This window comes from Luteimonas sp. RC10 (assembly GCF_014192745.1).
Lineage (GTDB): Bacteria > Pseudomonadota > Gammaproteobacteria > Xanthomonadales > Xanthomonadaceae > Luteimonas.
Window position 1 is genome coordinate 56,584 of record NZ_JACHYJ010000004.1, and the last position, 54,710, is coordinate 111,293.

58 protein-coding genes (2 of these 58 only partly in view) are annotated in these 54,710 nt (G+C 69.7%); 27 read left to right on the forward strand and 31 right to left on the reverse strand.

The annotated features are described in order from the left end of the window. On the reverse strand, positions 1-721 hold the start of the coding sequence (locus FHW73_RS08750; RefSeq protein WP_183426331.1) for a DUF748 domain-containing protein. Its footprint begins 1,316 nt before the window's first position; the window shows 721 of its 2,037 coding nt (coding positions 1-721); the start codon lies at positions 719-721; its stop codon lies beyond the left edge, outside the window. A 34-nt stretch (positions 722-755) separates the two neighbouring features. Between FHW73_RS08750 and FHW73_RS08755 the strand changes: the two genes are divergently transcribed. Then, positions 756-1,490 carry a response regulator gene (locus FHW73_RS08755; protein ID WP_183426332.1) on the forward strand — a complete coding sequence of 245 codons (735 nt, stop codon included), beginning with the start codon at positions 756-758 and terminating at the stop codon, positions 1,488-1,490. A 12-nt stretch (positions 1,491-1,502) separates the two neighbouring features. On the opposite strand, the gene recO is transcribed toward FHW73_RS08755, so the two are convergent. The 10 genes from recO to rpoE form a co-directional block, all read right to left on the reverse strand. Then, on the reverse strand, positions 1,503-2,243 hold the full coding sequence (recO, locus tag FHW73_RS08760) for a DNA repair protein RecO (protein WP_183426333.1): 741 nt from the start codon (positions 2,241-2,243) through the stop codon (positions 1,503-1,505). Between the two features lie 17 nt (positions 2,244-2,260). Continuing rightward, on the reverse strand, positions 2,261-2,695 hold the full coding sequence (locus FHW73_RS08765) for a GFA family protein (protein ID WP_183426334.1): 435 nt from the start codon (positions 2,693-2,695) through the stop codon (positions 2,261-2,263). Between the two features lie 14 nt (positions 2,696-2,709). Then, positions 2,710-3,615 (reverse strand): GTPase Era, encoded by a 906-nt coding sequence (gene era / locus FHW73_RS08770; protein ID WP_183426335.1) that lies wholly within the window; start codon positions 3,613-3,615, stop codon positions 2,710-2,712. A gap of 53 nt (positions 3,616-3,668) precedes the next feature. After that, a complete protein-coding gene (gene rnc / locus FHW73_RS08775; protein ID WP_183426336.1) occupies positions 3,669-4,352 on the reverse strand; it encodes a ribonuclease III in 684 nt (227 codons plus the stop codon). Beyond that, the gene (locus FHW73_RS08780; protein WP_183426337.1) at positions 4,336-4,716 is read right to left on the reverse strand and encodes a DUF4845 domain-containing protein; all 381 of its coding nucleotides are present in this window, start codon (positions 4,714-4,716) and stop codon (positions 4,336-4,338) included. The genes rnc and FHW73_RS08780 overlap by 17 nt, the downstream gene beginning before the upstream one ends. 29 nt (positions 4,717-4,745) lie before the next feature. Continuing rightward, complete coding sequence (gene lepB / locus FHW73_RS08785; protein WP_183426338.1) at positions 4,746-5,540, reverse strand: signal peptidase I; 795 nt, start codon at positions 5,538-5,540, stop codon at positions 4,746-4,748. Positions 5,541-5,633: 93 nt separating this feature from the next. Then, positions 5,634-7,430 (reverse strand): translation elongation factor 4, encoded by a 1,797-nt coding sequence (lepA, locus tag FHW73_RS08790; protein ID WP_183426533.1) that lies wholly within the window; start codon positions 7,428-7,430, stop codon positions 5,634-5,636. Between the two features lie 181 nt (positions 7,431-7,611). After that, positions 7,612-9,159, reverse strand: coding sequence for a Do family serine endopeptidase (locus tag FHW73_RS08795; RefSeq protein WP_183426339.1), 1,548 nt, complete (start codon positions 9,157-9,159; stop codon positions 7,612-7,614). Positions 9,160-9,245: 86 nt separating this feature from the next. After that, a complete protein-coding gene (locus FHW73_RS08800) occupies positions 9,246-10,205 on the reverse strand; it encodes a sigma-E factor negative regulatory protein (protein WP_183426340.1) in 960 nt (319 codons plus the stop codon). After that, the gene (gene rpoE / locus FHW73_RS08805) at positions 10,202-10,828 is read right to left on the reverse strand and encodes an RNA polymerase sigma factor RpoE (protein ID WP_183426341.1); all 627 of its coding nucleotides are present in this window, start codon (positions 10,826-10,828) and stop codon (positions 10,202-10,204) included. Before rpoE ends, FHW73_RS08800 begins: the two co-directional genes overlap by 4 nt. 223 nt (positions 10,829-11,051) lie before the next feature. Between rpoE and FHW73_RS08810 the strand changes: the two genes are divergently transcribed. Further along, positions 11,052-13,121 (forward strand): 3-hydroxyacyl-CoA dehydrogenase NAD-binding domain-containing protein, encoded by a 2,070-nt coding sequence (locus tag FHW73_RS08810; RefSeq protein ID WP_183426342.1) that lies wholly within the window; start codon positions 11,052-11,054, stop codon positions 13,119-13,121. A gap of 30 nt (positions 13,122-13,151) precedes the next feature. Here FHW73_RS08810 and FHW73_RS08815 read toward each other — a convergent pair whose 3' ends face one another. Continuing rightward, positions 13,152-13,730, reverse strand: a complete 579-nt coding sequence (locus FHW73_RS08815) for a TetR/AcrR family transcriptional regulator (protein ID WP_183426343.1) — start codon at positions 13,728-13,730, stop codon at positions 13,152-13,154. Positions 13,731-13,804: 74 nt separating this feature from the next. Here FHW73_RS08815 and FHW73_RS08820 point away from each other — a divergent pair, with 74 nt between their 5' ends. Then, positions 13,805-14,065: a hypothetical protein gene (locus tag FHW73_RS08820; protein WP_183426344.1), complete on the forward strand. Its 261-nt coding sequence runs from the start codon at positions 13,805-13,807 to the stop codon at positions 14,063-14,065. A gap of 33 nt (positions 14,066-14,098) precedes the next feature. Here FHW73_RS08820 and FHW73_RS08825 read toward each other — a convergent pair whose 3' ends face one another. From FHW73_RS08825 to mltG, 4 genes are read right to left on the reverse strand one after another with little or no spacing between them, the layout of a single operon-like run. Beyond that, a complete protein-coding gene (locus FHW73_RS08825; RefSeq protein WP_183426345.1) occupies positions 14,099-14,458 on the reverse strand; it encodes a PilZ domain-containing protein in 360 nt (119 codons plus the stop codon). 22 nt (positions 14,459-14,480) lie between these two features. Beyond that, positions 14,481-15,416: a DNA polymerase III subunit delta' gene (locus tag FHW73_RS08830; protein ID WP_183426346.1), complete on the reverse strand. Its 936-nt coding sequence runs from the start codon at positions 15,414-15,416 to the stop codon at positions 14,481-14,483. Further along, positions 15,413-16,054, reverse strand: a complete 642-nt coding sequence (gene tmk, locus FHW73_RS08835; RefSeq protein ID WP_183426347.1) for a dTMP kinase — start codon at positions 16,052-16,054, stop codon at positions 15,413-15,415. The genes FHW73_RS08830 and tmk overlap by 4 nt, the downstream gene beginning before the upstream one ends. Further along, complete coding sequence (gene mltG, locus FHW73_RS08840) at positions 16,051-17,211, reverse strand: endolytic transglycosylase MltG (RefSeq protein ID WP_183426348.1); 1,161 nt, start codon at positions 17,209-17,211, stop codon at positions 16,051-16,053. The genes tmk and mltG overlap by 4 nt, the downstream gene beginning before the upstream one ends. 152 nt (positions 17,212-17,363) lie before the next feature. On the opposite strand from mltG, the gene FHW73_RS08845 reads away from it, so the two are divergent. Both FHW73_RS08845 and FHW73_RS08850 read left to right on the forward strand, forming a co-directional pair. Continuing rightward, on the forward strand, positions 17,364-18,926 hold the full coding sequence (locus FHW73_RS08845) for a phospholipase D family protein (protein ID WP_183426349.1): 1,563 nt from the start codon (positions 17,364-17,366) through the stop codon (positions 18,924-18,926). Positions 18,927-19,213: 287 nt separating this feature from the next. Continuing rightward, entirely contained in the window at positions 19,214-20,314 is a 1,101-nt protein-coding gene (locus tag FHW73_RS08850) for a Glu/Leu/Phe/Val dehydrogenase (protein ID WP_183426350.1), read from the forward strand. Between the two features lie 202 nt (positions 20,315-20,516). Here the strand turns inward: FHW73_RS08850 and FHW73_RS08855 are convergent, their stop codons facing one another. Then, positions 20,517-23,336, reverse strand: a complete 2,820-nt coding sequence (locus FHW73_RS08855; protein WP_255492869.1) for a S8 family serine peptidase — start codon at positions 23,334-23,336, stop codon at positions 20,517-20,519. Between the two features lie 188 nt (positions 23,337-23,524). Here FHW73_RS08855 and FHW73_RS08860 point away from each other — a divergent pair, with 188 nt between their 5' ends. From FHW73_RS08860 to FHW73_RS08885, 6 genes are all read left to right on the forward strand, one after another. Next, the gene (locus tag FHW73_RS08860; RefSeq protein ID WP_183426351.1) at positions 23,525-24,700 is read left to right on the forward strand and encodes an acetyl-CoA C-acyltransferase; all 1,176 of its coding nucleotides are present in this window, start codon (positions 23,525-23,527) and stop codon (positions 24,698-24,700) included. Positions 24,701-24,825: 125 nt separating this feature from the next. Then, positions 24,826-25,161, forward strand: coding sequence for a hypothetical protein (locus FHW73_RS08865; RefSeq protein WP_183426352.1), 336 nt, complete (start codon positions 24,826-24,828; stop codon positions 25,159-25,161). 159 nt (positions 25,162-25,320) lie between these two features. Beyond that, on the forward strand, positions 25,321-25,680 hold the full coding sequence (locus FHW73_RS08870; protein ID WP_183426353.1) for a hypothetical protein: 360 nt from the start codon (positions 25,321-25,323) through the stop codon (positions 25,678-25,680). 381 nt (positions 25,681-26,061) lie between these two features. Next, positions 26,062-26,610 (forward strand): polymer-forming cytoskeletal protein, encoded by a 549-nt coding sequence (locus tag FHW73_RS08875; RefSeq protein ID WP_183426354.1) that lies wholly within the window; start codon positions 26,062-26,064, stop codon positions 26,608-26,610. Position 26,611: 1 nt separating this feature from the next. Continuing rightward, positions 26,612-26,989 carry a hypothetical protein gene (locus tag FHW73_RS08880; protein WP_183426355.1) on the forward strand — a complete coding sequence of 126 codons (378 nt, stop codon included), beginning with the start codon at positions 26,612-26,614 and terminating at the stop codon, positions 26,987-26,989. 24 nt (positions 26,990-27,013) lie between these two features. Beyond that, positions 27,014-27,550 carry a hypothetical protein gene (locus FHW73_RS08885; RefSeq protein ID WP_183426356.1) on the forward strand — a complete coding sequence of 179 codons (537 nt, stop codon included), beginning with the start codon at positions 27,014-27,016 and terminating at the stop codon, positions 27,548-27,550. Positions 27,551-27,583: 33 nt separating this feature from the next. Here the strand turns inward: FHW73_RS08885 and FHW73_RS08890 are convergent, their stop codons facing one another. From FHW73_RS08890 to FHW73_RS08900, 3 genes are read right to left on the reverse strand one after another with little or no spacing between them, the layout of a single operon-like run. Beyond that, the gene (locus FHW73_RS08890; protein ID WP_183426535.1) at positions 27,584-27,808 is read right to left on the reverse strand and encodes a DUF6587 family protein; all 225 of its coding nucleotides are present in this window, start codon (positions 27,806-27,808) and stop codon (positions 27,584-27,586) included. An 8-nt stretch (positions 27,809-27,816) separates the two neighbouring features. After that, a complete protein-coding gene (locus FHW73_RS08895) occupies positions 27,817-29,670 on the reverse strand; it encodes a ferrous iron transporter B (protein ID WP_183426357.1) in 1,854 nt (617 codons plus the stop codon). Next, positions 29,667-29,912 (reverse strand): FeoA family protein, encoded by a 246-nt coding sequence (locus tag FHW73_RS08900; protein WP_255492873.1) that lies wholly within the window; start codon positions 29,910-29,912, stop codon positions 29,667-29,669. The genes FHW73_RS08895 and FHW73_RS08900 overlap by 4 nt, the downstream gene beginning before the upstream one ends. Before the next feature lie 256 nt (positions 29,913-30,168). On the opposite strand from FHW73_RS08900, the gene FHW73_RS08905 reads away from it, so the two are divergent. The 3 genes from FHW73_RS08905 to yeiP are packed head-to-tail and all read left to right on the forward strand — an operon-like array spanning position 30,169 to position 32,098. Beyond that, positions 30,169-30,939, forward strand: coding sequence for an SDR family oxidoreductase (locus tag FHW73_RS08905; RefSeq protein WP_183426358.1), 771 nt, complete (start codon positions 30,169-30,171; stop codon positions 30,937-30,939). A 3-nt stretch (positions 30,940-30,942) separates the two neighbouring features. After that, positions 30,943-31,515: a retropepsin-like aspartic protease gene (locus FHW73_RS08910; protein ID WP_183426359.1), complete on the forward strand. Its 573-nt coding sequence runs from the start codon at positions 30,943-30,945 to the stop codon at positions 31,513-31,515. 16 nt (positions 31,516-31,531) lie between these two features. Beyond that, on the forward strand, positions 31,532-32,098 hold the full coding sequence (yeiP, locus tag FHW73_RS08915) for an elongation factor P-like protein YeiP (RefSeq protein ID WP_183426360.1): 567 nt from the start codon (positions 31,532-31,534) through the stop codon (positions 32,096-32,098). A 145-nt stretch (positions 32,099-32,243) separates the two neighbouring features. On the opposite strand, the gene FHW73_RS08920 is transcribed toward yeiP, so the two are convergent. The 4 genes from FHW73_RS08920 to FHW73_RS08935 form a co-directional block, all read right to left on the reverse strand. Continuing rightward, entirely contained in the window at positions 32,244-32,615 is a 372-nt protein-coding gene (locus FHW73_RS08920; RefSeq protein ID WP_183426361.1) for a hypothetical protein, read from the reverse strand. Between the two features lie 266 nt (positions 32,616-32,881). Then, positions 32,882-34,750, reverse strand: a complete 1,869-nt coding sequence (locus FHW73_RS08925) for a DUF4105 domain-containing protein (RefSeq protein ID WP_255492877.1) — start codon at positions 34,748-34,750, stop codon at positions 32,882-32,884. 5 nt (positions 34,751-34,755) lie between these two features. Continuing rightward, positions 34,756-35,055 (reverse strand): DUF2388 domain-containing protein, encoded by a 300-nt coding sequence (locus FHW73_RS08930; RefSeq protein ID WP_183426362.1) that lies wholly within the window; start codon positions 35,053-35,055, stop codon positions 34,756-34,758. A 75-nt stretch (positions 35,056-35,130) separates the two neighbouring features. Continuing rightward, a complete protein-coding gene (locus FHW73_RS08935; protein ID WP_183426363.1) occupies positions 35,131-36,519 on the reverse strand; it encodes an FAD-binding oxidoreductase in 1,389 nt (462 codons plus the stop codon). 191 nt (positions 36,520-36,710) lie between these two features. Between FHW73_RS08935 and serA the strand changes: the two genes are divergently transcribed. Beyond that, complete coding sequence (gene serA / locus FHW73_RS08940) at positions 36,711-37,943, forward strand: phosphoglycerate dehydrogenase (protein ID WP_183426538.1); 1,233 nt, start codon at positions 36,711-36,713, stop codon at positions 37,941-37,943. Positions 37,944-37,985: 42 nt separating this feature from the next. On the opposite strand, the gene FHW73_RS08945 is transcribed toward serA, so the two are convergent. Then, positions 37,986-38,561 carry an NUDIX hydrolase gene (locus FHW73_RS08945; RefSeq protein WP_183426364.1) on the reverse strand — a complete coding sequence of 192 codons (576 nt, stop codon included), beginning with the start codon at positions 38,559-38,561 and terminating at the stop codon, positions 37,986-37,988. A gap of 153 nt (positions 38,562-38,714) precedes the next feature. Here FHW73_RS08945 and FHW73_RS08950 point away from each other — a divergent pair, with 153 nt between their 5' ends. From FHW73_RS08950 to FHW73_RS08965, 4 genes are all read left to right on the forward strand, one after another. After that, positions 38,715-39,644, forward strand: coding sequence for a metalloregulator ArsR/SmtB family transcription factor (locus FHW73_RS08950; RefSeq protein WP_183426365.1), 930 nt, complete (start codon positions 38,715-38,717; stop codon positions 39,642-39,644). Beyond that, positions 39,641-40,735, forward strand: a complete 1,095-nt coding sequence (locus tag FHW73_RS08955) for a homocysteine S-methyltransferase family protein (protein WP_183426366.1) — start codon at positions 39,641-39,643, stop codon at positions 40,733-40,735. Before FHW73_RS08950 ends, FHW73_RS08955 begins: the two co-directional genes overlap by 4 nt. Further along, a complete protein-coding gene (gene metH / locus FHW73_RS08960; RefSeq protein WP_183426367.1) occupies positions 40,732-43,440 on the forward strand; it encodes a methionine synthase in 2,709 nt (902 codons plus the stop codon). Before FHW73_RS08955 ends, metH begins: the two co-directional genes overlap by 4 nt. A gap of 85 nt (positions 43,441-43,525) precedes the next feature. Further along, a complete protein-coding gene (locus FHW73_RS08965; RefSeq protein WP_255492878.1) occupies positions 43,526-44,935 on the forward strand; it encodes an amidohydrolase family protein in 1,410 nt (469 codons plus the stop codon). Positions 44,936-45,053: 118 nt separating this feature from the next. Here the strand turns inward: FHW73_RS08965 and FHW73_RS08970 are convergent, their stop codons facing one another. The 6 genes from FHW73_RS08970 to FHW73_RS08995 all read right to left on the reverse strand — a co-directional run bounded on the left by FHW73_RS08970 (position 45,054) and on the right by FHW73_RS08995 (position 49,248). Continuing rightward, entirely contained in the window at positions 45,054-45,797 is a 744-nt protein-coding gene (locus FHW73_RS08970) for a transporter (protein WP_345776173.1), read from the reverse strand. A gap of 2 nt (positions 45,798-45,799) precedes the next feature. Beyond that, positions 45,800-46,438, reverse strand: a complete 639-nt coding sequence (locus FHW73_RS08975) for a DUF2058 family protein (protein WP_183426369.1) — start codon at positions 46,436-46,438, stop codon at positions 45,800-45,802. Positions 46,439-46,560: 122 nt separating this feature from the next. After that, the gene (locus tag FHW73_RS08980) at positions 46,561-46,803 is read right to left on the reverse strand and encodes a SlyX family protein (protein WP_183426370.1); all 243 of its coding nucleotides are present in this window, start codon (positions 46,801-46,803) and stop codon (positions 46,561-46,563) included. Positions 46,804-46,858: 55 nt separating this feature from the next. Beyond that, positions 46,859-47,629 (reverse strand): FKBP-type peptidyl-prolyl cis-trans isomerase, encoded by a 771-nt coding sequence (locus tag FHW73_RS08985; RefSeq protein ID WP_221187494.1) that lies wholly within the window; start codon positions 47,627-47,629, stop codon positions 46,859-46,861. 79 nt (positions 47,630-47,708) lie between these two features. Further along, positions 47,709-48,623, reverse strand: coding sequence for an FKBP-type peptidyl-prolyl cis-trans isomerase (locus tag FHW73_RS08990; protein WP_183426371.1), 915 nt, complete (start codon positions 48,621-48,623; stop codon positions 47,709-47,711). Positions 48,624-48,720: 97 nt separating this feature from the next. After that, a complete protein-coding gene (locus FHW73_RS08995; protein ID WP_183426541.1) occupies positions 48,721-49,248 on the reverse strand; it encodes a glutathione peroxidase in 528 nt (175 codons plus the stop codon). 196 nt (positions 49,249-49,444) lie between these two features. On the opposite strand from FHW73_RS08995, the gene FHW73_RS09000 reads away from it, so the two are divergent. From FHW73_RS09000 to FHW73_RS09035, 8 genes are all read left to right on the forward strand, one after another. Further along, positions 49,445-49,723 (forward strand): hypothetical protein, encoded by a 279-nt coding sequence (locus FHW73_RS09000; RefSeq protein WP_183426372.1) that lies wholly within the window; start codon positions 49,445-49,447, stop codon positions 49,721-49,723. A 1-nt stretch (position 49,724) separates the two neighbouring features. Next, positions 49,725-50,096, forward strand: a complete 372-nt coding sequence (locus FHW73_RS09005) for a GntR family transcriptional regulator (RefSeq protein WP_183426373.1) — start codon at positions 49,725-49,727, stop codon at positions 50,094-50,096. Further along, positions 50,093-50,968, forward strand: a complete 876-nt coding sequence (locus FHW73_RS09010; RefSeq protein WP_183426374.1) for an ABC transporter ATP-binding protein — start codon at positions 50,093-50,095, stop codon at positions 50,966-50,968. The genes FHW73_RS09005 and FHW73_RS09010 overlap by 4 nt, the downstream gene beginning before the upstream one ends. Then, the gene (locus FHW73_RS09015; protein ID WP_255492879.1) at positions 50,965-52,014 is read left to right on the forward strand and encodes a hypothetical protein; all 1,050 of its coding nucleotides are present in this window, start codon (positions 50,965-50,967) and stop codon (positions 52,012-52,014) included. The genes FHW73_RS09010 and FHW73_RS09015 overlap by 4 nt, the downstream gene beginning before the upstream one ends. A gap of 47 nt (positions 52,015-52,061) precedes the next feature. Further along, a complete protein-coding gene (locus FHW73_RS09020; protein ID WP_183426375.1) occupies positions 52,062-52,724 on the forward strand; it encodes a hypothetical protein in 663 nt (220 codons plus the stop codon). 103 nt (positions 52,725-52,827) lie between these two features. Further along, entirely contained in the window at positions 52,828-53,679 is an 852-nt protein-coding gene (locus FHW73_RS09025; protein ID WP_183426376.1) for a DUF4097 family beta strand repeat-containing protein, read from the forward strand. A gap of 27 nt (positions 53,680-53,706) precedes the next feature. Then, entirely contained in the window at positions 53,707-54,441 is a 735-nt protein-coding gene (locus FHW73_RS09030; RefSeq protein ID WP_255492880.1) for a YggN family protein, read from the forward strand. A gap of 43 nt (positions 54,442-54,484) precedes the next feature. Then, positions 54,485-54,710, forward strand: the 5' portion of a protein-coding gene (locus FHW73_RS09035; RefSeq protein ID WP_183426377.1) for a hypothetical protein. It continues 449 nt past the right edge of the window; 226 of the gene's 675 nt are visible here — the first part of the coding sequence; its start codon is at positions 54,485-54,487; the stop codon falls past the right edge of the window.

The window sequence follows — 54,710 nt, forward strand, 5'->3', positions numbered from 1 at the left end:
CACCGAACAGCCACTCGCCCCCGTGCAGCGTGCCGTCCAGCCGCAGCGCGGGACCGGCATCGGGCAGACGCAGATCGAGCCGCAGGTCGGCGGCGACGCCTTCGGTCGCGATCGCACCATCGGCGGTCTCCAGCGCAAGATCGTGCACGGCCAGGGTGCCAGCGACGCGCAGCGGCTGCGCATCCGGCGCATCGATCCGCAGTGCGCCATCCAGACGCCCCTTGCGCAGCTGCGCGGCCTCCCATGCGCTGCGCACCAGGGCCTGCGCCCAGGCCGCCGGGACGCGCTTGAGGTCGATGGTCGTGCGCTCGGGCGTGGCCGCCCGGCGCGCCAGGGTCAGGGCGCCCCCCTCACCCGACAGGCGGGCATCGACGTCCTGCGCATCGAGCTCGAGCGCGAGTCGCAGCGCAGCCCCCGAGCGGTCGCGGATGGGTCCCTCGCAGTGCCATCGCACGCGCCCCTCGTTCACGAGCCGTTTCAGCGGGCATCGCCAATCGACATCGCGCAGCCGCCACCCCAACGCCCCGGCATCGACGTCCGCGGCGCGCAGCCGGAGCCGGCCGTTGGGCGCATCGGCAGGCCAGTCGAGCGTCAGCCGGACCTGGGTCATCGCCGCGACCGGGGTGTCGACCTGCGCGATCCGGGCCTCGACCGTCCGCGCCTGCGCGACCGGCACACAGGCCAGCAACAGCGGTAGGATCGGCAGCAGGCGGCGAGGCATCGCCGCAGGATACCTTCATCGCATGGAGCGACCGATGCCCAGATTGCTGCTGGTCGAAGACGACCCCACGAGCCGCAGTTTCCTGCTCACCGCAGCGTCGGCGCTACCGGCCGAGGTGGACGTGGCCGGAACGGTCGCCGATGCCCTGACGCTGGCTGCCGCCGATACCCACGATGCCTGGCTGATCGACGCGAACCTGCCCGACGGCAGCGGCATCGAGCTGCTCGCCCGTCTGCGCGCCCAGGGGCTGGACACGCCGGCCCTGGCGCACACCGCCGAGCGTGAACGCGAATCGCTCGATGCCCTGCGCGCGGCCGGTTTCGTGCTCGCGCTGAGCAAGCCGGTGACGGCCGCCAACTGGCGCGCCGCGATTCGCAGTCTGGTCGCTGCACCGGTCGTCGCCCCGGCCCCGCCGCCGCGCCCGACGCTCGCCGACGACGACATCGAGCCCTGTGCGTCCGGTCGCCCGGTGGTCTGGAACACGCGGGCCGCGCTGGCGGCCGTCGGTGGCAACGTCGGCAACGCCGATGCGCTGCGCGGGCTGTTCCTAGGCGAACTGCCGCAAGCGCGCGATGGCATCGTGCTGGCGGCACGGCGCGGCGATGCCCCCGCCATGCGCAGCCTGCTGCACAAGCTGCGGGCCGGCTGCGGCTTTGTCGGCGCCGACCGCCTGTGCGCAGCCGCCGCCAGCCTGCACGCCGCGCCGGAATCGGAGCCGGCGCTGCATCGGTTTCTCGCCGCCATCGACGCGACGTTGGCGGCAGCGTGAGCGCGCGGGCAGCTACCGGTCGCCCGCTGTGCCGCGCCGCGCGAACTGGGACGCGAGTTCCCAGGATTTGAGGCCTCGCGGGCCCAGGTGATGCGCCAGCACGGCACGCAAGGCGCGTCGCAGGCTAGCGAGGTCCTCGCTGTCGGGGGCCGCGCCATCGGCGGCCAGCGCGAGCAAGGCGCGTCCGGTTGCGGCCACACTGCGCGAGGCCGCGCCGCCGTCGAGGTGCAGCCGGCGCGGGCCGTGTTCGGGGTCGAGCAGGTAACGCGCTGCCGGGTCGATGGCGCGGCCGTCGCCATCGGTGTCGAGCGGCAGGCCCACACCGAGCGCATCGAGCAAGGCGCGCTCGAACCGGCGCAGGCTCCAGGCCAGTTCGCCTGGCAACGCCAGGCGCCCACGCACGCGGGCGTAGGCGTCGTACAACTCGGGCAGCGGATCCTGGCGCGGCGCCAGGCGCAGCACCAGCTCATTGAGATAGAAGCCGGCGAGCATCGCATCGCCGAGCAGCCGCGGCGCGGCGTCGAGCGCCTCGGCGCTGCGCAACTGCGCCAGCTCGCCGCGCAGTTGCGCATCCAGCCGCACATGCTGCAGCGGCTGCAGCGCCGCGCGCAGCACGTGCTTCTTCGGGCCCTGCACGCCACGCGCCACCAGGCCCAGGCGTCCGTGTTCGCGGCTCAGGACCTCGACCAGCAGGCTGGTCTCCCGCCATGGCCGGGCATGCAGGACGAACGCGGGCTCGTTCTCGATGCGCACCGACGTCCGGCGTCGCCTCAGCCCGCGCCGATGCGGGCGAAGAACGCCTCGCCGGTCAGACTCTCGTCCGGGTCGGCGAGGCTGTACCAGTCGGGCTTGGCATCGATAAAGATCTCGAGCGCGAAATGCGCCTCCGGGATCGCATCGAACACCCCCGCGGCGACGTAATGCTGGCCATCGCGGGTGGTCGCAAAGAACAGGCTGCTGCCGCAGGTCGCACAGAACGCGCGTTCGGCCCAGTCGGAGGACGCGAACCTGCGCACCAGCGCCTCGCCGGCCTCGATGCGCAAAGCGGTGCCCACCGGCAGCAGCAGCGCCGAGCTGCCGTGGAAACGGCGGCAGGCCCCGCAGTGGCAGGCATGCACCTCGCGGGTGCCGGCGGGCACGCTCAGGACCACCCCGCCGCACAGGCAACGGCCTTGCAGTCGCGCCGCCTCATCCTGTTCGTGCATGGCCCAGGCCTCGGTCACTCGCCGTAGCCCAGGGCCTTGAGCGCCGCCTCGTCGTCAGACCAGCCCTGGCGCACGCGCACCCAGGTCTCCAGGAACACCTTGGCGTCGAACAGCCGTTCCATCTGCAGGCGCGCCTTGGTGCTGATGTCCTTGAGCCGCGCACCGCCCTTGCCGATGACGATCGCCTTCTGGCCGTCGCGCTCGACCCAGATCACCGCGCCGATACGCAGCATCGCGCCATCGACCGTGAAGCTCTCGATCTCCACGGTCGTGGCATACGGCAATTCGGCGCCGAGCTGGCGCATCAACTGCTCGCGCACCAGTTCACCGGCAAGAAAGCGCTGGCTCTTGTCGGTGATCTCGTCCTCGCCATACAGCGGCGGCTGCTCGGGCAGCAGCGGCAGCACCGTCGACACCAGTTGCTGCAGGCCATTGCGCTTGAGCGCCGACAGCGGCACCACACCGGCGAACTCGCGTCCCTCGACGACCTGCTGCAGGTACGGCAGCAACGCGGTCTTGTCCTTCATCCGGTCGATCTGGTTGACCACCAGCACCACCGGCACGCCGGCGCCGCGCAGCGCATCGAACGCCAGCGTGTCCTCTTCGTCCCAGCGTCCGGCCACCACGACCAGCAGGGCGACATCCACGCCTTCCAGCGCACCGCGTGCGGCGCGGTTCATGACCCGGTTCATCGCGCGCTTCTGCTCGCGATGGATGCCCGGGGTATCGACCAGCAGCAGTTGCCCCTCGGGCAGGGTCGCGATGCCCAGCAGACGGTGCCGGGTGGTCTGGGGTCGATTGGAGACGATGCTGACCTTGGCGCCCACGAGCGCGTTGACCAGGGTGGACTTGCCGACGTTGGGTCGACCGATGACGGCAACGAAGCCGGCGCGATGCGGCGCGGAATGGGGATCTGTCATGCCGGCATTCTACGGAAAAACCCGCATCGCCCGGCGGCGACGGTCCGCCGCACTCAGGTGCGGGCTTCGAGCAACGCGACCACGCCCTCGGCAGCCTGTTGTTCGGCCGCGCGGCGGGAACTGCCCTGCCCCTCGGCAGCGATCGCGGCATCGGCCAGCACACAGCGCACGATGAAAGTCCGTGCGTGTTCCTCGCCGGTCTCGGCCAGCAATTCGTAGACCGGCAGCGCACGCTGCCGCGCCTGCAGCCATTCCTGCAGCCGGGTCTTGGCATCCTTGGCGATCCGCCCGCTGGCCAGCGCCGTCAATGCGCGCTCGAACAGCGGCAACACCACCGTGCGGCAGGTGTCCAGGCCGGCATCGAGGTAGACGGCCGCGATCACCGCCTCGAGCGCGTCGGACAGGATCGAATCGCGACGATGCCCGCCGGACTTCATCTCTCCAGGGCCCAGCACCAGACGCGCGCCCAGATCGAGGTCGCGCGCGACTGCGGCCAGCGATGACTCGCGCACCAGTTCGGCCCGCGCCCGCGTCAGGGTGCCCTCGTCGGCGCCGGGACAGCGCGCGAACAGCGCCTCGGCGATCAACGCGCCGAGCACCGCGTCGCCGAGGAACTCCAGCCGCTCGTTGTGCGGCGCACCGGCGCTGCGGTGGGTCAGCGCCTGCGCCAGCAACCCCGGGTCGCGGAACACATGCCCTGCGAACCGGCCCTGCTGGCGATCAACCGCGCCCGCCATCGCCTGCGAACGTCTGGGTGGCCTGGAAACGGCCGACCACGTCGAGATTGCCGATCAACGGCTTGCGCGCTTCGTAGTTCACGTCCATGCGCAGGCCTTCGGGCACGCGGGTGATCGTCACGTCCTGGGGCTTGACGGTCTCCGCATAGCTGATCTGCAGCCGACGGAAAAACAGCTCGCGGATCCGCGCGGTGTCCGCACTGGCGATGCCCGGCTCGGCCGCCAGGCCCTTGAGCGCGGAGCGCACGCTGTAGTACTCCGAATACATCGGAAACAGCTTCATGCCCACATAGGCGAAGAAGCCGATGAGCGCCAGCACGACGACGAAGCCCAGCAAGGTGATGCCGCGTTGCGTACGTTTCATGGTGTTCCCCTTAGGTCGCGTCCGCCGGCTCAGCGGATGCTGCTGCCGATCCGGCCCCAGTCGACCCAGCCCGGCGCCTGCGAATCGACGTTCATCCAGATCAGGAACGCCTTGCCGCGCAGTTGGGTCTCCGGCAGCGTACCCCAGAAGCGGCCGTCGTCGCTGCGGTCGCGGTTGTCGCCCATGACGAAGTAATGGCCCTGCGGGACCTCGTAGCGTCCCTCGCCCATGTGGAACGGCGCGGCCTCGTCGATGTGCAGGATCTCGTGGCTGCGGCCAGGCATCGTCTCTTCATAGAGCGAGGCACCTGTCATCTCCGCACCGCGTCCCACGCCTTCGTAGGTCCCCAGCCGCTGGTAGCCGAACGGGGTGCCGTTGACGAAGACCTGGTTGTCGCGGAACTCGACCGTGTCGCCCGGCAGGCCGATCACGCGCTTGATCCAGTCCTGGTCGGGGTGCTGCGGCGGGCGGAACACCACCACGTCGCCGCGTGCCGGCTCGCCGATGTCGATGACCTTCTTGTTGGTGATCGGCAACCGGATGCCGTAGCTGAACTTGTTGACCAGGATGAAGTCGCCGATCAGCAGCGTTGGCATCATCGAACTGGACGGAATGCGGAACGGCTCGGCGACGAAACTGCGCAGGATCAGCACCACGAACAGGACCGGGAAGAAGGCCTTGGCGTAGTCGACCGCGACCGGCTCCTTCTCCTCGATCAGCCCGCCGCGACGCGCGCGCCGCTTGGCCAGCACCAGCTTGTCGAGCAACCAGATGACGCCGGTCAGCAGCGTCAGGACGACCAATGCAGTCTCAAACCATTTCATGCGAGCTCCTCGGGAGCGGTGGTGCCTGATGGGCGATCGATGATCGGGAACAACGCGGCGTCGCCATGGCGCACGCCGGTCACCGACCTGCGATCACGAATCACGGCTGTTGCTGAGCACCGCCAGGAACGCTTCCTGCGGGATCTCGACGCGGCCGACCTGCTTCATGCGCTTCTTGCCTTCCTTCTGCTTCTCGAGCAGCTTCTTCTTGCGCGAGATATCGCCGCCGTAGCACTTGGCCAGCACGTTCTTGCGCATCGCCTTGACCGTGGTGCGGGCGATGATCTGCGACCCCACGGCGGCCTGGATCGCGACATCGAACATCTGCCGCGGAATGAGCTCCTTCATCTTCTCGGTCAGCTCGCGGCCACGGCGGTCGGCATGCTGGCGATGGACGATCAGCGACAGCGCATCGACCTTGTCGCCGTTGATCAGCGTGTCCACGCGCACGAACGGCCCGGCCTGGAACCGCAGGAAGTGGTAGTCGAGCGAGGCGTAGCCGCGGCTGACCGACTTGAGCTTGTCGAAGAAGTCGAGCACGACCTCGGCCATCGGCAGCTCGTAGCTGATCTGGACCTGGCTGCCCAGGTAGCTGATGCCGATCTGCGTGCCGCGCTTTTCCTCGCACAGCGTGATGACGTTGCCGACGTAGTCGGGCGGGGTCAGCACGTTGGCGCGGATGATCGGCTCGCGGATCTCCTCGATCTGGTTGACCGGCGGCAGCTTGGCCGGGTTGTCGAGGCTGACGATCTCGCCGTCGGTGCGCAGCACCTCGTAGATCACCGTGGGCGCGGTACTGATCAGGTCGAGGTCGTACTCGCGCTCCAGCCGCTCCTGCACGATCTCCATGTGCAGCATGCCCAGGAACCCGCAGCGGAAACCGAAGCCCATCGCCTCCGAGCTCTCGGGCTCGAAGCGCAGCGCGGCGTCGTTGAGGCGCAGCTTCTCGAGTGCCTCGCGCAGCGCCGGATAGTCCTCGGCGTCGATCGGGAACAGGCCGGCGAACACGCGCGGCTGCATTTCCTGGAAACCGGGCAGCGGGCTGGGCGCCGGATCGCCGGCCAGGGTCAGGGTGTCGCCGACCGGCGCGCCGTGCACGTCCTTGATCGAGGCGGTGATCCAGCCCACCTCGCCGGCCCGCAGCTGCGGCAACGGCTTGCGCTTGGGCGTGAACACACCGACGTTGTCGACCTGGTGGCTACGCCCGGTCGACATCACCAGCAGCTTGGCGCCGGGCTTGATCTCGCCCTGCATCACGCGCACCAGCGAGACCACGCCCAGGTAGTTGTCGAACCACGAGTCGATGATCAACGCCTGCAGCTTGTCGGTGTCGCGCGGCTTGGGCGGCGGGATCCGGTGCACGATCGCCTCGAGCACCTCTTCGACGTTTAGGCCGGTCTTGGCGCTGACCGCGACCGCGTCCTCGGCATCGATGCCGATGACCGCCTCGATCTCGTTCTTGGCCCGCTCGATGTCGGCCGTGGGCAGGTCGATCTTGTTGAGCACCGGCACCACCTCGAGCCCCTGCTCGACCGCGGTGTAGCAGTTGGCGACCGACTGCGCCTCCACGCCCTGGGCCGCATCGACCACCAGCAAGGCGCCTTCGCAGGCGGCCAGCGAGCGGCTGACCTCGTAGCTGAAGTCGACGTGGCCGGGGGTGTCGATGAAGTTCAGATGGTAGGTCTGGCCATCGCGCGCGGTGTACGGCAGCGAGACCGACTGCGCCTTGATCGTGATGCCGCGCTCGCGCTCGATCGGGTTCGAGTCGAGCACCTGCGCCTCCATCTCGCGCGCCTGGAGGCCGCCGCAGAGCTGGATGATGCGGTCGGCCAGGGTCGACTTGCCGTGGTCGACGTGGGCGATGATGGAGAAGTTGCGGATGTTCCGCATGGGATCGTGGGTCATGTGCGGCGGCCGGGCCGTCGTCGGGATAACGGGCGATTATCGCATAGCACCGCGGCCGCGCCGCGGTCGCCGTGCGACCTGCGGGCGCGATGCCCGGGCGCCCGGATACGCGAAGGCCCGCGGCGGTGGCCGCGGGCCTTGCATGAACCCAGTGCTGGGCGTGCGGTCAGGGCGCGTCGGGCACCGAGACTGCGCGGTACTGGGTGGCGCCGCCGCGGCCGCGCACCAGCAACATCACCGTATCGCCCGGCTTGACGTCGCGCAGTGCGCGGTCCAGCGCGTCCGCACTGGCGACCGGGGTCCGGCCCACGCGCAGGATCACATCGCCCGCGGCGATGCCCGCAGTCGCCGCAGCGCCGCGGCCGACCCCGGTCACCAGCACGCCCTCATCGTTCGACAGCCCGTACTGCCGACGCTGTGCGGCATCGAGGTCGCGACCGGCCAGGCCGAGCGGGTTGCCCTGGGTCGAAGGCGTGGTCCCGCGCTCGGGCGTGGTGCGTGGCGACCCGGCCGAGGCCTGGCTGTCAAGCTGCATCAGGGTCACGTCGAAGTTGCGGCTGCGACCGTCACGGAAGACTTCGAGCTTGACCCGGGTGCCCGGCGCCTTGCTGCCGACCAGCGGCGGCAGGTCGCTGAAGGTATTGATCGGCGTGCCATCGACGGCGCGGATCACATCGCCCGGTTCCAGGCCGGCCTTCTCGGCCGGGCTGCCCGGCGCCACCACGGTCACCAGCGCGCCGCGCGCATCGGGCAGCTTGAAGCCGGCGACCTCGTCGGCGCCGACCAGCCCGATCTGCACGCCGAGCTGCCCGCGCTGCACGCTGCCGGTGCGCTTGATCTGGTCGGCGACATTGGACGCGACATCGATCGGGATCGCGAAGCTCACGCCCATGTAGCCGCCGGAGTTGCTGAAGATCTGCGAGTTGATCCCGATCACCTCACCGGCGACGTTGAGCAGCGGACCGCCCGAGTTGCCGCGGTTGATCGGCACGTCGGTCTGGATGAAGGGCACGTACTGCTGGTTGGCGTACGGATTGGAGCGCTGCACCGCGCTGACGATGCCGGCCGTCACCGACTGCTCGAAGCCGAACGGCGAACCGATCGCGACCGCCCACTGCCCGGGCTTGACCGCAGCCGCATTGCCCATGCGCAGCATCGGCAGGCCGCTGGCATTGATCTTGAGCACGGCGACGTCGGATTCGGGATCGCTGCCGACGACCTCGGCCTGGAACTCGCGCCGGTCCGACAGCCGCACCTTGACCTCGTCGGCGCCTTCAATGACGTGATGGTTGGTCAGCAGATAGCCATCGGACGAGATCAGAAAGCCGGTGCCCATCGAGGCGCGCGGCATGCCCTGCCCCGGACCGCCCGGTCCGCCCGGTCCGCCCGGTCCGCCCGGGAACTCGAAGCCGGGCCCGAAGAAGCGCCGGAAGATCTCCGGGATCTGTGCATCGTCGGGCACTTGCTGGCCACGCGTCTGGCGCGTGCCGGCGGTCGATTCGATGCTGACCACGGCCGGGCCCACCCGCTCGACCAGCCGGGTGAAGTCCGGCAGGCCGCTGACCAGCGGCGCCTGGGGCGTGGCGGAGACGGTATTGGCGGTATCGGCGGCCGAGGGCGCGTTCGACTGCGCGGTCGCATCGGGCAGCACGAGCGCCGTAGTCGCCGCCGACAGCACCGCGACCAGGGACACGGCCAACAGGGATTTCTTCATCGAAGTCATGGGGAATCCGAACAGTTCGAGACAGGGAGAATCGGTCGCCGCAAGGGGCGACACGCCAGGACGGCGAGACCCGGCGCTCAGGGCTGCGCAGCGGACGCCTGGTCGGATGCCTGGCGTGTGTCGCCGGATTCGACCGGGAAGCTCGGCAACACGTCACTGGTCGGCGCGTCGCTGCGGGCCCAGGACGGCGCGTCGAAGCCGCCGCCATAGCGCACCGAGAAACGGGCATCGGGCGCCAGATCGCTCGCCTTGGGCCAGGGCCGCGCGATCGACGGCGCGGCCGGCAACCCGGCGTCGGACGCGGCGGCCGCGAAGGCGGCCTCGACCCCCGAGGCGGCGACCGGCGCTGGCACCAGCGCATCCGCCCCGCCCTGCAACGGCGTTGCCGCGGCGGCCATCTGGACCGGCGCCGCGTCACGCGTCTGACGCGTCACCGGCGATGCGACCGCGCGATCGGCGCGGCTGCGCCTGGGAACCTCGGCGATCGCGATCGCCGCCGCCCCTGCGGCTGCGGCCGCCTGCACCGGCGCCGCCGGCTCATGCGCGAAGGCCGACGCATCGGCTGCGGCGTCGGTAGCCAGCGGTTCGCTGGTCGCGGCGATCCGAGCGGGCGGCAGCGCGATCGTCTCTTCCTCGCCCGGCGCGCCGCCGGGGCGGCCGACGAACAAGGCGACCAGCGCAACCGAAGCGGCGAGCGCCGCGCCCCCCCCGCCCCAACCCAGCAGGCGCGAACGGCGATTGACCGTGGCCGGCGCGACGGCGACGCCGTCGTTGGCGATGCCACGGGCAACGCGATCGGCGAAATCGGGCGGCAACAGCGAGACGTGGCGGCCACGCAGCACGTCGCCGCAGACCTGCCAGCGCTCGAAGCACGCCGACAGTTCGGCGTCGTGCTGCAGCCGGCGACGCAGGAAGCGCGCCTGGTCCTGCGGCAGCGCATTGTCGAGCATCGCCGACAGCTGCTGACGGTGGTACAGCTCGAGCTTGTCCGGATCGGGACCGAGCTGCAGGGCATCGATGTCGTCGGAAGGGCTCATCGGGTCACGCGCTCCACTTGTCTCTCGTTGTCCATCAGGGGCCTGAGTTCGCGATCGATCGCATCGCGCGCCCGGAAGATCCGCGAACGCACCGTGCCGATCGGGCAGCCCATGCGTTCGGCGATCTCCTCGTAGCTCAGACCATCGACCTCGCGCAGATTGATCGCCACACGCAGTTCCTCAGGCAGGGCTTCGACCGCACGCACCACCGTTTGTTCCAGTTGCTGACGCATCAGTTCACGTTCCGGCGTGTCGCCGTCGCGCAGACGGATCGCCGATTCGAAGTGCTCGGCGTCGTCGACATCCACGTCGTCGGTCGGCGGCCGCCGGTTGTGCGCGACCAGATGGTTCTTGGCGGTGTTGACGGCGATGCGGTGCAGCCAGGTGTAGAACTGCGCGTCGCCGCGGAAGCTGGCGATCGCGCGATAGGCGCGGATGAAGGTCTCCTGGGCGACGTCCTGGCATTCGCTCCAGTCGGCCACATAGCGCCCGATCAACGCGGCGATGCGATGCTGGTACTTGCGCACCAGCAGGTCGAACGCCGCGGTATCACCGCGCTGTACCCGCTTGACCAGTTCCTCGTCCAGATTTCCGTACTCCGGGCTGTCGCATTGTTCGGCCATCGGCCGGACCTCCTTCTGGGCCCGGCCTGGCACGGGCAATGAGACAGGCGGTCGCGCGAAAAGTTCCGTCACGACGGGTATGGCATCGTCGCCGCACCAAAGACTGCCATGTCCTGGGGCCGCGACCGACGTTCCGCAAGCCAGCCATCGCGCGCGATTTGACGGCACGGAAGCGACCTCGGGATCATAGGACCAACCTCCGTACTCTAAAGAATGGTGCCGTATGCTTGCAGGCCTCGACGGGCTTCGCTTCAGCCACTGGCAAGCGCAGTCGCGCGACGACGGTGTCCTGGTGCTCGCGTTCGACCGCGCCGGCGAGTCGGTCAACACCTTCGCCCAGGATGTGCTCATCGAGCTGGACACGCTGCTCGAACGCTTGGCGCTCGATCCGCCCAAGGCGCTGGTGATCCGCTCGGCCAAGGCCAAGGGCTTCATCGCCGGTGCCGACATCCGCGAGTTCCAGGCCTTCGATGCCAAGGGCACGATCGGTGACTCGATCCGTCGCGGCCAGTCCACCTTCCAGCGCCTGGCCGAACTGCCGTGCCCGACCGTCGCCGCGATCCACGGCTTCTGCATGGGCGGCGGCACCGAGATCGCGCTGGCCTGCGACTATCGCGTCGCCAGCAACGATCCTTCGACCAAGATCGGCCTGCCCGAGGTCAAGCTGGGCATCTATCCGGGCTGGGGCGGCAGCGTGCGTCTGCCGCGACTGGTCGGCGCACCGGCCGCGTTCGACATGATGCTCACCGGACGCGCCTTGCCGGCCAAGGCCGCGCGCGGGATCGGCCTGGTCGACAAGGTCGTCGAGCCGGCATTGCTGGTGGATGCGGCCGCCGCGCTCGCGCTCAAGGGCACGACACGCCCGTTCAAGCAACGTGCACTGGCCCGGTTGACCAACCTGTGGCCGGTGCGCCAGGCGCTGGCCCCGGTGCTGCTCAAGCAGGTCGCACGCAAGGCGAAGAAGGCGCACTACCCGGCGCCATATGCGCTGATCGAGACCTGGAAGCGCGCGTCCGGCGACACCCGCGCCCTGCTTTCGGCCGAGCGCCGCTCGGTGGTCAAGCTTGCCGGCACTTCGACGGCGCGCAACCTCACGCGCGTGTTCTTCCTGATGGAGCGTCTCAAGGGCCTGGGCGGCAAGGCCGGCGCGCAGCAGGCGCCGATCCGGCGCGTGCACGTGGTCGGTGCCGGCGTGATGGGCGGCGACATCGCCGCGTGGTCGGCCTACAAGGGGCTGGAGGTCACGCTGCAGGACCGCGAGCAGGGATTCATCGACAAGGCGCAGGCGCGCGCGGCGAAGTTGTTCGAGAAGAAGGTCCGCGACCCGGCCAAACGCCCCGACGTCGCCGCCCGGCTGCGCTCGGATCTGGCTGGCGACGGCATCGCCGAGGCCGACCTGGTGATCGAGGCGATCATCGAGAACGCCGAGGCCAAGCGCGCCCTGTATGCGACCGTCGAACCGCAGCTTGGCCCCGACGCGCTGCTGACCACCAACACCTCGTCGATCCCGCTCGACGAACTGCGCGTCCATGTGCAACGACCGGCGCAGTTCGCCGGACTGCACTACTTCAACCCGGTAGCGTCGATGCCGCTGGTGGAGATCGTCCACCACGACGGCGTTGCCGAGACGACGATCCAGCGGCTGGCGGCGTTCTGCAAGGCGATCGACAAGTTGCCGGTGCCGGTCGCCGGCACGCCGGGCTTCCTGGTCAACCGGCTGCTGTTTCCCTATATGCTCGAGGCGGCGACCGCGTACGCCGAGGGCATCCCGGGGGCTGCGATCGACCGCGCGGCAGTCGACTTCGGCATGCCGATGGGGCCGATCGAACTCATCGACACCGTCGGGCTGGATATCGCCTCGGGGGTGGGACAGGAACTGGCGCCTTTCCTCGGCCTGCAGATCCCCGCCTCACTGGCGACGCCGCCCGAAGCCGGCAAGCGCGGCAAGAAGGACGGCCAGGGCCTGTATACGTGGGAGGACGGCAAGCCGAAGAAGCCCGAGCTGCCGAAGGACTATCGCGCGCCCGAGGACCTGCAGGACCGCTTGGTGCTGCCGCTGCTCAACGAGGCGGTCGCCGCACTGCACGACGGCGTCGTTGCCGATGCCGACCTGCTCGATGCCGGCGTGATCTTCGGCACCGGCTTCGCGCCGTTCCGCGGTGGCCCGATCCAGTACATCCGCGAAACCGGTGTGGACGCGGTGCTCGCGCGCCTGCGGACCCTGCAGGCGCGCCACGGCGACCGTTTCGCGCCGCGCCCGGGTTGGGATGCCGCAGCGCTGCGCCAAGGCTGATGCCCATGGCCGGGCGCGATGCCCGGCCTGCTACTCGCCGTCGGCGGTCTTTGCGATCGCCGCGGCACGCTCGGCGATCGTCTGTACGATCGTCTCGCGCTCGGACGGCGTGAGGTCGAGCATCTCGAAGGTGTCGCCGAAGAACAGCCCGTCGAAGGCCAGCGTCAGCAGCATGGCCTCCGGGAAATGCGGCCCCAGCCGCCGCAGGTAGGCGACCTGCTCGCTGGCGAAGCGCCGCGGGCCTTCCATCAACTCGGGCGTGTTGACCGCCGCCGCGATGAACGAGCGTGTGGCGTGGGGTTCGTGGAAGCCGTCCTTGCGTTCGGCGCGATGCGCCTGCACCACCGCCTGCAGATAGCCGCCGGGCGTGGCCGGGAAATCCGCCATCGCGGTCCGCAAGGTCTGCCGGTGCGCGTCGAGATGGTGCTCGACCATCGCACGCAGCAACGCGTCCTTGCTGGCGAAGTGATACAGCAGCCCACCCTTGCTGACCCCCGCTTCGGCCGCGACCGCATCGAGCGTGAGGTGGGCAGCGCCGACCTGCTGGGACACGGCCAGTGCCGCATCGAGGATGCGTTCACGAGCGTCGCTGCGGGGTTTTCGGGTCATGGCTGCCGGGCTTGACGACGAGCCCATAAGTCTAGACGATACCGTCCAGCCGGTACAGTCAAGGACTCAACGTGATGACCTCCCTTCATCCGCGACCCGCGCTTGTCGACAACGCGAACGTCGCGGCCGCAGATGCCTACGCGGCCCTGTCCTGGGTCGAGCAGTTCGTCGAACTCGCCCGCCTGGCGATCGACGAGGACGACGACGAAGCGTTGCGCCGCCGCTACGAGGACGAACTGCTGCGCCGCGCGGTCTATCTGCGCGCCGCTGGCCTGTTCGATGTCATGCAGATCCGCGACCCCGCATTGCGCGCGATGGTCGCCGACGCACGCTAAAGGTCCGCCGGGCGAAACGTCCTGCCCGTCGCGCTACATCGTGTGGGTCGGCTTCTCCGACGTCAGCACGCCGGCCAACAAGGTCTCGATCCGCCCTTTGAGTGCTTCGCCCTCGGGGGTATCGGCGAACTGGACGCCGACCCCCGCCGCACGGTTGCCCTGGGCACCGGCCGGCGTGACCCACACCACCTTGCCTGCGGTGGGCAGGCGTTCGCTCGATTCGGGCAGCGTCAGCAGCAGGAACACCTCATCGCCGATGAAGTAGCGCTTGGTCGTGGGCACGAACACCCCGCCCTGCTTGAGATAGGACATGTAGGCGTTGTACAGCGCCGCCTTGTCCTTGATGGTCAACGACAGGATGCCCTGGCGCGCGGCGGCTCCGGTGGCGCTCATCGATTCGGTTCCCCGGTCATGGTCATGGGCGGGCGGCGGCAGCGCGCCAGCCCTGGAGCAGTTCGGCGATCGCCAGGTCCGCGCGTACCGTGGTCCTGAGCAGATCGCGCGTGCGGTTGGCCGCGTCGAACCACGCCGCGAGCTTCGCGATTCCCGCCGGGTCGGTCAAGGCGGCCGCGCGCGCAAGCGCCAGATCGGCGGCGTGACGCAGCCGGTCCACCGCCTGCTCGTCGCCGGCCCAGCGCTGCGCGGTCGCCACCGCCGGCAGTTCGCCCTTCGCCAGCCCGGCCAGGTCGCGATGGACCTCGCGGCGCAGCTGCATGCCGCCAGCGGCGAGCCAGTCGGCCGCAAGTCCCGGATGCCCCTTCGCCGCGTCGAGCGCCTCGAGAGCATCGTTCTGCGCGTAGCCCTTGCCCGCCAGCCAGGCCAGCGCCTCCTCGCGCGGCGGCAGGCGGAACTCGATGCGCTGGCAGCGACTGCGGATCGTCGCCGGCAGCCGCGCCGGATTGGCCGCGACCAGCCACAGATGGCGGCCGGGCTGCGGCTCCTCGAGGGTCTTGAGCAGCGCGTTGCAGGCCGCGTGATTGATCGCGTCGGCCGGATCGACGATCGCCACCTGCGCCTGCCCGTACTGCGGCGTCAGCGACAGTTTCTCCGACAGTCCCCGGATCTGCTCGATCACGATCTCGGTGCGCAGCTTGGTGCCGTCCTTGGTCGGCACGAACGACACCGGGTGGAAATCCGGATGACTGCCCGCGGCCAGCAACTGCGCGACCCGCGGCTCGCGCTCGGCCCCGAGCACGTGCGCGGCCAGCGCGTCGGCGACCGCGCGCTTGCCCAGCAGCGCAGGCCCGCAGAACAGCAGCGCATGGCCCAGCCGCTGCGCATCGAGCGTGGCGCGCGCGTGCGCATAGATGCGCTGCTGCCAGGGGGCGAAACCGGCTACCTCGGGGCTCATGCCGGCACCTGCAGCGCCTGGAGCGCGCGCACCGCATCGGCGGCCACCGCATCGGCCGACCGGGCCGCGTCGATCACCCGGAACCGCGCCGGGTGCGCCTGCGCGCGTTGCAGGAACACCGCACGTACGCGCTCGAAGAACGTGTCCTGTTCGGACTCGATGCGATCCGGGGTCGCATCGCGACCGCGCGCGCGCGCGCGGCCCTGCGCCACGCCCAGATCGAGCAGCAGGGTCAGGGCCGGCTCGATGCCGACATAGTCGCGCTCCAGTGCAGCGATCCGCGCCACATCCAGCCCGCGACCGCCGCCCTGGTAGGCGTAGCTCGAATCGGTGAACCGGTCGCTGATCACCCAGGCGCCGCGCTCGAGCGCCGGCACGAGGGTCTCGGCCACGTGCTGGGCGCGCGCGGCGAACACCAGCAGCAGTTCGGTATGCGCGCATGCGGGCTCGTGTCCTGGATCGAGCAGCAGGCCGCGGATCATCTCGGCCAGCGGCGTCCCACCCGGCTCGCGCGTGCAGACGACCTCGCTGCCGTCGGCCGCCAGCGCTGCGCACAGCGCGCGCAGCACCGTGGTCTTGCCGGCCCCTTCGCCGCCTTCGATGGAAACGAAGCGCGGATACGACCGCAACCCGCTCACGGCGCCCCCTCCTCGCCGGTCGCGGCCTCGACCTCGGCCTCGTTCGGCGGCCGGGTCTCGTCGCCGGCGGCGGCCTGGGCGGCGCTGCCTGCGCTGGCATCGCCACCGCCAAAGCGCGCACGATAGCGCCGCACGTACTCGCGGACCGCGGCGTTGTGCTCGGTATAGCTGCGCGAGAACACATGGCGCCCACTGCCATCGCCGACCGCAACGAAGTACAGCGTGTCGCCGGGCGCCGGATGCGTGGCCGCCTCGATCGCGGCCTGGCCGGGCATCGCGATCGGCGTGGGCGGCAGGCCATCGCGGGTGTAGGTGTTGTAGGGCGTGTCGGTCTGCAGGTCGCGGCGCCGGATGTTGCCGGTGTACGCGGTGCCCATGCCGTAGATCACTGTGGGATCGGTCTGCAGGCGCATGCCCTGTTGCAGCCGGCGGTTGAAGACGCCGGAGATCTGCGGGCGCTCCTCGGGCACGCCGGTCTCCTTTTCGATGATCGACGCCAGCACCAGCGCCTGCTCGCGGTTCTCGAGCGCCAGCCCCGGGTCGCGGGTCTCCCAGGCACGGTCGAGCGCAGCCTCGAGCGCGGCATTGGCCCGCGCCAGCACATCCAGGTCGCTGTCGCCACGGGTGTAGAGGTAGGTCTCGGGCAGGAAGCGGCCTTCGGGATGCACGCCATCAAAGCCGAGTTCGGCCATCAGGCGCGCGTCGTCGAGCTCGGGCACGCGCTGCTCCAGCAGTTCTGCACGCGCGAGCGCGGCGCGCAGTTCGCGCATGTTCCAGCCTTCGACAATCGTGAAACGGTGGTGGATGACCTTGCCGTCGCGCATCCGCAGCAGCAACGTGCGCGGGGTCGTCGTGGCGTCGAGCGGATACTCGCCGACCTGGATCTTGGCGTCGGCACCGAGTTGGCGCGCAAGCAGGCGCCATTCGAGCGTATGCCCTTCGACCACGCCAGCCTCGCGCAGCCGCGCCAGGACACGCTGGAACGAATCACCGCGCGCAACAGTGAAGGTCCGGCCGTCCTCGACGCCCGACAGCGGGGTGTCGGCAAAGCCGGTGTAACGGTCGTAGAGCAGGTAGGCGCCGGCACCGGCCAGCAGCGCCGAGAGCACGAACAGCAGGCCGAGGCCGCGCCAGCGGCGTTTCACGGGTGGGGTCATGGGCGGCGAAGGCCGTCGGTTCCGGATCGGGGCGTCAGGATACCGTGGCGCCCGTGCAGGGCGTGACCGTCGCCGGCCACGCAAGACCGCCATGGCGCGGCGACGACCCGACTTCTGCGATCCTAGCCGGCCTTCCCCGCCCCCGCCCCTCGATGAAGAAGCGCGTCAAGAGAATCCTCGCCTGGAGCGTGTTCACGCTGCTGGTGATGGCGGTGAGCAGCGTGTTCGTCGCCGACCGGCTGATGCCGCCGGCGACCGGCTTGCCGAGCACGACGCTGCCACTGTCGGAGGATGCGACCGCGCTGGACCGCGAACTGGCGCCGCTGCTCGCCCGACACCCGGGCCAGACCGGCGCGATCATGCTGCCCGACGGCGTCGACGCCTACGCTGCGCGCGCGATCTCCGCGCGCCAGGCCGGACGCAGCCTCGATCTGCAGTACTACATCTGGCATGACGACCTGACCGGCCGCATGCTCGCCAACGAGGCCTGGGAAGCGGCCGAACGCGGCGTGCGGGTGCGGATCCTGCTCGACGACGTCGGCGTGGGCGACATGGACGCCACGCTGCTGGCGATGGACGCCCATCCGCGCATCGAGCTACGCGTGTACAACCCGTTCCGCAACCGCAGCGGGCCGCTGCGGGTGCTGGAAATGATCCAGCGCGCCTGGGGCGTGAACCACCGCATGCACAACAAGGCCTGGATCGCCGACGGGCGGGTGGCGGTGGTCGGCGGACGCAACATCGGGGTCGAGTACTTCAGCGCCGCCGAGGCGTTCAATTTCCACGACCTCGACATCGCGCTGTTCGGCCCGGCCGTCGCCGAGGCCAGCGCGATCTTCGACGACTTCTGGAACAGCGAGGCCGCAGTGCCGATCGCCGCGCTCAATCGCAAGCCGCCGCGGACGCTGCGCGCGGTGCTCGAGCGGATCCGCGACGAGGCCGGCAGCCCGGAGGCGCGCCGCTTCCTCGACGCAATGGACATCTCGCCCAGCGTGCGGCGCTATTTCTCGCAGGAACTGACGCCAATCTGGAGCGAGCACATCCGGATCCTGTCCGATCCGCCAATCAAGTGGCGCGGCGACGGCCGCGAGAACTGGCTGGTCGAGCACCTGGTCGGCGAGATCGGCAAGGCCGAGCGCAGTGCCCTGTTGATCTCGCCGTACTTCGTTCCCGGCGGCGACGGCACCGAGGGCCTGGTCGCGCTGGCCGGTCGCGGCGTGCACGTGGCGGTGGTCACCAACTCGCTGGCCGCCAACGACGTCGTCGCCGTGCACGGCGGCTACGCGCGCTATCGCAAGCCCTTGCTTGAAGGCGGCGTCCATCTGTTCGAGACCCGCAGCCACGCCGAGGCCAAGGCCGCCAGCAGCCTGTTCGGCAGCAGCGGTGCGAGCCTGCACACCAAGGCGGTGCTGATCGATGGCCATCGCGGCTTCGTGGGCTCGTTCAACCTCGATCCGCGCTCGGCCAATCTCAATACCGAAATGGGCGTGCTGTTCGACGACCCCGACCTGGGCGCGGCATTGCGCGAGGAGGTCCTGCACCTGACCGACCCGGGCATGAGCTACTGGGTCTATCTCGACAGCAAGGGCCGGCTGCGCTGGCTCGACCGCGCGCGCGATCCGCCAGCGGTCCTGGACAGCGAGCCCGACGCCACCCGGCGACAGCGTGCGATCGCGGCGGTGGTGCGCTGGCTGCCGATCGAATCGCAGCTGTGAGCGGGTCATGCCGGCCTGTGCGGCAGCGGCGCCGGTCCGTTCGGATGTGGTGCAGTGCAACACCTGCAACAGGCCTGACGCGCAGACGCAAGCACTTGATGCCACAGCGTTTTGCGCTTCCGCGCAGTGGGCAGGACCCTTTCCCGGGACGAGGTGCGTAAAATGCCGCGTTCCCGGACAGACGGCGTCGGCCGGACGTCCGCGTAACGACGCACGGGCCCACCTGATGGCCCCATGCCGCCTCCAGCCAACCATGCGTCGGGCGATCGCCCGCGACGGAGCATTGAATGATTTTCGAGCACCTCGACACCACCGGTCACGAGCAGATCGTGTTCTGCCACAACAAGGACGTCGGCCTGAAGGCGATCATCGCGATCCACAACACGGTGCTGGGCCCGGCGCTGGGCGGTACGCGCATGTGGCCGTACGAATCCGAGCAAGATGCGCTCAACGACGTGCTGCGCCTGTCGCGCGGCATGACCTACAAGAACGCGGTCGCCGGTCTGAACATCGGCGGCGGCAAGGCGGTGATCATCGGCGACCCGGCCACCGACAAGTCCGAGGGGCTGTTCCGCGCGTTCGGCCAGTTCGTCGAGTCGCTCGGCGGCCGCTACATCACCGCCGAGGACGTCGGCATCGATGTCAACGACATGGAGTTCGTCTACCGCGAAACCCAGTACGTCACCGGCGTGCATCAGGTCCACGGCGGTTCAGGCGACCCGTCGCCGTTCACCGCCTACGGCACGCTGCAGGGCCTGCTGGCGTCGTTGAACCGCAAGTTCGGCAACGAGGAAGTCGGCAACTACAGCTACGCGGTCCAGGGCCTGGGCCATGTCGGCCTGGAGTTCGTGAAGCTGCTCAAGGAACGCGGCGCGAAGATCTTCGTCACCGACATCAACAAGGAGCGGGTCGAGCGCGCGGTCAGCGAGTACGGCGCCGAGGCTGTGGGTCTGGACGAGATCTACGATGTCGATGCCGATGTCTATTCGCCGTGCGCGCTGGGTGGCACGGTCAACGAGAAGACCCTGCCTCGCCTGAAGGCCAAGATCATCTGCGGCGCGGCGAACAACCAGTTGGCCAACAATGCGATCGGCGACGAGGTCGAGCAGCGCGGCATCCTCTATGCGCCCGACTACGCGGTCAACGCGGGCGGCGTGATGAACGTGTCGCTGGAGATCGACGGCTACAACCGCGAGCGCGCGATGCGCATGATGCGCACGATCTACCACAACCTCACGCGCATCTTCGAGATCGCCGAGCGCGACGGCATCCCGACCTACCGGGCCGCCGACCGTCTGGCCGAGGAACGCATCGAGGTCATCGGCAAGCTCAAGCTGCCGCTCGGGCGCGCCGCACCGCGTTTCCAGGGTCGCGTCCGCGGCGCCTGAGGCGGTTGAAGGAGCGCAAGACGCTCTGAAGTGGGAGTCCGCTTCGGCCGGGCAGCGACCTGCCGGCCGGAAGCCGCTCTGTGCGAAGCGCCTCCGATGACTTCGGCAAAGACAAGACGATGGGGCTTCGGCCCCATCGTCGTATCCGGGCGATCCGAACATCATGGGCGGCGCGCGATCGCGCGCGCCGCCCATGATCCGATCAGAACCCGTAGGCGTAGCGCAGCGACAGCATGCGGTCGGTGCCGCGCGGGCCGAAGCGCTGGTCGAGGCCGAGGCCCAACAGCGAGTGGCGCGTCGGCCGGCTGTCGAGGCCGATGCCGAACAGGCCACCCGAACGTGCCGGGTCCAGTCCCGCGATTGGCGCCCAGGCCTCGATGCCGGTGAAGCTCGCCTGCAGGTCGAAACCGCTGGCCGACAGCGTCTGCTGCCATTCGCCGTAGCCGTGCAGCGAGACCCCAGGGCCGTCCCAGCGTGCACGCACGCCGGCGATCGCCTGGGTGCGCGCGGCCGACCAGCCGGCGCTGCGCAGGCCGAAGCCATCGCCACCGAGTTCGTCGAACCCGTCGCTGCGCAGCCGCACCTGTTCGGCACCGGCATACGGCCCGATCTCGGCGGCACCGATCCGCCAGTGCCGTCCGGCCTCGATCGCCGCCTGGGTGTAGTGGCCCGCGTAGCGCGTCGAGACGCCCTGCGGCATCGCGCCGGTATACAGTGTGCGCTGCAGGTCGCGATCGAAGCGGCCGCTGCCCAGTTGCACCATCGCGTAACCGGCACCGAGGGTCCGTGCGACGTAGGCCTGGGCCTGCGTCTGACGATCGCGGCTGCGATCGCCGCGGCTGCGCGCGATGCCGTCGCCGCGCAGTTCGCCAAACGCCAAGCCCGCGACCAGGCCGTGACCGAGCACATGATCGCGCCCCAAGCTCCAGCCATCGACGGTGAAGCCGTCGCGGGCGAATCCGCCGCGGCCGCCCTGCCCCAGGGCCTCCTTCCATACGCCGACGCCGGCGACGTCCGAGGCCAGTGCGCCGACGCGCCCGGCGACCAGGCGGCGCGTCATGTCGACAGTATCGAACGTCGCCGACAGCGCCGCGGCATGCTGCGCGCCGGACAGACTGTCGAGCGCGGCAAGCGCGTGCGCCTCGTCGGGCAGGCGCTGCAACGCACCCGCCGCGCGCACGAAACCGTCGGCGACCGGTGCGCCGCTGGCGTCCTGCGCATCGATGCGCGAGAACGCACCTTCGATGCGGACGGCCGCACCCTGCGCCTGCGCGGTGATGCCGGCCATCGACATCGCCGTCGCATTGACATCGAGCCGGGCGATGTCGAGCCAGGCCCGGTTGGCGTCGTAGCCGAGCGTGGCGTCGAGGAACACACCCGGGCCGCGGGTCAGGCTGTCGAAGGTGCCAGTCACGCCGTCCATCGCCTGGACCACGGTCTCACGCGCCGAATGGACGTAGCCGTCGACGATGCCGGTCACCTGCAATTCGCCGGCCAGCGAGGCGCGGCCGGTCACCTGCAAGGGCGCACCGATCTGCCACGCCAGCCGCCCGCTCGCGCCTTGCGAGAAATCGCCAACGATTGTCCGGCGGCCGAGATTGCCGGCCACCGCGACCGTGCCGTTGTTAACCAGCGTGCCGCCGACGCGCACGCCGCCGAAGCGCAGCGTCGCGCCGGAAGAGACGGTCGCGGCCCCCGGCACCGTACCGGCGAACGACAGCGTGCCGCCCTCGACACGTGTCGCGCCGCGATAGTCCACCAGTGTCTCCAACTGCAGCGTGCCGCTGCCGCGCTTGACCAGGCCGCCGGCACCGGTGATGGCGTTTCGCCAGGTCGAGGTGCCGGTGAAGTTCACGGTCACATCGCCCCAGTCGAACTTCGCGGGGCCGCCCACGGCCTTGGCGACATTCAACGCGCCGTAGCCGAACACCGGATCGACACCGGGCGCGCCGATGTCGGTGGCGGTGCCAAGGAGGGTCTGGCGCACGAGATCGTTGTCGAAGTACGGGAAGGCCTCCCAGACCAGCGCCGCGGCGCCCGAGACCAACGGCGCGGCCAGCGAGGTGCCGCTGTACTTCCAGTATTCGGGTCGATTGGGCGCATCATCGGTCCCGGTGACCACGACCGTACCCGGCGCGACCAGGCAGTAGCGCATCGCGATACCGCAGGCGTTGGAGTAATCGGCCAACTGCGTGGTGCTGTTTTCGGCGAGCGCGGACACCGTCAGCCAGCCGCGCTCGAGGTCGGCGCCGGGCGTGCTGCCATTGGCGCCGCGCTGGCTCGGCAGCGCAGCAAGATCCGAGGGATCGGCGCGCTTGGAGTTGCCCGAGGCGAAGACCACCAACCCACCGTGGCCGATCACGAACGAGCGGTACTCGCTGGCGATTTCGCGCGCCGCGTTGTCGCCACTCATGTACAGCCCGCCCCAGGAGTTGTTCATGACCCGTACGTCGCGGCGGATCAGGTCGGCATGGATCGCCTCGACGCCGATCTTGCCGGTCACCGGGTTGCCGTTGCCCGAACCGTCATCGACCGGCGGCTTGTCGTTGATGATGCGCGCCGAGACGATCTCCGCATTGGGCGCCACGCCGCCCGGCCATGCACCGAACGGCCGCCCGGCCGCCGCCTGCGCGACGGCGGTGCCGTGGCCGGCGACATCGTCGACCGTCAAATTGTTGTCCCGCCCGACGTAGGTCAGGTTCGCTACCACGCGATCGCGCAACGCCGGATGCTTGCGGTTGATGCCGCTGTCGAGGAAGCCGATGCGCACGCCTCGGCCGGTATAGCCGGCGTCGTGCGCCGCCCAGGTCCCGGTATCGGCAAGGTGGCGGCTATAGGCCGGATCGGGTGGTGAGACCACCGTCGGCGGCGGATTGGGCGAAATGACCGGCGGCGGATTCGGCAGCAGCAGTCCGCCGCCCGAGCCACCGCCGCCGCCGCAAGCGGCCAGGACGCTTGCCAATGCACAGGCAAGCAGCGAGCGCGACGGATGCGCCCGTCTTGCGTTCATCGAATCGGACATCGTGTTCCCTCTTCCATTGGCGATGCCCGCACCCCTTGGTGCGGCCGGCGTCCCCTGCGCGCTCTTCTATACCCGCAATCGGCGATGCGCGCCATCGTTTCGACGCCTCCGACAGCCGGCCGGCACGCGCAGCGGAGCGATGCGATAATCAGCCGATCGCATGCCGCTCTCACTACGGAGTTTCCCCCATGACTGACATCGTCATCGTCGGTGCCAAGCGCACTGCCATCGGGTCCATGCTCGGCCAGTTCGCCGGCGTCCCGACGCCGACGCTCGGCGCCACGGCGATCCGCGCCGCGCTCGAGCATGCAGGCGTTGCGCCCGACCAGGTCGACGAGACCGTGGTCGGCTGCGTGCTGCCGGCAGGCCTGGGCCAGGCGCCCGCCCGCCAGGCCTCGCGCGTGGCCGGCATTCCCGACAGCGCCGGCTGCGTGACCATCAACAAGGTCTGCGGCTCGGGGATGCAGGCGGTGATGTACGGCCACGACATGATCAAGGCCGGCACCGCGAAGGTGGTGGTCGCCGGCGGCATGGAGTCGATGACCAACGCGCCGCATCTGCTGCCCGGCGCTCGCGCCGGCATCCGCTACGGCAGCGCCGAGTTCCTCGACCACATGGCCTGGGACGGCCTGACCAATCCCTACGACGGCAAGTCGATGGGCGTGTTCGGCGACATCGCCAGCGAGAAGTACGGGTTCAGCCGCGAGGACCTCGACGCCTATGCGGTCGAAAGCGCGACCCGCGCCAAGCACGCGATCGCGTCGGGCGCATTCAAGGACGAGATCGTCCCGGTCGTGGTGACCACCCGCAAGGGCGAGGCCAGCTTCGACACCGACGAGCAGCCCGGTCGTATCCAGATCGACAAGATCCCGACCCTGCGCGCGGCCTTTGGCAAGGACGGCCGGCTCACCGCGGCGAGCTCGTCGAGCATCTCCGATGGCGCCGCCGCGCTGGTGCTGACCTCGGCCGACGAGGCGGCCGCCCGTGGCCTGACCCCGCTGGCGCGCATCGTCGCCCACGGCCGGCACTCGCAGGCGCCCGAATGGTTCACCACCGCGCCGGTGACCGCGATCCGCAACGTCCTCGACAAGGCGGGCTGGAAGGTCGAAGATGTCGACCTGTTCGAGGTCAACGAGGCGTTCGCCAACGTCGCGATGGCGCCGATGAAGGATCTGGGCATCCCCCACGACCGCCTCAATGTGAATGGGGGCGCACTGGCGCTCGGCCATCCGATCGGTGCAAGCGGTGCGCGGTTGATCGTGACCCTGGTCCACGCGCTCAAGGCGCGCGGCCTAAGTCGCGGAGTCGCTTCACTTTGTATCGGTGGCGGCGAAGCGACCGCAATTGCCGTCGAAATGGCGTGAACTTCGGTTAACGTGATTTTTACGAAAAAACCACGAACTCCCGCTTGACAGCCGTTCGCGGCTTGTCATGATGTTGCCGGCGCGCATTTAGCGCGTTGCCCACACTTTCAGACGAGGAAGACACAATGACGATCAACAAGGCTCTGCTTGCCCTGGCTATGGGTTTTGCGCTGGCTGCCTGCAGCAACGCCGATCAGGCCAACAGCTCGGCCGAAGGCGCTGCTGACGCCGCTGCCGACGCGCAGGCCGCTGCCAACGAGACGACCGATCCGGCCGTTGCTGGCACCGCCCAGACCGCCGCTGACGACGCCGCTGCTGCTGCCGACGCCGCTGCCGAAGCCGCTGCCGACGCCGCCGCTGCTGGCACCGACGCTGCTGCCGAGCACGCTGCCGACGCTGCTGACCACGCTGAGACCAAGGCCGAAGACGCCAAGGACGCAGCGCAGGAAGTCGCTCCGTAATTCCGCCCGGTGGCCTTCGCGCCACTGTGTCGAATTGCAGAAGGCCGCCGGGCTCCCCGGCGGCCTTTTTCATGGGCGCTCCCCTGCCCGTCCTTGCCGCCACGCTCACATCGGCGCATTCACGCTTCGTGTCCAGACCCGCCCGACAGGAGACATGCCATGCGCTTCACCCTGATGACCGCCACTGCCGTCGCCGCCCTGGCGCTGGCCGCCTGTAACAATCACAGCGCCGACGCCGAGCGCGAGCGTGCCGAAGCCTCGGCCGCGGCCGACAACGCTGGCCGCGCGATCTCCGAGGCCGCCTCGGCCACCGGCGAGGCCGCGCGCGAAGGCGCCGATGCCGCCGCCGCTGCGTCGTCGGACGCGATGCGCCGCGCCGAAGTCGCCGCTGACGAAGCAGCGGTCCGCTCGGAAGCTGCGGCCCGCGAGGCAGCCGCTGCCACCGGCCGCGCCACCCAGCGTGCCGGCGAGGCGATCGAGAACACCGGCGAGCGTATGGAAGAACGCGCCGACCGCTGAGCCCGCGCTTCCGCGATGCCGCTTCCAGGCCCGCCGCAAGGCGGGCTTTTTCGTGGGTCGATTCGCCCCCCGTTCCAGTCAGGCGGTCCAGCTCCGTGAACGGTGCCCAACACAGAACCGGGGACGGCCGATGAATGGGCACGGTGCCGGCTCGCGCCCGACCTGATTCGCCAAGCGCACCAGGCCCTTTGCGGCGCGGAAAACGGTGCTTCGCGGCCGATCCTCACGCGGGTTTTCCGGCTGAACGCAGGGCCTGCGCCCCCCCATTGCCCACCCCAAAGTGCGTGCTAGTCTCGGCCTTCCGCGCCACCCCCCGGCGGCGCGGACCGGCCCGTTGGGTGCATCGGGCGGCCCCCGTCCATCTCCGAGGTAACACGCGACATGGCTATTTTTCCAAGTTCCGGTTCCGCCAAGAAGGATTCGCCCGCTCCTGGCAATGAGGCCTCGCTTCCGCCCACGCCGGTCCGCGACGTGACGCCGCCGACGCCTGCCGTCGCCGACTTCGCGACGCCGGCCCCGATGCCGCCGCGCAGTGCGCCGGCGCCCGTTGCGAAGGAGTCGATCATCGCGGCCGATCTCACGATCGAGGGCAAGATCGAGGGCTCGGGTGATGTCCGGATCGCCGGCCGCTTCAAGGGCGACGTCAACGTCCAGGGCAGTCTGACGATCGAACACGGCGCCAAGCTCAACGGCGGTGTCCGTGCCAACCAGGTGCTGGTATCGGGCGAACTCGACGGCAACATCGATTCGGCCTCGCTGGTCGAGCTGCGCGCCTCGGCGGTGATGACCGGCGACCTCAAGGCCGGCTCGCTGACGGTCGCCGCAGGTTCGAAGATCCGCGGGCATGTCGAGTGCGGTTGGGGCGAGGGCAAGGGCGACGAACGCCCGGCCTCCCGCAGCAAGGATGCAGCGGCGTCCGAACGCACCTGATATGGATCCCCGTACCGGTGCGGCAGGCGCGACCCGCGTCTGCCCGCACTGCAAGACCACGATCCTCGAGAGCTCGGCGCGCTGCCCGGCGTGCCGGCACTACCTGCGTTTCGACGCCGATGCGTCCACCAGCATCGGCACCCAGGAGGCGACGACCGCGCTGCAGGTCGAGGGCACGATCCGGCACCCGTCCGAAGGCGGCGCCTGGGAATACTCGGTGGTGCTGGTGATCCGCGACGAAGCCGGCAAAGAGCTCAATCGTCAGGTCGTCGGCGTGGGCGCGCTGTTCGGCGGCGACGAGCGACACTTCAGCCTCGCCGTCGAGGTCGTGCCGACCAACGACATGCGGCGCGGGCCCAACCGCCGCGGCCGGCACTGATCCACCTGATCGAGCGCGCGCCGGATGTCCGAACCGTACTCGCTCTATGCCCGGCTGAGCTTCGCGCCCGGCGCCTTCGAAGCGTTCCTGGCCTCCACGCCTGTCCAGCCATCCGCCTTCGGCGACTGGCAGGCCTGGTTCGACCAGCATCGACTGGTCGGCGATGGGCGCGTCCCGGCAGGCCTGCTCGCCGATATCGATGTCGGCCGGGTCGCCGACATCTTCGACGCTTGGCAACGTGACCCGGCCCTGGGGATGCGGCCGATCGACTACGACGCTGCGACCGGCGTCTGCCGGATCGCGATGCTGAGCGCATCGGAGAATGTCGAAGCGCTGCTGCGCCTACTCGCGCCGCTGCGCGGCGCGGCCGCATGGCATCGCGCCGAGGCGGACGACTTCATTGTGGTCCTGGACTTTCTGTGGGGCGGCGAGCAACTCGGCGCGTACGTGGCCCTGCGCGATGGTCGCAGCCATCTCGGGACCACGGTGCCCCCGGCGCATCATGCCGAGGCCATCGACTTTCTCGAACACACCCTGGCGGCGTTCGAGCAAGGCGCCTGAGCGCGGCGCCGCCCGCGCATAGGGATGCCGGATTCAACCGCAGCCGTCGCAGCCGCCGCAACCCGCACCGACGCGCGGCTCGGGCGCGATGCGCCGCCCCAGCGCGCGCATCCAGGCCGGCCGGCCCGGACGCACCAGCGGCACCGCCAGCGCGATGCGCAGGCGCCGCGCGGTCGTCGGCGCCTGCTTCTTCAGCACGACCCAACCGCTGACCGCGACCAGCAACGTGACCGCGACGTACTGCAGCGCCAGTTGCACGTCCGCGCTCACCCCGCCCCCAGCGCGCGCGCCACCTGATAGGTCAGCAACGAAGCGAGGTAAGCCAGCGCGAACAGGTAACCGGCGTTGATCGCCATCAGCCGCCAGGAGCCGGTCTCGCGCCGGATCGTCGCCCAGGTCGAAATGCACTGCGGCGCATAGATGAACCACACCAGCAACGACAGCCCGGTCGCCAGCGACCAGCCGTCGGTGATGATCGGGGTCAGCGCCTGGGCTGCGGCGGCATCGTCGACGGCGGACAACGCATAGACAGTCGCCAGCGATGCGACGGCGACCTCACGCGCAGCCAGACCGGGGATCAGCGCGATGCAGATCTGCCAGTTGAAGCCGAGCGGCGCGAACACCAGCGCCAGGGCATGGCCGAGGCGGCCACCGAGGCTGTACTCGATCGCCGCGCCGGTCGCACCGTCCGGCGGCGCCGGGAACGAAAGCAGCACCCACAGCAGCACGGTCAGCGCGAGAATGATCCCACCCACGCGGCGCAGGAAGATCATCGCGCGTTCCTTCAGGCCGATCGCCAGGTCGCGCGGATGCGGCAGCCGATAGGACGGCAACTCCAGCAACAACGGATGCTCGCTGCGGTCCCGGCGCCAGCGCTTCATCACGAACGACACCGCCAGCGCGCTGAGGATGCCGGCCATGTACAGCGCGAACAGCACCAGCCCCTGCAGATTGAGTGCGCCCCAGACCTGCCGCTGCGGAATGAACGCACCGATCAGCAGCGCATAGACCGGCAGCCGCGCCGAGCAGGTCATCAGCGGCGCGACCATGATCGTCGCCAGCCGGTCGCGCGGGTCCTGGATCGAGCGGGTGGCCATGATCCCGGGAATCGCGCATGCAAAGCTCGACAGCAATGGGATGAACGACCGCCCCGACAACCCGGCGCCTTTCATCAGCCGGTCGAGCAGAAACGCCGCCCGCGGCAGGTAGCCCGATTCCTCCAGCGCCAGGATGAAAAGGAACAGGATCAGGATCTGCGGCAGGAAGACGATGACTCCGCCCAGGCCGGCGATGATGCCGTCGGCGAGCAGACTGGTCAGCGGACCAGGCGGCAGCGTCGCCGACACCCAGGCGCCGAGCGTGGAGGTGCCGGCGTCGATCATGTCCATCAGCGGTGTCGCCCAGGCATAGACGGCCTGGAAGATCAGGAACATCACCAGCGCCAGCGCCAGCAGGCCGAACACCGGGTGCAGCAGCCAGCGATCGAAGGCATCGTCGATCCACGCGGTCCGGCGCGGCATGGTCACCGTCGCCGCCAGCAGCGCACGCACCTGGGCGTGCAGGTCGTCGTCGGCGTCGCCGGTTGCGGGCGGCCGCGGTCTTGCGACCGTGTCGGCCAGCCGCTGGCGCAGCGCCTGCGCGCCGTCGCGATGGATGGCGACGGTCTCCACCACCGGCACGCCGAGTGCGGCTTCGAGCGCCGCAACGTCGATGACGATGCCGCGGCGCGCCGCGGCATCGGCCATGTTCAATGCCACCACCATCGGCCGGCCCAGCGTCCGCAGTTCCAGCACGAAGCGCAGGTGCAGCCGCAGATTGGTCGCATCGACCACGCAGACCAGCACATCGGGGGCGGGTTCGCCCGGATAGAAGCCGCGGCACAGGTCGCGGGTGATCTGTTCGTCCAGGCTCGCCGGCTGCAGGCTGTAGGCACCGGGCAGGTCGAGCAGCGCCCAGTGCTCGCCCTGCGGGCCGCGCATCCGCCCCTCCTTGCGCTCGACCGTCACGCCGGCGTAATTGGCGACCTTCTGCCGGCTGCCGGTCAGCAGGTTGAACAGCGCGGTCTTGCCCGCGTTCGGGCTGCCGACCAGGGCAAGCCGCGGGATGGCCGCCGTGCTCACGCCGCGTCTCCGGCGCTGACCTGGACGCGCGCGGCCTCGCTGCGCCGCAGTGCGAAGCGGGTAAAGCCGATGCGGACCAGCAACGGGTCACCACCGAACGGGGCCAGCGCGACCACCTCGACCGGCTCGCCGGGCACGAAGCCCAGCTCGCCCAGGCGGCGGGCGATCGGATCGTGGCTGCCGACCGCCTCGACGGCATCAACGAGGCCCGGGGTGCGCGGCGGCAGCTGGCAGAGGTTCAAGGCAGGTCCGGTGCGAATGGGAATGGGTCGCGATTTTACTCCCGCTCGACCACCACGCATGCGCCCCGCCCGCCCGCCGTCATGCCTCGGTCTGTTTCGCCGGCGCAACGCCGTGCCCTGCCCCTCGCCTGTGCCGACGCCCCTCAACCTGCGACGCGCATCGTGCGCGCGGCGCAGTGCGCGGTACTGCGTGCGCGCGACATCGCGCCAGGGCGCAGCGGTTAGACTGCGGACTTTCGTCTTCGAAGGATCGCGCATGCTTCCCGATTCCGTCCGCGCCATCGTCACCGGTGGGGTCTCCGGCCTCGGCCTGGCCGTCGCCCATCGCATCGTCGCCGATGGCGGCCGGGTCGCGCTGCTGGACGTCAACGACGACAAGGGCGCCGAGGCGGTCGAGGCACTGGGCGCCGATCGCGCACGCTACCTGCGCACCGATGTCACCGACGAGGCCGGCGTCGCGACCAACCTCGAAGCCGCACGTGCGTTCCTGGGCGGGCTCAATGCCGCGGTCAACTGCGCCGGCATCCTCGGCGCCGGCCGCGTGCTCGGACGCGAGGCACCGATGCCGCTGGAGACCTTCAGCCGCACGGTGATGGTCAATCTGGTCGGCAGCTTCAACGTCGCCAAGGCTGCGGCCGCGCTCATGCAGCACAACGCGCCCGGTGAGGACGGCGAGCGCGGCGCGATCGTCAACACCGCCAGCGTCGCCGCCTACGAGGGCCAGATCGGCCAGGCCGCATATGCGGCGTCGAAAGGCGGCGTGGTCGGCATGACGCTGCCGATGGCGCGCGAACTGGCGCGCTTTGGCATCCGCGTCAACACCATCGCGCCGGGCATCTTCTGGACGCCGATGGTCGATGGCATGCCCGAGGCGGTGCAGCAGTCGCTGTCGGCCTCGATTCCGTTTCCCTCGCGCCTGGGCCGACCGGAAGAATTCGCCGACCTCGTCGCCCACCTCCTGACCAGCCGCTACCTCAACGGCGAGACCATCCGCCTCGATGGCGCGGTCCGGCTGGCGCCCAAGTAAGCAATGCCCGCATCGTCGCCCAGCCTGGCCATGGGCCTGCTGTTCGCACTGCTGTCGCTCTCGCCGGCCCACGCCGTCGACGCGGTGCCGGCCGATGCGGGCGCGCTCGCCGGCCTGCTCGCCGCGCGCGGTTACGACACGATCCCGATGCACCGCTATGGCGCGGCGCATCTGGCCGTCGAGGTCCGCATCAACGGCGTCGCCGGCACCTTCCTGATCGATACCGGCGCCGGGCGCACCGTCATCGATCGCGCGCGTCAGGCACGCTTTGCCGATGGCCGCCAGGCCGATGCGTCGGGTGGGCTGCAGGCGACCGGCGCCGGCGCCGGCAACCTCGCCATCGAGACCCTGCCCGGCAGCCGTCTGGCGATCGGCGATTACCGGGATGACGACTTCACCGCGCACTTCCTCGCGCTCGACCACGTCACCGCCGCGTTCTCGCAACGTGGGCTGCCCACCATCGACGGCGTGCTCGGCGCCGACGTCCTCGACCGCGGCCAGGCGGTGATCGATTACCCGAACCTGCGGCTGCACCTCCGCAATCCCGCCGCCCCTGCGGCATCCGTCTCCCACTGAAAACACCCAGACACCGATGAAAGCCTACGACGTCAAGAAAGGAAACGTGGTCGAACACAACGGCGGGGTCTACCAGATCCGCGACATCGAGCGCAGCTCGCCGCAAGGGCGCGGCGGCAACGTGCGCTTCCGCTTCACCATGTACAGCGTTCCGGGCGGCAACAAGCTCGATGCGAGTTTCGACGGCGACGACGACCTGCGCGAGGTCGACCTGGCCCGGCGCCAGGCCAGCTTCTCCTACAAGGATGGCGACGCCTTCGTGTTCATGGACGACGAGGACTTCACCCCCTACACGCTCGACGCCGATGTCGTCGGCGACGGTGCGGGCTACATCACCGAAGGCCTGGGCGGCTGCTATGTCCAGGTGATCGACGATGCGCCGGTCGGCCTGCAACTGCCGCAGAGCGTGGTGCTCGAAGTCGTCGACACCCCGCCCGAACTCAAGGGCGGCACCGCGACCAAGCGGCCCAAGCCCGCCAAGCTCAGCACCGGTATCGAGATCCAGGTGCCCGAGTACATCGGCAACGGCGAGCGCGTCTGGGTCAACACCACGACCGGCGAGTTCGGCGGCCGCGCGGACTGATGTGCTCAGATCGGCATAGCGGCGTGACGTGCAGTTAGGCGCCGGGAAAATTCAACTCGATATCGCCGCCGCCTCAGCTTCGCCAACGATCTGACGCGCTGCCAATAGCCCTCTTTCGAAGGGCTATTGGCATTGAGCATGAAGATCAGATGTCCTGTGCCGTGCACCGGGTGCTTGCTGTTGCAGACCCCATCAACTGCCCACCCAACCGATAGTTCACGGTCATCGTGACGAACCCAGGGCGAGAGGGACAGTAGAACCGGCAGAAATTCTGGTTGGTGCAGTTCGCCGGGAAAATCGCCCCGACGCCCGGATGGGATGCCGACCAACTGATCGTATCGTAGGAAATGCCGGCAGCTTCAGACATACACCAATTGCTGGGTTCGCATGAAATCGTCACCGACTGCGCACTGACGATTTTCGGCATGAATGCCAGCGCTGCAGCGCCGATCACAGCGAAAAATACGTGTCGCATTCCTGCATTCTCCTTTGCCGTTGATTTTCGAAGGCGCGGCATCCACCGCGCTCGCACTATATCAACGACCAGCGAATGGCCATTGCGCAACGCAGCAGGCGAGGACGACTGCTGAAGCCTGGCGATTAATCCCCGATGCGCTGATGCACCCAAATCGCAAAGCACGAAGATTGCAGCGCGTGGGCAGTGAGAATCGAAGAGCCTCACATGCGTCCCACTGCCTCATCGACGCGACCGCTGATTCGCACACCGCGATCGAGCCGATTTTCCGACCCGTGTTCCATCGCGCCAGATTCAGGAGATGTGCGTCAATCGCTCTGTTGAATGCGATCCAGCTGCAACCCGCCCGACGCGCGGTGCAGCTCGCGCAAGCGGGCACCGAGCGTGGCGAGGTTGCGCTCGGTCGCCGCCAGGCGTCGTTGCGCATCCATCGACAGCGCCGCGCGGCCTTGAATCTCCAGTGCGTCGCGCAGCGCCTGCAGGCGGTGGCCGAGCGCATCGGCCTGCCCCCGTAGCGTCGCGCGCTCGGCCTGCTGCGGCAGGCCGTAGCCGCGGTCGAGCAATTGCGCCGGACGGCTGAGGCCGTCGCCGGCAGCGAGCAGGGCATGCAGGGTGTTGGCCGCGGCGTCCTGCTCTGCAGCCGCCAGACGCCAGCGACGCTTGAGCACGTCGCGCAGCCGCACCTCCAGCCGCCGGTGCGCGGCGTGCTCGAGCACCAGCAGCGCGGCGCCGTCGCGCGGCCCCGCCTGCGCCAACCACGGCGCACGCAGATCGGGATCGAGATCGAGCCAGGTGGCGACATCGCGGGCAGGCAACGGCTGGGCAGCGTGCGCGACCGCCAACAACGCCGCGTACTCGCGGTCCGCGGACGGGAAGTAATAGCCATCGCGCACAGCGCGATCTGGCGGATCGAGCACCGCGGCGTCGGCAATGCCCGCGCGCACCAGGCGGCGCAGCAGGCCGTTGGGCGTGATGCTGCGCAGACGCGCGCCGTCGAGCCGCGGCACGCCGGCATCGAGCAGCTTCCAGGTCTCCACCGCGCAGTTGTTGTCGACGAACCGGTAGCGGCCGTCGTAGCTCCAATGCACGCTGGCCGCGCGCTCGAGCAAGGTCGCGATCTCGCCCGGCGACAAGCGCAGCGGAATCGACTGCAGGCCACGCAGTTCGATCCGGGTGTACTCGTCGATCACCTGGTCGAGCGGCAGCACGAACAGCCGCGCCGGATAGCGCCCCGTCAGCCCGCGCAGACTGGAGATCTGCACATCGTCGACGAACGCGCGGAACGACAGCACGCGGTGGTGCGCCAGGTCGTAGCGGCAGTCCGGCCCAGGCAGACGGCCGGGGGCACAGATCACCAGCCGCAGCATGCTATGCCCCCAGCGGCTCATCGGCTGCGCGTTGCCCTCGGCGAACAGGTACTCGACCGCCCAGACCCGCGCCGGGTCGAGTTCCAGCAGCGCCTCGCCGCCCGCCTGCGCCTGTGGCTCGGCCTCGACGAACGGTAGGTCCCCGGCGCAGTCCGCGGCGGGCGGCGCCCAGGCGAAATGCGCGGCGAAGTATCCATGCAAGGCGGGCCGCCGGCAGGCGTACTCGGGATCGAGCAGGAAATGCTCGAGATTGACCGCGACGAACTCCGCCGGTGATGCGGTTTCGTAGGCGTCGGGCCGGCGGTCGGTCATCGCGTTGTGGCGCGCCCGCAGGCCCAGCCGCAGCGGAGGGCGCGGCCAGCCGGCGAGATCGCGCAACCGCGGATCGCGCGACAGGCCGCCGTGCGGGCTGCTGTCGTAGCGATGCGCGAGCTCGTGCACCAGCGCGGCGGACGCGGCCCGGGTCGCCCGCGCATCCAGGCCGTCTGCGGCCACGGCATCAAGCAGCGCCCGGCGCAGCAGGACGCGATCGCCGACCGCGCGCCCGTGCACCTGCGGCGGCAGGTCGTCACGCCACGCCAGTTGCACGTCGAGCCCTTCGGCGGCGCGCCAGGCCGGCGGCAGTCGCGCGAGCACCATGTCGACCAACTGGGCAGACGCGGCCTGCGCGTTGGCATCCAGCGGCGGTGTCCCAGGTGCGGTGTCGATCCGCCAGGGCTGACCGTGGACAGCGCCAGTGGCGAGCAGCAGCGCCACGCCCATGGAAAGCAGGCGACGGGCGCGCGCCGCGCTGCGAGGGCGAACGCGCATCGGCGTTAGAGCGCGAGGATCGCCTGCGCCAGTTGCAGGTCGCTCGCCGCCTGCGCATCGGGCCGTGTCTGTCGCAGATGGCGCAGTGCGGCCTCGAGGCGGACGCCGCGGATCCGACCGTCGCTGGCGACGAACCCGGCGGCATCTTCGCGCGCCTGCAGCACGATCTTGTCCTTGCCCGAACTGCTGCCCGACGAGGCCGAGCTGCCAGCGGACGTTGCACCGCCGGTCGTGCCGGCGAAACTGCCGGCGAATGCCGACGTGGACACAACGATCAGCGCACAGGCCAGCAAGGTTCGGGACATCGGGGGCATCTCCATCGGGGAGGCCACACTCTACCCTGCCCTCACGCCACCTTGATGCCAGGTGCCAAGCGACAGTCAGGCATCGAACAGCTTGCCGGGATTGAGAATGCCGTCGGGATCGAGCGCGTGGCGGATGCCGCGCATCACCGCGATCTCGGCCGGGCTGCGGGTCGATGCGAGATAAGGCTTCTTGACCAGCCCGATGCCGTGCTCGGCCGAGATGCTGCCCCCGTGCGTGTGCAGGGTATCGGCCAGCAGCTTGGTCACGCGCTCGCATTGCGCAACGAACACCTCGTTGGCGAGGTCGGCCGGCTTGAGCACGTTGATGTGCAGATTGCCGTCGCCGATATGGCCGAACCACACCACGTCGAACTGCGGGTACTCGCGCGCCAGCAGCGCTTGCGCCGCCTCGAGAAAGGCCGGCATTGCCGAGATCCGCACCGAGACATCGTTCTTGTAGGGCACGTGCGGCGCCAGGCTTTCGGTGATGCCCTCGCGCAGCCGCCACAACTGCGCGGCCTGCGCCTCGCTCTGGCCGATCACGCCATCCTCGACCCAGCCCTGCTCGACGCAATGCTCGAACGCCGACAGCATCGCGACCTCACCGGCGTCGCCCTCGCAGGCGAATTCGGCGACGACGTAGAACGGATGCGAGGCCTCGAACGGCGCCTGTGCGCCATGCGCGACCACATGGTGCAGCGCGCGATCGGTGAAGAACTCGAAGGCCTCCAGAGCCAGCCGCGCACGCAACGCCTGGAACACCTGCATCAGACCTTCGAAGGACGGCAGCGCCAGCAGCAGCGTCCTCGTGGCCGGTGGCGGCGCGGTCAGCTTCAGGCTGGCCTCGACGATGATGCCCAGCGTGCCTTCCGAGGCGATCGCCAGGTGCCGCAGGTCGTAGCCGCTGGAGTTCTTGACCAATCCGCGGCCGAGATCGAGCAATTCGCCGGTGCCGGTCACCAGTTTGAGGCCGGCGATCCACTCGCGGGTATTGCCGTAGCGCAGTACCCGGATGCCACCGGCATTGGTCGCGATGTTGCCGCCGATCGTGCACGAGCCGCGCGCGGCGAAATCGACCGGATAGGCCAGCCCGTGACCGCGCGCCGCCTCCTGCACCGCTTCGAGCGCGATGCCCGGCTGCACGGTCAGGATCCGGTCCACCGGGTCGAAGTCCAGCACCCGGTTCATGCGTTGCAGGCTCAGCACCAGTTCGCCATGGGCGGCGACCGCCCCACCCGACAGCCCGGTCCGGCCGCCCGAGGGCACGATCGCGACGCCTTCTTCGCGCGCCCAGCGCACCGTCGCCTGGACCTCGGCGATATCCGCCGGCAGCGCCACCGCCAACGGCGCCGGCGTCCAGCGCCGCGTCCAGTCGACGCCGAAGTAGGCCAGATCGGCCGGATCGGTCCGCAGCTGCAGGGTCGGGGCGGCGGCTTGCAGGCGGGCGATGCGGGCATCGGACATGGTTGAGGACATCGCGGCACGGCGGGCCAGCCTGCCAGCCGCGCCCGCAGGCGTCCAGCGTCCGCGCGGCCTCGGCCCAGGGCCGAATCGGACACGCATGCCTTCTGGCGGCGACGCCGTCTGCTGCGCTGCAACAGCGACGGCCTTCTGGCACCATGATGCCCTCCTCCCGACCGGCGGCCGAAGCCTCGATGAAGACCTCGTTTCCCCGCGCGGACATCCGCGTCCTGCTGCTCGAAGGCGTCAGCCAGAGCGCCGTCGATACCTTCAAGGCCGCCGGCTACACGCAGATCGAGGTGCACCCCAAGTCGCTGCCCGAGGACCAGTTGCTGGCCAAGATCGCCGATGCGCACATCGTCGGCATCCGCTCGCGCACCCAGCTCAGCGCCGAGGTCATCGCCCACGCGCGCCGGCTGCTCGCGGTCGGCTGCTTCTGCATCGGCACCAACCAGGTCGACCTGGAAGCGGCCGAACTGGCCGGCATCCCGGTGTTCAACGCGCCCTATTCCAACACCCGCAGCGTCGCCGAACTGGTGGTCGCCGAGGCGATCATGCTGCTGCGTGGCATCCCGCAGAAGAACGCGCAATGCCATCGCGGCGGCTGGAGCAAGTCCGCGCTGGGCAGCCACGAGGCGCGCGGCAAGACCCTGGGCATCGTCGGCTACGGCCATATCGGCACCCAGGTCGGCGTGCTCGCCGAATCGCTGGGCATGCAGGTGCTGTTCCACGACATCGAGACCAAGCTCTCGCTCGGCAATGCCCGCAGCGCGACCGGCCTGGACGACCTGCTCGCGCGCAGCGACGTGGTGACCCTGCACGTGCCCGAAACCCCGGCGACCAAGCTGATGTTCGGCGCCGCCGAGCTCGCCGCGATGAAGCCCGGCGCGCACCTGATCAATGCCTCGCGCGGTACCGTGGTCGACATCGACGCACTCGACGCCGCGCTGCGCACCGGGCATGTCGGCGGCGCGGCGATCGATGTGTTCCCCATCGAGCCCAAGGGCAACGACGATGTCTTCGACTCGCCGCTGGCCGCGCACGACAATGTGCTGCTCACCCCGCACGTGGGCGGCAGCACGCTCGAGGCGCAGGACAACATCGGCATCGAGGTCGCCGCCAAACTCGTGCGCTACAGCGACAACGGCAGCACTCTGTCGGCGGTCAACTTCCCCGAGGTCACGCTGCCCGAGCACGTCGGCAGCCACCGCATCCTGCACCTGCACCGCAACGTGCCCGGCGTGCTGGTGAAGATCAACGAGGTGTTCTCGCGCGAAGCGATCAACATCGATGGCCAGTACCTGCGCACCACCGCGAACGTGGGCTATGTGGTCATCGACGTCGGCGCGACCCGCGACCAGGCCGAGCGCCTGCGCAGCGAACTGTCGAAGATCGACGGCACCCTGCGCACGCGGGTGCTGTACTAGGCCTCGGGACCGAGGCATCGGGCCGACGGATCGCCGCGATGCTCAGCCGTCCGATGTCCTCTGCCCTTCCAGGCACTTGTGCGCCATGCGGCGCAAGGACGCGTCGTACTCGCTGCCTTCGGCCACGTTGACGAGCGCGCGCCACGCGAGTGCGTGGGATTCGGCGCTGACCGCGAAGCGCTCGTCGGCGCCGGCACGCACGAGATAGCGCACGTCGTAGTGCCAGTGCGCCGGCACGCCCTTGTGCTCGGGAATCCAGTGCCGATCGAGGTCGAAGATCGCCGGCAGCACCACTACGCCCTGCAGGCCGGTTTCCTCCTCGGTCTCGCGCAGCGCCACGCGGGCCAGGTCGATATCGCCATCGGCATGACCGCCGGGCTGCAGCCACAGGTTCAGCTTGCGATGGTGGGTCAGCAAAGTGCGCTGGCCGTCGGCCGAGACCAACAGCGCCGAGGCGGTGAAATGGCCCGCAAGGCGCTCGCGCACGAAGGGATCGAGCGGATCGTCGAGCAGCGCGACGAACTCGGCAACGGTGGCGTGCTCGTCGGGATGCCGCGCCGCGTAGTCGGCGAAGGCGGCAGCCAGCGCGGGCGCGCGTGAAGGACGGGAGGCGGACATACGGTGCGGACCTGGAGCAGCTGGGGACGCGCAGCATCGGCGCTCGGCCGTGCGGCTGCAAGGTGTCCGGCACCCGAACGCAGGCGTTGCGCGGCTTGACCGCACCCCACCGCGCGCCGAAAATTATCTCTGTATCGCGATATGGAGATATTCATGGACCTGGAAGCCTGGTCGGCGCGGCTCAAGACGCTCGCCGATCCGACCCGCGTCCGGCTGCTGGCGCTGCTCGAAGTCGAGGAACTGACGGTGGCCGAGCTGTCGTCGATCACCCGACTCGCGCAGCCGCGCGTGTCCACGCACCTGGCGCGCCTCAAGGAAGCCGGCCTGGTCCGCGATCGCCGCGCCGGCGTGTCGGCCTACTACCGCTTCGACGACGCCGCGCTCGACCCGGCGCAGCGCGCCTTGTGGCAGGCGCTGAGCACCGGCAGCGACGACCCGCTGCTGCGCCAGGACGCCGAGCGCATCCCGGCGGTACTGGCGATGCGCGCCGCCGACCAGAACTGGGCCGACAGCGTGGCCGGCGACATGGAGCGCCACTACTCGCCCGGGCGCACTTGGGAGGCATTGGCACGCTCGGCGCTGCCGCTGCTCGAGACCGGCGACGTGCTCGACATCGCCTCGGGCGATGGCGTGCTGGCCGAGCTGCTGGCACCGCACGCCCATCGCTACGTCTGCCTCGATGCGAGCGCGCGCGTGGTCGCCGCGTCGGCCGAACGGCTCAAGCGCTTCCGCAACGTCGAAGTCCGCGAAGGCGACATGCACGCGCTGCCGTTCGACGACGCCAGCTTCGACCTCGTCGTGCTGATGCACGCACTGACCTATGCCACGCGGCCCGCGCAGGCGGTCACCGAAGCCGCGCGGGTGCTGCGCCCGGGCGGGCGGCTGCTGCTGTCGAGCCTCGACCGGCACGGCCACGAGGCGGTCGTGCAGGCCTACGGCCATGCCAACCTGGGCTTCCCGGACAAGGAACTGCGCCGCTTCGTCACCAAGGCCGGGCTGGAGATCCACAGCGCCGAGACGGTGACGCGCGAGAAGCGGCCGCCGCACTTCCAGGTGATCTCGATCATCGCGAGAAAGCCGTGACCTGGCTGCATCCCGACCGCGTCGCCGCGCTCCAAGCCGCCCTCGCGCAGCGCATCCTGGTGCTCGACGGCGGCATGGGCACGATGATCCAGCAGCACGGGCTGACCGAGGCCGATTACCGCGGCACACGCTTCGCCGACGGCTTCGACGCGCTACACGCCGTTGATGGCCATGCCCATGGTGCCGGCTGCGGCTGCGAGGCCGCCGACCAGCGCGGCAACAACGACCTGCTCACCCTGACCCGTCCCGACATCATTGGCGGCATCCACGCCGCCTATCTCGAGGCCGGCGCCGACATCGTCGAGACCAACACCTTCAATTCGACTGCGGTGTCGCTGGCCGACTATCGATTGCAACACCTGGCGCACGAGCTCAATCGCGAGGGCGCCGCGCTCGCGCGCGCGGCCTGCGATGCCGCGCAGGCGCGCACGCCAGGGCAGCCGCGTTTCGTGGCCGGCATCCTCGGCCCGACCAGCCGCACCGCATCGATCAGCCCCGACGTCAACGACCCGGGCTTTCGCGCGGTGACATTCGAAGACCTGGTGCGCATCTACCGCGATGCTGCCCACGGCCTGATCGAGGGCGGCGCCGACGTGCTGATGGTCGAGACGGTATTCGACACGCTCAATGCCAAGGCCGCCCTGTTCGCGGTGGAGACGGTGTTCGACGATCTCGGCGGCCGGGTGCCGGTGATGATCTCGGGCACGATCACCGATGCTTCTGGACGTACGCTGTCGGGACAGACCGCCGAAGCGTTCTGGTATTCGCTGCGCCACGCGCGGCCGCTGTCGATCGGGCTCAACTGCGCGCTCGGCGCCAAGGACCTGCGCCCGCACGTCGACACCCTGGCGCAGATTGCCGAGGTCCATGTGTCCTGCCATCCCAACGCCGGGCTGCCCAACGCCTTCGGCGGTTACGACGAAACGCCCGAGGACATGGCCGCGACGCTGCGCGAGTTTGCGACCGCCGGGCTGCTGAACATCGTCGGCGGCTGCTGCGGCACCACACCCGCGCACATCCGCGCGATCGCCGATGCGGTGCGCGACGTCGCGCCGCGCACGCCGGTCGGCCACCGGGCCGACGCGGCATGAGCGCGCCCGCAGGCCAGTCCCCCGCGCCGCGGTTCACCCGCCTGTCGGGCCTCGAGCCGCTGGTGATCACCCCGGAGTTGCTGTTCGTCAATGTCGGCGAGCGCACCAACGTCACCGGCTCGGCGGCGTTCCGCAAGCTGATCCGCGAGAACCGCTACGCCGAGGCGGTGGAGGTCGCGCGCCAGCAGGTCGAGGGCGGCGCGCAGATCCTCGACGTCAACATGGACGAGGGCATGCTCGACTCGGAACGGGCGATGACCACGTTCCTGAACCTGATCGCCGCCGAACCCGACATCGCACGCATCCCGGTGATGGTCGACTCGTCGAAGTGGAGCGTGATCGAGGCCGGCCTGCGCTGCCTGCAGGGCAAGGGCGTGGTCAACTCGATCTCGCTCAAGGAGGGCGAGGCGACGTTCCTTGCCCAGGCGCGCAAGGTGCTGCGCTATGGCGCGGCGGTCGTGGTGATGGCCTTCGACGAGGCCGGTCAGGCCGACACCCGTGCGCGCAAGGTCGAGATCTGTACTCGCGCCTACCGCCTGTTGACCGAGGTCGTGGGCTTTCCGCCCGAGGACATCGTGTTCGATCCGAACATCTTCGCGATCGCCACCGGCATCCCCGAGCACGACAACTACGCGGTCGACTTCATCGAGGCCACGCGCGAGATCCGCGCCACGCTGCCGCATTGCCACGTCTCGGGCGGTGTGTCGAACGTGTCGTTCTCGTTCCGCGGCAACGAGGTCGTGCGCCAGGCGATCCATGCGGTGTTCCTGTACCACGCGATCGCGGCCGGCATGGACATGGGCATCGTCAATGCCGGCGCGATGCCGATCGTCGACGAGCTCGATCCCGAATTGCGCGCGCGGGTCGAGGACGTGGTGCTCAATCGCCGCGCGGATGCGACCGAACGGTTGCTCGAACTGGCCGAGCGCTACAAGGGCCGCAAGGGCGCGGCCAAGACCGAGACGCTGGCCTGGCGCGAAGCGCCGGTCCAGCAACGCCTGACCCATGCGCTGGTGCACGGCATCGACCAGTACGTCGACGTCGATACCGAGGAGGCGCGGCTGCAGTTCGCCCGGCCGCTGGAGGTCATCGAAGGGCCACTGATGGCCGGCATGAACGTCGTCGGCGACCTGTTCGGCGCCGGCAAGATGTTCCTGCCGCAGGTCGTCAAGTCCGCGCGGGTCATGAAGAAGGCGGTCGCCTGGCTGCTGCCGCACATCGAAGCCGAGAAGGCGCGCACCGGCGATGCCGGCAAGTCCAACGGCCGCATCGTGATCGCGACCGTCAAGGGCGACGTGCACGACATCGGCAAGAACATCGTCGGCGTGGTGCTGGCCTGCAACAACTTCGAGGTCGTCGACCTGGGCGTGATGGTCCCGGCGCAGACGATCCTCGACAAGGCGCGCGAGGTGCAGGCCGACGTCATCGGCCTGTCGGGACTGATCACCCCATCGCTGGAAGAGATGAGCCACGTCGCGCGCGAGATGAAGCGCCAGGGCTTCGCACTGCCGCTGCTGATCGGCGGGGCGACCACTTCTCGGGCGCACACTGCGCTGAAGATCGCGCCGCACTATGGCGCACCGACCGTCTGGGTCAAGGATGCCTCGCGCGCCGTCGGTGTGGTGCAGTCGCTGATCAGCCCCGAGCTGCGGCCCGCGTTTGTCGCCGCCAACGATGCCGACTACGCCGAGATCCGCGCGCGCCACGCCAACCGCGGCGACGCCAAGCGGCTGGTCGCACTGGACAAGGCGCGTGCCCAGGCCTTCGACGGGGACTGGGACACCTATGTGCCGCCGGTGCCGCGCCGGCCCGGCCTGCACGTATTCGACGACTACCCGCTCGACGAGCTGCTGCCGGTCATCGACTGGACCCCGTTCTTCAACGCCTGGGAACTGTTCGGCAAGTACCCAGCGATTCTGAGCGACGAGGTCGTCGGCGCACAGGCCAGCGAGCTGTTTGCCGATGCGCAGGCAATGCTGCGCCGGATCGTCGAGGAGAAATGGCTGACCGCCAAGGCGGTGTTCGGGCTGTGGCCGGCGACCCGCATCGGTGACGATGTCGACGTCGTCGTTTCCGAACGCGAGCGCGTCCGCCTGCACTTCCTGCGCCAGCAGGTCGACAAGCCGGTCGAGCGGCCAGACTTCTGCCTGGCCGACTTCATCGCGCCGGCCGACCACGGCGTGCGGGACTGGGTCGGGGCGTTTGCGGTCACCGCCGGCATCGGCATCGAGCCGCACGTCGCGCGCTTCGAGGCCGCACACGACGACTACAACGCGATCCTGCTCAAGGCGCTGGCCGACCGTCTGGCCGAAGCGCTGGCCGAACGCCTGCACCAGCGCGTGCGCACCGAGTACTGGGGCTACGCGGCCGACGAGGCGCTCGACAACGAGGCGCTGATCGGCGAGCAGTATCGTGGCATCCGCCCTGCCCCAGGCTATCCGGCCTGCCCCGAACACAGCGAGAAGCGCACGCTGTTCGACCTGCTCGGCGCAGAAGCCAATGCCGGCATGACGCTGACCGAAAGCTTCGCGATGCTGCCCACCGCGGCCGTGTCGGGCTACTACTTCAGCCACCCCCGCAGCCAGTACTTCGTCGTCGGCCGGGTCTCGAAGGAACAGGTGCAGGATTATGCCAAGCGCAAGGGCGTGCCGCTGGCGCAGGCCGAACGCTGGCTGGCCTCGAACCTGGACTACGACCCGGAGTGAGCCCTCCGATTGCGCGGGCGGCTGCGCATGACCGTCACGAATGCCCCGCTATCCTCGGCGCCTGCTTCGCGCTGAGGATCCCACCATGCTTCGACGCCGCGCCGCCGGCGCCCTGATGCTGGCCGCGATCGCTGGCCTGACCGCCGCCTGCAGCCCCGCCACCGGCCCATCTGCGACCACGCAGGCCGATGCGCCGCCCTCGCCCCCGCCGATCGTCATCGAGCATGCCCGGGTATTCGACGGCGAGCGCGACCTGGGCGAAGTCACACTGGTGATCCGCGATGGCCTGATCGCGCGCGTCGCGCAGCCCGGCGCCGACGACCTGCCCGCCGAGGCCGAGCGCATCGACTACCGTGGCCGCTTCATCGTGCCCGGCCTGGTCAACGCGCATGCGCACGTCGGCAACACCGAGGGCACCGCCCACGGCGACCGCTTCTACACGCGTGCGCATGTCGTGCGCGACCTGCGCCAGTTCCAGGCCTACGGCGTCACCACGGTGATGTCGCTGGGCATGAACGGCGCGGCCTTCGGCGACATCCGCAATGCCGTGAGCAGTGACCCGTCCCTGGGCGCGCAACTGCTCGGCGCGGGTGGCGGCATTGGTGCGCCCGGCGGCGCGCCGCCCGCCGCGAACATGGGCCTGACGCACGATCCGGTCGCCCGCCCCGCGACTGCAGCCGCGGCCCGCGACGCGGTCCGCGCGCAGGCGGAATCCGGCGTCGATATCGTCAAGCTGTGGGTCGATACCCTCGGCGGTCAGGCGCCGCCGATGGCGCCCGAGGTCTATCGCGCCACCATCGACGAGGCCCATCGCCAGAAGCTGCTGGCCGCCGCGCATATCCACGATCTCGCACCGGCCACCGACCTCGTCGCCAGCGGCCTGGACATCGTCGCCCACGGTGTGCGCGACCGGCCGGTCGACCCGGCGTTCGTCGCCGCGCTGCGCACCTCGAATGCCGGCTACATCGCGACGCTGCAGATCGACGAGGCCAACTACATCTACGCCGAGCACCCCGAGTGGCTGGAGACGCCCTTCCTGCGCAACGCGCTGCCCGAGGCGGTGCGCGCGCAGTGGTCCGACCCGCAGTGGCGCGCTGACACGCTGCGCGATCCGCAGACCACGAAGGCCCGCGCCGCGCTCGCCACCAACCTGCGCAATCTGTCGACCTTGCGCGAGGCCGGCGCCCGGATCGGCTTCGGCACCGATGCCGGCGCGCTGCCGCGCCGCGTGCCGGGTTTTGCCGAACACCGCGAACTCGAACTGATGATGCAGGCCGGCTTCAGCCCGCAGCAGGCGCTGACCGTGGCGACTCGCGACTCGGCGCACCTGTTGCGTCTGGACGACCGCGGCCTGCTGCAGCCGGGCCGACGCGCGGACTTCATCGTGGTCGCTGCCGACCCGCTGGCCGACATCCGCAATCTGCGCACGATCGAAGCGGTCTGGCAGGCCGGGCGCAAGGTCGCGGGGCCGGTTGCCGAGTACCGCGCGCCTTGAGTCACTCGTCGATCGCCGACGCCAGAACCGGGGTCAGAGTCGGATTTTCACCCAGCTTCCTCGCGTGGCGCCGTGCGCTCGATCGTTGTGGGCGCCGCGCAATCGCCCCCCCGGGCCGTCAGCGAAACCCGACGGCGACGCCGAAACCGCCCTGCCAATCGGGCGCATCCCCACCGACGCCGCGCAACAGCGACAGGTCGAACTGCACCCGCGGCTGTGGACGCCAGGTCAGGCCGCTGCCGATGACCGTCCCGGCCTGCGTCCCGCCGCCGACGCCCGCCTCGACATAGCCGGCGAGCGTACCGGCCTCGAACAGGTCCAGGCTCGGTGCGACCTGCCAGCCGCTGCCGTCGTCGTCGTGCTGATAACCAGCGAACAATGCATAGCCGCGCCCGCCCTCGGTCTCGCCCTCGATCGACGCGCCGAGGCTGCGCAGGTGGGTCTCGGGGCGCAGTCCGCGCGATCCGGTCGCCAGCCCGTAGCGCGCCAGCAGCGCCCAGTCAAGTGCACCCGTGCTCGGCAATGCCCATTTCAGGCCGACGCTGCTGTCGCCGGCCCCTTCGGCCACGTGTCGTGCACCGCCAGCCTCGCGCGTCGACATGCGCTGCCACGGCGTCGCCGACAGTTGCACCTCCAGCGATGCGCCCAGCCCTACGCGCAACGCACTGCCCGCAGTTGCCTCAGTGGTGCGCACGCCGTCATTGCGATCGCGCTCGAGATCGGGCAGGCCCTGCTCCCAGGCCACCTGCCCGGGCGCGAGCACGGATGCAGAGAACCCGATCCCCGGCCGGTCGAACGCGATCTCCTGCGCGCAGGCGGCGCCGACCGGCAGCAAGGCGAGGCACAGCCCGACGGCGCGCATGGTCACCAGACCAGGTCGTCGGGCACTTGGTACTGGGGATCGCTGTAGGGGTCGTCGCCCGCCGGTGCGGACGGGTCCACCTTCAGCGCGACCGCCTGCGCGAAGATCGACTCGGCCTCGGCCAGCACCGCTGCAGTCACCAGCAGGTACCGGCCGTTGACCTGCACGACACCGAGCTCGCCCGCGTTGAGCGCGCGCAGCTGCTCGGCATCGACATGGATGCGCTTGATCTTGCCGCCGTACTCGAAATGCCGGGCGATGTCGGCATCGGCGCGATTGAGCGCCTTGTCCTTGACGAACGCTTCGAGCTTGGCGCGTGCCTCGCGGCGCAGCCGCGCCTCTTCCTGCCGCTGACGTTCGGCCTCGATGCGCTCGTCCTTCTCGCGCTGGGCACGGATCGCATAGGCCTTGGCCAGGTCGATGTCCTCGCGCGGCGGGCGCGGCTTGCGCGGGCCCTGGGCATCGCGCCGGCCGGGCGGCCGCGCCGGTCCGTCCTGGCGTGCGCCCTCGGTCCGCTTGCCGCCAGCGCGGCGCTCGTCCGGACGTCCCCGGCGCTCGTCGCGACGCGGGGGCGGCTTGGCCGGTTTGGCCGGCGCCTTGAAGCCCAGACCGAGCAACTGGTCGCGCAGGGTATCGCTCATGGAGGAAGGACCTCGCCGGGAACAGGAACAGCAACGGTGAACACGCTGGACAACGCAACAGCGGCGGCGGATACCGACCGGGCACGCCGGCCGGGAACTGGGCTTTCGATCATGCGGACACGTCAGTAATGCGGCGGGGGCGGCTCCTGCCCCGGGTCCGGAAACTGCACCGTACGCGCCTGGCGCAGGTCGTCCATGACCCGGCGCAGCAGGCCGGTCTGGGCCACGAGCTCGAGCCGAGCGGCGGTGAGCGCATCGTTGAGCTCGGAAATCGTGTGCTCCTGGAACGCCAGCCGCGTCTCGAGCTCGGTCACCCGTTGCTCGAGCGCCGCATGGGCGTCGGCATCGATGAGGGCAGCGGTCATCGCGCGGCATCCCCACCGTCGCGACGCGGCGATGCGCGCCGCGACGGTGCGTGGATCACTTGACGATGTCCTGCAGCTCGACCTCGAAGACCAGCGCCTGGTTCGGGCCGATCGGGCCGGTGCCCATCTCGCCGTAGCCCAGCTTGGCCGGGATCCACAGCTCGTACTTGCTGCCGACCGGCATCAGCTGCAGACCTTCCTGCCAGCCCGGGACCACCTGGCCGAGTGCGAACTGCGCCGGCTCGCCGCGGTCGTAGGAGCTGTCGAAGGTCTCGCCGTTGAGCAGCGTGCCCTTGTAGTGCACGCGCACGGTGTCGTTGGGGCCGGGCTTGGCACCGGTGCCCTGGGTGACGACGCGGTACTGCAGGCCCGAGGCCGTGGTCTGCACGCCTTCGCGCTTGGCGTTCTCGGCGAAGAACTTTTCGGCCTCGGCGGCGTTGGTCTTGGCCTTCTCCTGCATCTCGGCGAGCTGCTTGGCCTGCATGCGTTCACCGAAGGACTGCATCACCTTCATCGCCTGCTCGTCGCTGATCTCGATGGCCTTGTCGTCGAGCGTCTCGGCGATCGCGCGCTGCAGGGTCTTGAGGTCGATCTCGTCCTTGACCTGCTTGAGCGACTCGCCCATCTGGTTGCCGATGATGTAGCTCACCTGCTCGCGCTCGGTCTTGAGGCCGGCGATCTCGGTGCCGCTGGCCGCTTCGCTGCCGGCATCGGCGGTGCCCTGGACCGGCTTGCCGGTCTCCTTGTCGATCGGCTTGCAGGCGATCATTGCCAGCGGCAGCACGGCCACCAGGCCGACGAGGGCGATACGCGATGTGGTCTTCATCTTGGGAAGGACTCCAGGGAAAAAGGATTGCGGAATTGCGCGTGAGCGGCAGCGTGGCGCCGCGGGAATGGAAACGCGATCAGAGAATGTCGATCAGTTCGACGTCGAACACCAGCGTGGCGTTGGGCGGAATGTTGGGCGGGCTGCCCTTGGGCCCGTAGGCCAGGTCGCCCGGGATCCAGAACCGGTACTTGCCGCCGATCGGCATCAGCTGCAGACCCTCGGTCCAGCCGGCGATGACCTGATCCAGGCCGAACACCGCAGGCGCACCGCGTCCATACGAACTGTCGAACTCGGTGCCGTCGAGCAGCGTGCCGCGGTAATGCACGCGGACACGATCGCCCGCGCGCGGGCGCGGCCCCTGTCCTTGCCGCTCGACGCTGTACTGGATGCCCGATGCGGTGGCGAACACACCCGGCTTGCCGCGATTGCCGGCCATGAACTCCGCACCGGCGCGCCGATTGGCCTCGGCAGCGTTGGTGGCCCGCGCCTGGGTGCGGCCGGCCATCGCTTCGCGGATCTGCGCGATACGCGCCTCGTCGAGCGTCGGCGGCCGGCCGGCGATGGTATCGGCGACCGCGCGCACCAGCGGCGCGACCTCGATCTCGCCCTTGAGCGGCGCGAGCGATCGGGCGATATCCGCGGCCACCATCTGGCTCACCTTGGTCGTGTCGACCGCAGGCGGCTCGCTGCCCGGCGGCAGGCCCGGCACCGGACGGCCGCTGCGCGCGGCGATGCGCTGCCCCAGCGCCACGCCAAGCTGGCGGGTCTCTTCGGGCGACAGCGACGGCGGCTTGCCATCGAGTGCGCTGGCAAGCGCCTGCTCGAAGGCGCGCATGTCCAGGTCCGCGCCCACCTGGCCCAGCGAGCGGCCGACATCCAGGCCGACCACATAACTGGTCTGCGCGCGATCGGCAGACGGCTCGGCGGCGCCGGCCTGGGCACCGACGGCGATCAGCAGCGCCACGACACCGGCGCGCATCAGATTGGACATCCGTGGGGTCTCCTGCCCGGTCTGGGCGATGCAGCCGATTATTGTCGCGGCCAGCGCGGCGCGGAGCAATCGCGACCGGCCACGACTTAGATGCGCTTCAGCGCGCGGACGGGCGCGGCGCCTGCAGCGCGCGCTCGATGGCGGCCACGATCTGCGGATCGTCAGGCTTGGTCCTGCTGCCCCATTGCGCCAGCACCCGGCCATCGCGCCCGACCAGATACTTGTGGAAGTTCCACTGCGGCGCCTGCCCGGTCGCCGCCGCCAACTGCCGGTACAGCGGCACCGCGTCCGGCCCGACCACGTGCACCTTCTGGAACATCGGGAACTTCACCCCGTAGGTCAGCGTGCAGAAGTCCTGGATCGCCTGCTCGTCCTCGAACTCCTGCTCCTTGAAATCGCCGGACGGAAAGCCCAGCACCGCAAACCCCCGCGCGCGATAGCGCGCATGCAGGCCTTCGAGCGCCTCGAACTGTGGCGTGAAGCCGCACTTGCTGGCGGTGTTGACGATCAGCAGCACATCGCCGCCGTAGGTCTGCCGCAGGTCGACCGGCTCGCGTCCGGCCAACGGGCGGAAGCTGTGACCGAGCAGGTCGGACGTGCCCGGCGCCGATTGCGCGATCGCCATTGCGGCCGCCAGCAGGCCCGCCGCACAGGTCGCCAGGATCAGGGTCAGGTGGATCTTCCGCATCGCGCGCTCCTGTGAAGGCACCCGCCTTCGTATGCCATCAGTTGGGTGGACGTCCGCGCCGTGAGGCATTGACACCCCCTGCCGTGGTGTTATAGTTGCCTACAACACCTACCCACCAGAGCAGGACGGTCCCATGACCCGCAGGCTCCAGACCCCGATCATCGCATGTGGCGTTTCCGCTGCGGCCCTGTGCGCCGCGCTGCTGGCCGCCGCCCCCTCGCTGTCGGCTGACCGCGACGCCACCGTCGTCGCAAGCGGACTTCACGTCGCGACCACCACCGCCGCCCGCGATGTCGCCATCGGCGATGCCGAACCGCAGGACGCGACGCCGCGCAGCCGCAGCCGGCGTGGCCGCAGCGCGATCGCGATGCCCTACTTCTCATTCGCCCGGGGCACCGGTGGGAGAGGCTGACATGGCCAACATCGAATGGAGCGACGGCGCCCCGATCTACCGGCAGCTCAAGGAGCGGGTGATCGCGATGATGCTCGACGGCGTGCTCAAGCCTGGCGACGCCCTGCCCTCGGTGCGTCAGGTCGCCGCCGAGTACCAGCTCAACCCGATCACCGTCTCGCGCGCCTATCAGGAACTGGCCGACGAGGCACTGGTCGAGAAGCGCCGCGGCCTGGGCATGTTCGTGACCGAGGAAGCCTCCCGCAAGCTGCGCACCAGCGAGCGCGAACGGTTCCTGCACGAAGAGTGGCCGCTGGTCGTGGAACGGATCGAACGCCTGGGGCTGTCGGCCCGGGATCTGCTGCAATCCATCGGCAATGGAGCCAACGCATGAACGCCGTGCTCGACGCCCCCGTCATCTCCGCGCGCAACCTCGACAAGACCTACAAGGGGGCACGCGCCCTGGCCGGCGCCAGTTTCCAGATTCCCGCCGGCCGCATCGTCGGCCTGATCGGCCCCAACGGCGCCGGCAAGACCACCGCGCTCAAGGCGATCCTCGGCCTGATCCGCTGCGACGGCGACCTGTCGGTGCTGGGCCGTGACCCACGCCGCGAGCGCGATGCGCTGATGAACGATGTCTGCTTCATCGCCGATGTCGCGGTGCTGCCGCGCTGGATGCGGGTGCGCGATGCGATCGATTTCGTCGAGGGCGTGCACCCGCGTTTCGACCGGGTGCGCTGCGAGCGCTTCCTGGCCAACACCAAGCTGCGTCCCAAGCAGCGCGTGCGCGAAATGTCCAAGGGCATGATCGTGCAGTTGCACCTGGCGTTGGTGATGGCGATCGACGCCCGTCTGCTGGTGCTCGACGAGCCCACGCTGGGCCTGGACATCCTCTACCGCAAGCAGTTCTACCAGCGCTTGCTGGAGGACTACTTCGACGAACAGAAGACCATCGTCGTCACTACCCACCAGGTCGAGGAGATCGAGCACATCCTCACCGATGTGCTGTTCATCCGCGACGGCCGGATCGTGCTCGATGCACCGATGGACGATGTCGCCGAGCGCTTCGTCGAGGTGCTGGTCGAGGCCGACCGGCTCGAGGCCGCCCGCGCCCATCGCCCGATCGACGAGCGGGCCATGCCCTTCGGCAAGACCGTGATGCTGTTCGACAACGTGCCCGCTGCCGCGCTGACGGCGTATGGCGAGACCCGCACGCCCGGTCTGGCGGATCTGTTCGTGGCCACGATGAAGGGAGCCTACGCATGAATGCCACCGTCGATACCGTTGCCGCGCCCGCACCTGTGCGCACCCCGCCCCATGCCACCCACCGGTTCCGGCTGCTGCTGCGCCGCGAGTACTGGGAGCACCGCGGCGGCATGCTGTGGGCGCCGCTGATCGCGGGCGGCCTGTCGCTGTTGCTGTCGGTGGGCCTGCTGATCACGACGATCGTGTTCGCACGCCGTCAGGTCGCCGGCGGCTCGCGGATCGAGTACGAAGGGGTCACCATCAACGGACTGGACCTGGGCGCCTTGGCCAGCCAGCTCAGCGGCGACGACCTGCGCGAACTTGCCGACGGTCTCTACGCCACGCTGCTGATGTCGGCCGCCTGGCCCTACATGGTGATGATCTTCGTCGCGTTCTTCTATTGTCTGGGCGCGCTCTACGACGACCGCCGCGACCGCAGCGTGCTGTTCTGGAAGTCGCTGCCGGTGTCGGACACCGCGACCGTGCTGTCGAAGGTCGTGACCGCCGCCTTCGTGATCCCGGCAATCTCGACCGCGATCGCCATCGTCGTCATGTTGCTGTTCCTGACCGCGCTGAGCGTGGCCGCGGCAGCGCATGGCGCCAATCCGCTGCCGCTGCTGTGGGGCAACGGCATGGCCTTCCTGCTCGCCGCGCAGTTGGTCGCCGCGATCCCGGTCTACGCCGCGTGGGCCCTGCCGACCATCGGCTGGCTGTTGTTGTGCTCGGCCTGGGCGCGCAGCAAGCCGTTCCTGTGGGCCGTGCTGCTGCCGCTGGCCGTCGGCGCCGCCGCATCGATGACCGGATTGCTGCAACTGGTCGGCCTGGACCGCCACTGGCTGTGGGGCAACGTGATCGCGCGGCTGCTGCTGGGCACCGTGCCGCTGACCGGCGCGGACCTGTCGTATCTGCAGCATGCCGCGGCCAGCGGCGACCAGATCAGCAACCTGCTGAGCGTGACCGGGATCTACGCGAACTTCGCCACGCCCTCGATGTGGATCGGCATCGTCGTCGGCGTCCTGATGATCGCGCTGGCGATCCGGTTGCGCCGTTGGCGCGAGGAAGGCTGACCCCGCACTTCGCATTCCTGCCATCACGACCGCAAGGAGCCTCCGTCATGAAGTCTGCCGCCTTCTCCGTCATCGCCGCGCTCGCCTTGGGCCTGTCGCCGGTCGCCTGGTCCGCACCACCGCAGGACGGGGTGCGCGACGAAGTGCGCCGCGAACTCGCCGACGCGCGGCAGGAGATCCGCACCGAGCTCGCCAACGCCCGCGCCGAGCTTGAGACCGAAAACCTCGATGTCAGCGAGAGCCTGCAGTTCGGTCGCGACGGGCGCCGCAAGCGCGATCGCGACGCCAAGCTGCCGAGCGCCGCGATCACGCCGCGCGGCGACTTCCTGGTCGATGGCCGCGCCGTGCCGGTCGACGCCCACCAACGCCGACAGCTACTCGCCTACCGCGAACAGGTCATCGAGGTCGCGCGCACCGCCATCGACATGGGCGAGGTCGCAGCACTGGCAGCCGTGGATGCCGTGGACCGGGGCGTGTTCGGGCTCATGGTCAGCGCGATGACCGGCAGCCTGGAGCGCCGCATCGAGCGAAACGTACGCCAGATCGTGGAACCCGGCGCACTGCAGATCTGTGCGCGCATGCCGGCGCTGCACGCGGCCGAACAGCAACTGGCGGCCGACCTGCCGGCGTTCCGTCCCTATGCACGGCTGGAGGCACGAGAGGCCGACGCCTGCCGCGACGAGGTGCGGCGCAGCTTCGCATCTCGCTGATCACCCTGGAGACGCTGCGGTGGATGCCGCAACGTCCCCGCCCCTCCCATCGCCCGCGCCGTCACTCGACCACGGCTCCGAGCCAGCCCAAGGATCCTTGATGATGAAGTCGCCTTCCGCTCCCCATGCGTCTGCCTTCGCCTTCATTGCGGCCATGCTTGCCGCGCCGCTGGGCGCGCAGGCCGACGACGCACCGCAGTGCCGCCACAACGAGCCGCGCGAGGCGGCGATGGACTTCGACGGGGTCCGCATCGTCCGTTTCGAGATCGGTCATCACACCTTGCGCGTCGAGGGCGCCGCACAGCCGGACGCGCACCTGCGCGGCCGCGCCTGCGCCTCGAATGCCTCGGCGCTGGCGTCGTTGACGGTCGATGTCAGCCGCGCCGGCGAGGTGCTGACGGTAAAGCTCGGGCGCGCCTCCTCGGGCGGCGTATTCGGCCCGCGCTATGCCTACCTCGATGTGTCGGGCCAGGTGCCGGCCGACGTGCTGGTGCAGGTCATCGCCGGTTCCGGCGAGGCCTGGGTGACCGGCGTCGCGGCAGCCAGCGCGGACGTCGGCTCGGGCGATGCCGAACTGCGGCGCATCGCCGGCCGCGCGACGGTCAGGACCGGCTCGGGCGACATCGTGGTCGAGGACGCGGGCGAACTGAAACTGCTCTCGGTGGGCTCGGGCGACGTGAGCGCGCAAGGGATTCGCCAGGATGTCGAGGTCGGCAGCGTCGGTTCGGGCGATGTCGAGTTGCGCCGCATTGGCGGCGACATCCGCATCGGCAGCATCGGCTCGGGCGACGTCGAGATCCGCGACGCGTCGGGCAGCGTGCGCGTCGATTCGATCGGCTCGGGCGACCTGGATGCGCAACGCGTCGCCGGCGACCTGACCGTGTCGTCAAAGGGCAGTGGCGACGTCGTGGTGCGCGAGGTGCGCGGCACGGTCGATCTTCCCCGCAAGCGCTGACGCTTTCGCCCATCCAGGAGCCGGACCATGACCCGCTTTCTTCGCTCGCACACGCTGTCCGTGGCGCTGCTGCTCGCCTGCACCGCGGTACTTCCAGGCTGCGGCCACGACACTTCCCCCGCGACAGATCGGACCGCGACCGACGCGACCACGGCGGAAGCGGCCGACAACGGCTTCATCGCACGCACCACGCGGCGCGCACTCGACACGGCCCGCGCCGAACTGGCCGAGGGCAACATCGGCATCGGCGGCAAGGGCAGCGGGGGCGTCGATATCAACGGGGTCCGCGTCGGCGACAAGGACGGGCGGACCGCGCACCTGCCCAGGGCCGAGATCAGCCCGGCGGGCGACCTGTTGATCGCAGGCAAGCCTGTGGCCATCGACGCGGCCCAGCGCGAACTGCTGCTGGCGCACCGCGCCCATATCCTGGCGATCGCCGATGCCGGCATCGCGATCGGCATGCAGGGGGCGCGGCTCGGTGCGGACGCCGCCAAGGGCGCCATCACCAGCGTGCTGTCGGGCAAGTCCGATGCCTTCGAGGCGCGCATGGAGGCAGAAGGCGCACGCATCGAGGCCGAGGCGCGCAAGCTCTGCGATCTGCTGCCGCCGTTGCTCCAATCCCAGCAGACGCTGGCGAGCGCCCTGCCGGCGTTCCAACCCTACGCCACGATGACCGCCACCGACATCGACGACTGCCGCAAGGACGTCGAAGACCACCACGGCGCGGCGGTGGGGGCTGCAGCCGGCGAGACGACCCCGTAGTTCCGCTTCGGGTCACCGAGCCGATCCAAGGAAGGCGCGTCCCATGCATCCCGATATCCAGCACCGCCTCGATACGATCGAGCGCCGCCATCGTCTCGCCGTGTTCGGGCTGGGCGCCGTCTGCCTGCTGCTGGCCAGCGCCTGCGTCGCGCTCTGGCTGCGGCCCCCGGCGACCGACCATCCGGACCGTCTGCGGCTGCGCGAACTGGTGGTCGTCGACCCGGCTGGCGTCGAGCGCGTGCGCATCTCCGGCGATTTGCCCGATGCCG

What these genes read in the sequence shown, in the direction of transcription:
- FHW73_RS08755 (WP_183426332.1), top strand. Translation starts at nt 756, where the DNA reads ATGCCCAGATTGCTGCTGGTCGAAGACGACCCCACGAGCCGCAGTTTC.
- FHW73_RS08765 (WP_183426334.1), bottom strand. Translation starts at nt 2,695, where the DNA reads ATGCACGAACAGGATGAGGCGGCGCGACTGCAAGGCCGTTGCCTGTGC.
- era (WP_183426335.1), bottom strand. Translation starts at nt 3,615, where the DNA reads ATGACAGATCCCCATTCCGCGCCGCATCGCGCCGGCTTCGTTGCCGTC.
- rnc (WP_183426336.1), bottom strand. Translation starts at nt 4,352, where the DNA reads ATGGCGGGCGCGGTTGATCGCCAGCAGGGCCGGTTCGCAGGGCATGTG.
- FHW73_RS08780 (WP_183426337.1), bottom strand. Translation starts at nt 4,716, where the DNA reads ATGAAACGTACGCAACGCGGCATCACCTTGCTGGGCTTCGTCGTCGTG.
- lepB (WP_183426338.1), bottom strand. Translation starts at nt 5,540, where the DNA reads ATGAAATGGTTTGAGACTGCATTGGTCGTCCTGACGCTGCTGACCGGC.
- lepA (WP_183426533.1), bottom strand. Translation starts at nt 7,430, where the DNA reads ATGCGGAACATCCGCAACTTCTCCATCATCGCCCACGTCGACCACGGC.
- FHW73_RS08795 (WP_183426339.1), bottom strand. Translation starts at nt 9,159, where the DNA reads ATGAAGAAATCCCTGTTGGCCGTGTCCCTGGTCGCGGTGCTGTCGGCG.
- FHW73_RS08800 (WP_183426340.1), bottom strand. Translation starts at nt 10,205, where the DNA reads ATGAGCCCTTCCGACGACATCGATGCCCTGCAGCTCGGTCCCGATCCG.
- rpoE (WP_183426341.1), bottom strand. Translation starts at nt 10,828, where the DNA reads ATGGCCGAACAATGCGACAGCCCGGAGTACGGAAATCTGGACGAGGAA.
- FHW73_RS08810 (WP_183426342.1), top strand. Translation starts at nt 11,052, where the DNA reads ATGCTTGCAGGCCTCGACGGGCTTCGCTTCAGCCACTGGCAAGCGCAG.
- FHW73_RS08815 (WP_183426343.1), bottom strand. Translation starts at nt 13,730, where the DNA reads ATGACCCGAAAACCCCGCAGCGACGCTCGTGAACGCATCCTCGATGCG.
- FHW73_RS08820 (WP_183426344.1), top strand. Translation starts at nt 13,805, where the DNA reads ATGACCTCCCTTCATCCGCGACCCGCGCTTGTCGACAACGCGAACGTC.
- FHW73_RS08825 (WP_183426345.1), bottom strand. Translation starts at nt 14,458, where the DNA reads ATGAGCGCCACCGGAGCCGCCGCGCGCCAGGGCATCCTGTCGTTGACC.
- FHW73_RS08830 (WP_183426346.1), bottom strand. Translation starts at nt 15,416, where the DNA reads ATGAGCCCCGAGGTAGCCGGTTTCGCCCCCTGGCAGCAGCGCATCTAT.
- mltG (WP_183426348.1), bottom strand. Translation starts at nt 17,211, where the DNA reads ATGACCCCACCCGTGAAACGCCGCTGGCGCGGCCTCGGCCTGCTGTTC.
- FHW73_RS08845 (WP_183426349.1), top strand. Translation starts at nt 17,364, where the DNA reads ATGAAGAAGCGCGTCAAGAGAATCCTCGCCTGGAGCGTGTTCACGCTG.
- FHW73_RS08850 (WP_183426350.1), top strand. Translation starts at nt 19,214, where the DNA reads ATGATTTTCGAGCACCTCGACACCACCGGTCACGAGCAGATCGTGTTC.
- FHW73_RS08855 (WP_255492869.1), bottom strand. Translation starts at nt 23,336, where the DNA reads ATGTCCGATTCGATGAACGCAAGACGGGCGCATCCGTCGCGCTCGCTG.
- FHW73_RS08860 (WP_183426351.1), top strand. Translation starts at nt 23,525, where the DNA reads ATGACTGACATCGTCATCGTCGGTGCCAAGCGCACTGCCATCGGGTCC.
- FHW73_RS08865 (WP_183426352.1), top strand. Translation starts at nt 24,826, where the DNA reads ATGACGATCAACAAGGCTCTGCTTGCCCTGGCTATGGGTTTTGCGCTG.
- FHW73_RS08870 (WP_183426353.1), top strand. Translation starts at nt 25,321, where the DNA reads ATGCGCTTCACCCTGATGACCGCCACTGCCGTCGCCGCCCTGGCGCTG.
- FHW73_RS08875 (WP_183426354.1), top strand. Translation starts at nt 26,062, where the DNA reads ATGGCTATTTTTCCAAGTTCCGGTTCCGCCAAGAAGGATTCGCCCGCT.
- FHW73_RS08880 (WP_183426355.1), top strand. Translation starts at nt 26,612, where the DNA reads ATGGATCCCCGTACCGGTGCGGCAGGCGCGACCCGCGTCTGCCCGCAC.
- FHW73_RS08885 (WP_183426356.1), top strand. Translation starts at nt 27,014, where the DNA reads ATGTCCGAACCGTACTCGCTCTATGCCCGGCTGAGCTTCGCGCCCGGC.
- FHW73_RS08905 (WP_183426358.1), top strand. Translation starts at nt 30,169, where the DNA reads ATGCTTCCCGATTCCGTCCGCGCCATCGTCACCGGTGGGGTCTCCGGC.
- FHW73_RS08910 (WP_183426359.1), top strand. Translation starts at nt 30,943, where the DNA reads ATGCCCGCATCGTCGCCCAGCCTGGCCATGGGCCTGCTGTTCGCACTG.
- yeiP (WP_183426360.1), top strand. Translation starts at nt 31,532, where the DNA reads ATGAAAGCCTACGACGTCAAGAAAGGAAACGTGGTCGAACACAACGGC.
- FHW73_RS08920 (WP_183426361.1), bottom strand. Translation starts at nt 32,615, where the DNA reads ATGCCGCGCCTTCGAAAATCAACGGCAAAGGAGAATGCAGGAATGCGA.
- FHW73_RS08925 (WP_255492877.1), bottom strand. Translation starts at nt 34,750, where the DNA reads ATGCGCGTTCGCCCTCGCAGCGCGGCGCGCGCCCGTCGCCTGCTTTCC.
- FHW73_RS08930 (WP_183426362.1), bottom strand. Translation starts at nt 35,055, where the DNA reads ATGTCCCGAACCTTGCTGGCCTGTGCGCTGATCGTTGTGTCCACGTCG.
- FHW73_RS08935 (WP_183426363.1), bottom strand. Translation starts at nt 36,519, where the DNA reads ATGTCCGATGCCCGCATCGCCCGCCTGCAAGCCGCCGCCCCGACCCTG.
- serA (WP_183426538.1), top strand. Translation starts at nt 36,711, where the DNA reads ATGAAGACCTCGTTTCCCCGCGCGGACATCCGCGTCCTGCTGCTCGAA.
- FHW73_RS08945 (WP_183426364.1), bottom strand. Translation starts at nt 38,561, where the DNA reads ATGTCCGCCTCCCGTCCTTCACGCGCGCCCGCGCTGGCTGCCGCCTTC.
- FHW73_RS08950 (WP_183426365.1), top strand. Translation starts at nt 38,715, where the DNA reads ATGGACCTGGAAGCCTGGTCGGCGCGGCTCAAGACGCTCGCCGATCCG.
- metH (WP_183426367.1), top strand. Translation starts at nt 40,732, where the DNA reads ATGAGCGCGCCCGCAGGCCAGTCCCCCGCGCCGCGGTTCACCCGCCTG.
- FHW73_RS08965 (WP_255492878.1), top strand. Translation starts at nt 43,526, where the DNA reads ATGCTTCGACGCCGCGCCGCCGGCGCCCTGATGCTGGCCGCGATCGCT.
- FHW73_RS08970 (WP_345776173.1), bottom strand. Translation starts at nt 45,797, where the DNA reads ATGCGCGCCGTCGGGCTGTGCCTCGCCTTGCTGCCGGTCGGCGCCGCC.
- FHW73_RS08975 (WP_183426369.1), bottom strand. Translation starts at nt 46,438, where the DNA reads ATGAGCGATACCCTGCGCGACCAGTTGCTCGGTCTGGGCTTCAAGGCG.
- FHW73_RS08980 (WP_183426370.1), bottom strand. Translation starts at nt 46,803, where the DNA reads ATGACCGCTGCCCTCATCGATGCCGACGCCCATGCGGCGCTCGAGCAA.
- FHW73_RS08985 (WP_221187494.1), bottom strand. Translation starts at nt 47,629, where the DNA reads ATGAAGACCACATCGCGTATCGCCCTCGTCGGCCTGGTGGCCGTGCTG.
- FHW73_RS08990 (WP_183426371.1), bottom strand. Translation starts at nt 48,623, where the DNA reads ATGTCCAATCTGATGCGCGCCGGTGTCGTGGCGCTGCTGATCGCCGTC.
- FHW73_RS08995 (WP_183426541.1), bottom strand. Translation starts at nt 49,248, where the DNA reads ATGGCGATCGCGCAATCGGCGCCGGGCACGTCCGACCTGCTCGGTCAC.
- FHW73_RS09000 (WP_183426372.1), top strand. Translation starts at nt 49,445, where the DNA reads ATGACCCGCAGGCTCCAGACCCCGATCATCGCATGTGGCGTTTCCGCT.
- FHW73_RS09005 (WP_183426373.1), top strand. Translation starts at nt 49,725, where the DNA reads ATGGCCAACATCGAATGGAGCGACGGCGCCCCGATCTACCGGCAGCTC.
- FHW73_RS09010 (WP_183426374.1), top strand. Translation starts at nt 50,093, where the DNA reads ATGAACGCCGTGCTCGACGCCCCCGTCATCTCCGCGCGCAACCTCGAC.
- FHW73_RS09015 (WP_255492879.1), top strand. Translation starts at nt 50,965, where the DNA reads ATGAATGCCACCGTCGATACCGTTGCCGCGCCCGCACCTGTGCGCACC.
- FHW73_RS09020 (WP_183426375.1), top strand. Translation starts at nt 52,062, where the DNA reads ATGAAGTCTGCCGCCTTCTCCGTCATCGCCGCGCTCGCCTTGGGCCTG.
- FHW73_RS09025 (WP_183426376.1), top strand. Translation starts at nt 52,828, where the DNA reads ATGAAGTCGCCTTCCGCTCCCCATGCGTCTGCCTTCGCCTTCATTGCG.
- FHW73_RS09030 (WP_255492880.1), top strand. Translation starts at nt 53,707, where the DNA reads ATGACCCGCTTTCTTCGCTCGCACACGCTGTCCGTGGCGCTGCTGCTC.